The sequence below is a fragment of the Pseudomonas sp. SJZ131 genome (genome assembly GCF_007828705.1).
GTDB lineage: Bacteria > Pseudomonadota > Gammaproteobacteria > Pseudomonadales > Pseudomonadaceae > Aquipseudomonas > Aquipseudomonas prosekii.
The window spans coordinates 346,029-403,699 of sequence record NZ_VIVC01000002.1; the positions used below are offsets into that span (position 1 = coordinate 346,029).

The following is a 57,671-nucleotide window of genomic DNA, read 5'->3' on the forward strand; positions in this document are numbered from 1 at the left end:
GGGTCTTGGCGGGGGAAATCACCATCAGCATGAAGTCGTCTCCTTTAATCGTGGGGGCGATTCTAGGGGGTTGGGCGGGCTGACTCCAGCTATCAAGCCCATAGGTGATAACCGGTGACATCGCATAAACCCTGTAGGAGCGAGGCTTGCCCGCGAAGAGGGCGGCCCATCTGATATCAATGTCGCCTGACACAGCGCTTTCGCGGGCAAGCCTCGCTCCTACAGGAGTTCGGTGATGCTGCGGGATCCAGTGCGGGATCAGCTATAGTGCCGCGCGGGTTTTGTTATGGAGACATCCCTTTGCGTATCGCTTTTCTACTATTCGCCTGGCTGTTGAGCTTCGGTGCCATGGCGGCGCCCGGTGACGCCGCCACGCTGGACCGCGGCACCTGGCCAGAGCCGCTCAACAGCCCGACGCTGTTCGACGTCGCCTCGCGCGCGGAAATCCTCATGTTCGCCAAAGTGCTGCTGGGCACCGAGTCCCTCGACGAGGTGACTCTGGCGCAACGTCTGGGCCTGCGCACGATCAATGTCGATTCTATTAACCAGCTGCGCGATCGCCTGTGGCAGCGTTTGCTGACCAACTACAACTTCGCCCAGCAGAGCTGCGATCAGGATGCGTCGTTCTGTTTTCTCGTCGAAGACCTGGCGACCCTGCGCGAGCAAGCGGCGAAATTCGTCATCAGCGAAGACAGCTTCTATATCAAGTGGTCGGAGCCGAGCCGGTTATTCCACTTGCAGTACCTCGACGAACTGTTGCGCAAAGCGGCGCTGTTCCCGCAGACCAGCAGCGAAGTCGATCGTTTTGGCGACTATGAGCGCAACGGCGAAGCGATGAATGACCGGCTGTTCCTGCTGACTTTCGACACTGCAGCGAACGCTATTCCGGACAACACCGGGTGGCTGACCGAATACCTGCGCAAGTCGAATCTGAACGGGACGTTCTTTGTCCTCGGCAAAGACATTCAAGCGCGGCTGGGCGAGCGCTCGGTCGCCAGTTTGCAAGCGACGTATTCGCAGCAATGCATTGGCGTGCAGGGCTGGGAGTTCCGCTCGCACAGTTATTGGCAGGATTGGCAGGACTCGGTGCGCCGCAGCGCCGATCTGCTCAAAACGAAGTTGCCGGAGAATTACGTGCCGCTGTTTCGTCCGCCGGATGGCCAGCGGCGTGCCGACGCGCAGGGTTTCTTCGAGGCGCAGGGTCTGCAAGTGGCGCTGTGGGATATCGACGCCCAGGACGGCGCCGGCAAGCTCAAGGGCAGCCAGAGCGGGCAGCGCGTGCTGACGCTGATGCTGTTATGGCGCCACGGTGTGATCAATTTCAATGTGAAACAGGACGCGGTGAAAACGGCGATGCCGTGGATTTTCACGCAAACCGCGCAAAGCGGGATCGGTTGGGAAGACTGTCAGAGCGGGTTTCGCTGAAATCGAAAAAGGCCCGCAAACATTGGGGCTGAGGGCAGGGTAGGGCGAATTTGCAGGAGATTTCGGTGCAGGCGGACTTCCGACTTTAACGGCACATTGCCTGCACGCCAAGGGCTATTCGTCACTCTGAAAAATAAACTTCAAAAAAACGTCAAAGTGCTTTTTTCTGTCATGGGTTTTGGAGTATTACGAAGACAGACCGCCGAAACCTGCAACACAGGTGGCGTCTTCCAAGACCCAATTTGTGTGCAGTTCAACCGTCGCTTCCCCAAGAGCATCGCGGCTGAATTCGGTAGTCACTTCGAGGCGCAGCACTGTCAAGGTATTGCGTCGCCTGGCTCCCACAAAGGTGACCGAGTATGGATGATCACGGACGTAGTTCTTCCTCCAACCAGCCAATCCTTTATGTACTCGATACCAACGTATTGATCCACGATCCAAACGCCCTGCTTAACTTCGAAGAACACCACGTCGCGATCCCGATGACCGTGCTTGAGGAGCTGGACAAGCTCAAGAGCGGGCATCACAGCGTTGCGGCCGAATGCCGTCAGGCAATCCGCCTGATCGACAAGACCCTGGGCGATGCCAGCCCCGAGGATGTCGAGCTCGGCGTACCGATCCAGCGCGGCAAGAGTGGCCCCAAGGGTTTGCTGTCAATTCTGATGAGCAAGCGCGCCGAGCCGAACATCATTCTTCCTGAACACCTGAACGACAACATCATCATCAATCAGCTGATTGACCTGCACGCGCGCGAGCCCAATCTGCCGGTGGTGCTGGTCACCAAAGACATCAACATGCGCCTCAAGGCCCGCGCCTGCGGGATTGCGGCCGAGGATTACAGCACCGACCAACTGGTCGACGACGTGTCGATGCTGCCCAACGGTTATCACAACATGACCGGCTCCTTTTGGGACCGTGTGAGCAAGGTCGAAACCCGTCAGGACCACGGCCGCACGTGGCATCAGGTGCAGCTGACCGACAACCTGCCGGCGGTGCACATCAACGAGTTCATCATCGACGAACAGGGTTTTGTCGGCTGGATCAAGGAGATTGAAGAAGACCGTCTGCTGATTCTCGACTTGCATCAGGAACCGCTGCTGCACCAGGAAGCCTGGGGCCTGAAACCGCGTGACATTTACCAGAGCCTGGCGCTGTACGCCTTGCTCGATCCGGACATTCACCTGGTCAACCTGTCCGGCGCCGCCGGTTCCGGCAAAACCATTCTGGCGTTGGCGGCGGCGATCGAGCAGACCATGGTCAGCAAGCGTTATCGCCGGATCATTGCGACCCGCAGCGTGCAAGGCCTGGACCAGGAAATCGGCTTTCTGCCCGGCACCGAAGCGGAAAAAATGGAGCCGTGGCTGGGCGCCATCACCGACAACCTCGAAGCCTTGCACATGGATGACGAAAACACCCATGGCAGCGTCGATTACATCCTCAGCAAAGTGCCGTTGCAGTTCAAATCCCTCAACTACATCCGGGGCCGCAGCTTCCAGCAGAGCCTGATCCTGATCGACGAATGCCAGAACCTTACGCCGCACCAGATGAAAACCATCATCACCCGTGCCGGCGCCGGTTCGAAAGTGGTGTGCCTGGGCAACCTGGCACAGATCGACACTCCTTACCTGTCCGCGACCAGCTCCGGGCTGACGTACCTGACTGAACGCTTCAAAGACTTCCCCAACGGTGTACACATCACCCTGCAAGGGGTGCCTCGCTCGATCCTGGCCGAATACGCCGAATCGCATTTGTAACCGCTTCACCAAAACCGGGCGGCCCTCTCAGGTCGCCCGGTTTTTTGTTGTCCGCGTAAAACCTGTAGGAGCGAGGCTTGCCCGCGAAGACGTCGGCACATCCAACATCAACGTGACTGATACACCGCTTTCGCGGGCAAGCCTCGCTCCTACGGGTATGCGTAATGCCGACAATCAAGCGTGCGGAAATTTGACCCGCAGGTTTACAATCGACGCTCCTGATCAGGAGTAACCCTGTGCTGACTCATCTCGATTCCCAAGGTCGCGCCAACATGGTCGACGTCACTGAAAAAGCCGTGACGTTCCGTGAAGCGACCGCCCAGGCGCTGGTGCGCATGCAGCCTGGAACCCTGCAAATGATCGTCAGCGGCGGTCACCCCAAGGGTGATGTGTTTGCCGTGGCGCGGATTGCCGGCATCCAGGCTGCGAAGAAAACCAGCGATCTGATTCCCCTGTGCCATCCGCTGATGCTCACCGGCGTCAAAGTCGAGCTCAGTGCCGAGGGCGCTGACAGCGTGCGCATCGTCGCGCGTTGCAAACTGTCCGGGCAGACCGGCGTCGAGATGGAAGCGTTGACGGCGGCCAGCGTCGCGGCGCTGACGATCTATGACATGTGCAAGGCTGTCGACCGGGGCATGACCATTGAAAGCGTGCGCCTGCTGGAAAAACTCGGTGGCAAGAGCGGGCACTTTCAGGCGGATCCGTCATGAACATCACCGTGAAGTTTTTCGCCCGTTACCGTGAGGCGTTGGGCGTCGATTCGCTGAAGGTTGAGGGCGATTTCACCACGGTGAATGACGTCCGGGCATTGCTCGCCCAACGTGACGGCGCCGAGGTATTGAGCGAGCAGAACCTGATGTGCGCGCGCAACGAAGACCTCTGCCAGCTCGATGAGCCACTGGTCGATGGCGATGAAGTGGCGTTCTTTCCAACCGTGACCGGGGGCTGAAGCATGGCGATTCGGGTTCAGGTGGCGGCGTTCGACCCGGGCGCTGAAGTCAACGCCATGCACGCGGCCAATGTCGGTGTCGGCGCGGTCGTGAGTTTTGTCGGTTACGTGCGCGACTTCAATGACGGGCTCGACGTCGCCGGGATGTTCCTCGAACACTATCCGGGCATGACCGAGAAGGCTTTGGGCAAGATTGCGCTGGAAGCCGAGCAACGCTGGCCGCTGCTCAAACTCGAAGTGCTGCACCGCATCGGCGCGCTGCAACCGGGCGAGCCGATCGTCTTCGTCGGCGCCGCCAGCGCCCATCGCCAAGCTGCGTTCGATGCCTGCGCGTTTGTCATGGACTACCTGAAAACCCGCGCGCCGTTCTGGAAGAAAGAACTCACCAGCGACGGCCCGCGCTGGGTCGAAGGGCGCGCCAGCGACCACGCGGCGGCGGATCGCTGGAACAAATAACTCAGCGGCATGGCCGTTCCCACAAAGCGTGGGAACGGCCAATCGCGAGCAGGCTCGCTCCCACACTGGATCTCCATGCGACACAGATCTCCTGTGGGAGCGAGCTTTCTCGCGATGAGGCACTGCGCAACACCCAATCCCCCACTGTTTCACCGCCCGACCACCGGCCCACAACCATCCCGCTTGCCCAATTGACCATTTATACGTAAAAGTCCAGTATGGATTTCCAAGTACAAAAAGGTCATTGCACCACTTTTCAGCTCTTCTTCTGTCTTGCCAAACCAACAACAACCCGCGAGAGAACGAACATGAAGAAATTCCCCCTCATCACCGGTCTGGCCCTGAGCCTGTTGGCGTGCAGCGCTGCGTTTGCCGTCGACAAGACCCTGCGCATCGGCATCGAAGCGGCTTACCCGCCATTCGCCTCGAAAACTGACAAAGGAGAAATCGTCGGTTTCGACTACGACATCGGCAATGCCCTGTGCGCGCAGATGAAGGTCAAATGCGTGTGGGTCGAAGGCGAGTTCGACGGTCTGATTCCGTCGCTGAAAGTGAAGAAAATCGACATGGCGCTGTCATCGATGACCATCAACGAAGACCGCAAGAAATCGGTGGATTTCACCCACAAGTATTACTTCACTTCATCGCGGCTGGTGATGAAGGACGGCGCGGTGGTCGACGATCAATACGCCAGCCTCAAAGGCAAGAATGTCGGCGTGCAACGCGCGACCACCACCGACCGTTTCGCCACCGAGGTGTTTGAGCCGAAGGGCGTCAACGTCAAGCGCTACAGCAACAACGAAGAGATTTACATGGACCTGGCGGCCGGTCGTCTTGACGCGATTTTTGCCGACACCATTCCGCTGAATGACTTCCTGTCGATGCCGCGCGGCAAGGGTTATGCGTTTGTCGGGCCGGAACTCAAGGACCCGAAATACGTCGGCGAGGGTGCCGGAATTGCCGTGCGCAAAGGCAATAGCGAGTTGGTCAGCGAGCTGAACACTGCGATCGATGGCATTCGCGCGAGTGGCGAATATCAGAAGATTTCCGACAAGTATTTCAAGACCGACATCTACGGCGATTGATAGACCGCCTTCGCGGGCAAGCCTCGCTCCGACAGGTGGTTTGCGTATTCCTGTAGGACCGAGGCTTGCCCGCGAAGAGGCCCGGTAAAACAACCCACCTCTAAAGGTCTAACCCTTCAACTCCTTCAAATGCTTGTAAACCGTCGCCCGCCCCATGTTCAGCACGTTGGCCACATAGTTGGAGGCGCTTTTGCCCTTGAACGCGCCTTCGGCATGCAGCGCCAGCACCAACTCGCGTTTGTGGTCACGGGTCAGCACGCTCAGGCTCAACTGACGCTCGCGCAGCCAGGCATGCAGGAACGTGTTGATGCGCTCCTGCCAGTCATCGCGAAACAGTGAATCGGGTTGCGGGATCAACTTGCTCGGCGACAGGAACAAGTCCAGCGCAGCCTTGGCGTTCTCAAACAGCGAAATATTCAGATTGATGCACAGCACCGCCAGCGGATGACCGTCGCTGTCGCGCAAGACGCTGCTCAGGCTGCGAATCTTCTGACCGTCCCAATTGAGCTTTTCGTACGGCCCGATGTTTCGTTCGCTGACTTCCTCGCTGAGCATGTCTTCCAGCGACGAGTCATCGCCGATCTCGCGCTTCGACAGGTTGTTGGCGATGTAATCGACCTTCTGCGTGCGCAAATCGTGCAGCACCACCTCGGCGTGAGGGAAGAACAGCGTGGCGATGGCGTCGGCAATCGCCCGATAGTTGTCGAGCGACGAAGCGGCCAGGGCCGAGTCTGTTTCAGGTGCATTCATACAGGTCACTCCAGGCAACGTCAGCGCCCCATCGAGCAGGGCGCTGGAAGTTTGCCGCAATCGTGTCGGGGCGTCACTCAAGTCTGACGCAGCAGCGCTTCACCCCAGCCGGGCGGGGGAGAGCATCGCCGCGTCGAGGCCGAAGCGGCTGAGTTGTTCCGGCAGCGCTTCACCGCGCACCAGCGCGGCGCTGGCCATACCCATCGCCGGCGACGTCTGAATGCCATAACCGCCCTGCGCTGCAACCCAGAACAACCCCGGCACCTGACTATCGAAACCCGCGAGCAGATCACCGTCACGGACAAAACTGCGCAGCCCGGCCCAGGTCCGTGTCGGTCGGCGGATGGTCAGCGTGGTGGCTTCCTCGATCTGGTAGATGCCCATGGCGATGTCGAGTTCTTCGGGCTGCACGTCGTGCGGTTCGACCGGGTCGGCGTTGGCCGGCGAGCCGAGGAACACCCCGGCGTCGGGCTTCATGTAGAAGGATTCGTCGAGCGCCACCAGCATCGGCCAGTGATGAATGTTCACCCCTTCCGGGCCGGCGAAGATGAACGCGGCTCGGCGTTTCGGTTGCAGGCCCAGCGCCTGCGCGCCGGCCATCTGGCCAATCTTGTCAGCCCAGGCGCCAGCCGCGTTGATGATCACTGGCGCGCTGAAACGCTGTTCGGCGGTTTCAACCTGCCACTGGCCGTCGGCGTCGCGGGTCAGGCTCAGCACTTCGCTGTTGGTATGAATCTCGCCGCCATTGCGTTTGATCCCGCGCAAATAGCCTTGGTGCAACGCATCGGTGTCGATGTCGCTGGCAGTGGGGTCGTACAGCGCGCCGTGGACTTTTTCCCGGCGCAGAATCGGCAGGCGGGCGCAGGCCTCATCGGCGGTGAGCAATTGCATTTCGGCCACGGTGGCTTTGGCGCTGAGGTATTGATTCTTCAGTTCGGCCGGGTCACCGATGAAATCCACGGTCATTTCGCCGCGTGGGGTCAGCAACGGGTGATCGCAGAAACCACTCGGCGGTGCATCGAAAAAGTCGCGGCTGGCCTGGGTCAGCGCGCGCACTTGCGGCGTGCCGTAAGCGGCGGTGTACAGCGCCGCCGAACGTCCGGTCGAGTGATACGCCGGATGGCTCTCGCGCTCCAGCACGATCACGCGCGCGTGCTGCGACAGCCAGTAGCCAGTGGAAGCGCCGGCAATCCCGCCGCCGATGATGATGAAATCTGCCTGGCTCATGAACGTCTCCTGTGGTGCGCAAATGCCGAAATTTTGAAGATCCCTGTAGGAGCGAGGCTTGCCCGCGAAGACGTCGGCACATCCAACATCAACGTCACTGGTACGCCGCCTTCGCGGGCAAGCCTCGCTCCTGCAAGGGATCGTGGTGATTTTGTCGTAATTGATAAATCGCATTCGCCAGCGCTATGTCTTCCAGGCCCAGGCCAATCGAGCGGAAGAACACATGGCGATCATATTCAGGGCGTTGCACCTGGCCGCTCAACAGCTCGGGCAAGTCTCCGATGATCGAATCCGAATGCCAGCCATGCTGCTCACCCGCGATCAACATTTCCCCGGCGGCGCCCGGCGTGGTCTGACGATAGTCGCAGAACACCTGCATGTCATTCAGGCGCTGCGGCGGCACTTCGTGGGCGCGCGGCGCGTTGGTGCTGATCGACGTGAACAGCGCCGGTTTACGCAAACTGGCTGGGTCAATCACCGGCCCGGCGGACGAGGTGCAGAGCATGATCACGTCTGCGTCGTCGATTGCCGCCTCACGGCTGTCGACCAGCTTCAGCCGTGGATCAAGCTGCTGCAAATGCGCCCGCGCCTCGGCATCCAGCAAGTGCAAACCCGGCGAATACAAGGTGATGCTCTGCCAGTCGCCCTGCGTTCAGCGGCGCCAGAGCATCGACCGCCACAGCGGTGGTCGCCGCTGTGCGCGCGGTGGTCAATTCGCCGGCATCGCAGAGCAACAGCGGCTGACCGGTGTGCATCGACATCAACAGCGTCCACGCCGTCACCAACGGGCGTTGCTCGCGAACGATGTAGGGCGAGGTCTTGATCCCGTAAACGCCATCCTCGGCGAGCACACCCTGAAAATTGATGAAGTCGCCGGCGCCCTTTGGAAGTTCCACCCATTGCTGCGGCGGCTGCACGGCTTGCCCGGCAGCGAGGTCGCGGAACAGTTTGCGCAGGATCTGCGGCACATCGACCTGCGCCAGCAGTTCGCGGGCCTGAGCCTGATTAATCACTTGAGGAGTAGAAGACATGATCGGCTCCGAGCGCGGTGGAAGAACTTGCGGGTAAACTAATTTGTCCATTATGGACATTTAGTTGTATCCGACAAGCACCGCTTGGAAGCCGGGCGAAAAAAAAGCGCAGTCCGTTGCCGGCTGCGCCTCTTTCCATGCGTCCCGGGGTTACGGGCGCTTGCGCTCAACCGCGCGCAATAGATGCGTCGGCGGCGTTTCACAGCTGATCTTGCGGCCCAGCAGCGCCTCGATGGACGGCAACTGGTAGGAATCGTCTTCGCCAGCGAAGCTGATCGAAACGCCATCGGCGCCCGCGCGGCCAGTACGGCCAATGCGGTGCACGTAATCGTCCGGCACTTCCGGCAGGGTGAAGTTGATCACGTGGCTGATGCCGTCGATGTGAATGCCGCGACCGGCAACATCGGTGGCCACCAACACGCGAATCTTGCCTTCGCGGAACCCTTCCAGCGTCTTGATGCGCTTGTGCTGCGGCACGTCGCCCGACAGTTGCGCGGCGTTGACGCCGTCGCGCACCAGGCGTTCTTCGATGCGCCGCACTTCATCCTTGCGGTTGGCGAAGACCATCACCCGCTCCCAACCGTTGTCGGTCACGAGGTTGTAGAGCAGTTTGTATTTGTCAGCACCGGCCACCGCGTAGATGTGTTGCTCGACGTTTTCGCTGGCGACGTTCTGCGATTCGATCTCGACGATCGACGGCTCGGTGGTCCATTGCTTGGCGAGGTTCATCACGTCTTCGGTGAAGGTCGCGGAGAACAGCAGCGTCTGGCGCTCGTTCTTCGGTGGCGTCTGACGAATGATCTGCCGCACTTGCGGGATGAAACCCATGTCGAGCATGCGGTCGGCTTCGTCGAGGACCATGACTTCGACCATGTCCAGATGCACGTCGCCGCGCTGGTTGAAGTCGAGCAAGCGGCCCGGCGTGGCGACGAGGATGTCGCAGTGGCGCGCTTCGAGGTGCTTGAGCTGCTTGTCGAAGTCCATGCCGCCAACAAACGTCATGACGTTGAGGCCGGTGTACTTGGTCAGGTCGGCGGCGTCCTTGGCGATCTGCACCACCAGTTCGCGGGTTGGCGCGATGATCAGCGCCCGCGGTTCACCCATGTAGCGTTCCTTGGGCGGCGGGGTTTCCAGCAACTGGGTGATGATCGAAATGAGGAACGCGGCGGTTTTGCCGGTGCCGGTCTGGGCGCGACCGATGGCGTCTTTGCCGGCCAGGGTGAAACCGAGGACTTGCGCCTGGATCGGCGTGCAATACGGGAAACCCAGGTCCTGGATGGCGTGCATCAGTTCCGGGGCGAGTTTGAAATCGTGGAAACGGGTTTTGCCTTCCATCGGCTCGACGGCGAAATCTTCAAGCTTCCAGGGAATGACCGGCGCTTTCGGCTTCGGTTCGCGACGCGGTTTGGCAGGTTTTGGCGCTTCGCTGAGCGGCAGTTCCGCAGCGATGGCTTCGACGGGTGGGGCGGCCGGTGTGGTCACAGGCTCGTGTTTCGGTGCCGCTACAGCAGCGGTCCGGCCAGGCTGACGACCGTCGGTCCGGTGGCTGGGGGTTGGAGACGCAGCGCTGGCGACTGGCGCGAGCTGCTCAGCCTCGCTTTTACCGAACATTTTTTTGAGTGCTTTGAGCACGGTCATCTCATCGATTGGTTAAGGAATGTACGCCGGCCAGTGTAATGCAAGAATCGGGCGCGGCGTAGCGGGATGATCAAACGAGGTTCGTTTCCTATTAACCGGCAGCGCTTTAAACAGGCAGCGCTTTAAACAGGCAGCGCTTTAATAGGTAGCGCTTTAATAGGCAGCGCTGACAAACAGTCAGTTAACCCAAGCGCTCGGCAAGCCAGGTGCCGATATCGCGAATTTCTTCGGGTAACACTTCGTGGCCCATTGGGTATTCCTGCCATGTCACGGTGACACCACGCAGCTTCAAATGCTCGTAGGCGCTGCGGCCCATGGCGTTTTGCACCACCTCATCGTACTGGCCGTGCAGGCACAGCACCGGAATGCGCTGCTGACTGGCGGACAGTTCCAGTTCATCGCTGAATGTCGGCGCGTAGGTCGACAGGGCTAGTACGCCACCGAGCGTGCCTTCCAGTTTGAGGAATGCGCTGTGTAACACCACCGCGCCGCCCTGGGAAAACCCGGCGAGAAAAATCCGCGAGGCGTCTATTCCGCTGGCCTTCTGCTCTTCGATCAAATCAATGACCATTTGCGCCGACTCATCCAACTGTTCGCGGCTGATCGCGCGAGCCGGGTTCATGGCCAATATGTCGTACCAGCTCGGCATCGCGTAACCACCATTTATGGTCACTGCGCGGGTCGGTGCCTGGGGCAAAACGAAGCGTGTGGTCAGGAGAGTCTCCTGCAACGCCTCCGCCACCGGAAGAAAGTCGTAGCGGTCGGCGCCCAGGCCGTGCAGCCAGATTACGCAGGCGTCTACGGGCTTGCCGGGCTGAAGAATCAAGGGCTGGGTCATGTCTGCTCCAAATGTGTGCGTGCGCTCTCATTGAGTGCGTGATTCGAGGGCGCGTCTGGTTTATCCGTTAAGAACATGTCGCAAGGCTACAAGTTTTGCTATTGACCTGTCGCTGAATCGCTTGAGCGAGCGGTGTGGTACGGGCTTTGCTATGGGGAAACCGGTGCAACCAATCTCGCCCCTGGCGGTAACACTATCAGGGTACTGCTGGTGGCGGGATAGCAAAGAATCCGGTGATGGATGTTCGCCAGTGGCCGTTACGGGCTTCGCGAACGTGAAAGGGCTACAGCCCGTTCGGCCGATTGGTGAGAAGCGAGGGGTCCACGGTGTGGATTTTCTCCTAATAGACTCATAGCTAGGTCCTGAAGTCGGTTGACCCCAAAAAAAGCCAACACGGGTCAACAACGCCTCAAAAGGGTGCGACTGGACTCACGCTCCGACACAACAAGAGCAAAACTGGAGGTTTGAATGAAAATGTTGAAATCCACCCTGGCTATCGTGACTGCAGCCGCAGTACTCGGTGTCAGCGGGTTCGCTCAGGCGGGTGCAACCCTGGATGCAGTGCAGAAAAAAGGTTTCGTACAGTGCGGCGTGAGTGACGGTTTGCCGGGTTTCTCGGTTCCGGACTCCACCGGCAAGATCCTCGGGATCGACGCTGACGTTTGCCGCGCTGTGGCCGCTGCCGTATTCGGCGACGCAAACAAGGTCAAGTTCAGCCAGTTGAACGCCAAGGAGCGCTTCACCGCGTTGCAGTCCGGCGAGATCGACATCCTCTCCCGCAACACCACCATGACCAGCTCGCGTGACGCCGGCATGGGCCTGAAATTCCCAGGCTTCATCACTTACTACGACGGCGTTGGCTTCCTCGCCAACAGCAAGCTGGGCGTGAAAAGTGCCAAGGAACTGGATGGCGCAACCATCTGCATCCAGGCCGGTACCACCACCGAACTGAACGTGTCCGACTACTTCCGCGCCAACGGCCTGAAGTACACCCCGATCACTTTCGACACCTCCGATGAAAGCGCCAAGTCGCTGGAATCCGGTCGTTGCGACGTGCTGACTTCCGACAAGTCGCAGCTCTACGCACAGCGCAGCAAACTGGCGGCACCGAAAGACTACGTGGTACTGCCGGAAACCATTTCCAAAGAACCACTGGGTCCAGTCGTGCGTAACGGCGATGACGAGTGGCTGGCGATCGTTCGCTGGGTTGGCTACGCGCTGTTGAACACCGAAGAAGCCGGCATCACTTCGAAAAACGTTCTGGAAGAAGCCAAGTCGACCAAAAACCCTGACGTTGCCCGTATGTTGGGTGCCGACGGCGAATACGGTAAAGACCTGAAACTGCCGAAGGACTGGGTCGTCAAGATCGTTTCCCAAGTCGGCAACTACGGCGAAATCTTCGAGAAAAACCTCGGCAAGACGACTCCGCTGGAAATCGACCGTGGCCTGAACGCCCTGTGGACCAACGGCGGCATTCAATACGCACCACCAGTGCGCTGATGGTTCTGTCACCCGGTGGGCCAACCACCGGGTGATGTTCTGTTCCATTCTTTGCGGGGCACTTCATGCAAAAATCAATCGGCGCACCAAAGCAGAGGCTCAGCCTCAGCGATCCAAAAGTGCGTGCGTGGCTATTTCAGATCATCACCATCGTCGCGGTCGTCGCGATGGGCTGGTATCTGTTCGACAATACGCAAACCAACCTGCAACACCGGGGCATCACTTCCGGCTTCAGCTTTCTGGACCGCAGTGCCGGGTTCGGCATCGCGCAACACCTGATCGACTACACCGAATCGGACACGTATGCCCGGGTGTTTGTCATCGGTCTGCTCAACACCCTGCTGGTGACGTTCATCGGCGTAATCCTGGCAACACTGCTCGGGTTTATCGTCGGCGTGGCGCGGTTGTCGCCGAACTGGATCATCAGCAAGCTGGCGACGGTTTACGTGGAAGTTTTCCGTAACATTCCGCCGCTGCTGCAAATCCTCTTCTGGTACTTCGCGGTATTCCTGACCATGCCGGGGCCGCGCGCCAGCCACAACTTCGCCGACACGTTCTTTGTCAGCAGCCGTGGCTTGAACATGCCGGCCGCGTTGGCAGCGGACGGTTTCTGGGCTTTTGTCGTCAGCGTCGTCATCGCTATCGTGGCCATCGTGCTGATGTGCCGTTGGGCCAATAAACGTTTCGAAGCGACCGGCGTGCCGTTCCACAAGTTCTGGACCGGGCTGGCGATCATCATCGTCATTCCTGCGCTGTGCGCGTTGATCTTCGGCGCGCCGCTGCACTGGGAAATGCCTGAGCTCAAAGGCTTCAACTTTGTCGGCGGCTGGGTGTTGATCCCGGAACTGCTGGCGTTGACCCTGGCCCTGACCGTGTACACCGCCGCGTTCATCGCCGAAATCGTCCGTTCCGGGATCAAGTCGGTCAGCCATGGCCAGACCGAAGCGGCGCGTTCGCTCGGGCTGCGTAACGGCCCGACGCTGCGCAAGGTGATCATCCCGCAAGCCCTGCGCGTGATCATCCCGCCGCTGACCAGCCAATACCTCAACCTGGCGAAAAACTCCTCGCTGGCGGCCGGTATCGGTTACCCGGAAATGGTTTCGCTGTTTGCCGGCACGGTGCTTAACCAGACCGGGCAGGCCATCGAAGTAATTGCCATCACCATGAGCGTGTACCTGGCGATCAGTATCAGCATTTCCCTGCTGATGAACTGGTACAACAAGCGCATTGCGCTGATCGAACGGTGAGGAAACGCGCATGACATCCCATACTTTCAAACCTGACATGCCACCGCCGAGCAGCAGCATCGGCGTGGTGGCGTGGATGCGCGCAAACATGTTCTCCAGCTGGATCAACAGCCTGCTGACCCTGTTCGCGTTCTACCTCATCTACCTCGTCGTGCCGCCGATCCTGCACTGGGCAATCCTCGACGCCAACTGGGTCGGCACCACCCGCGCCGACTGCACCAAGGAAGGCGCCTGCTGGGTGTTCATCCAGCAGCGTTTCGGTCAGTTCATGTACGGCTACTATCCGACCGAACTGCGCTGGCGCGTCGACCTGACCGTGTGGCTGGCGGTGATCGGCGTGGCGCCGTTGTTCATCTCGCGCTTCCAGCGCAAAGCGGTCTACGGCCTGAGCTTTCTGGTGGCGTACCCGATCATTGCGTTCTTCCTGTTGCATGGCGGCATCTTCGGCATGACCAACGTGGCGACCAGCCAATGGGGCGGCTTGATGCTGACCCTGGTGATCGCCACTGTCGGGATTGCCGGTGCATTGCCGCTGGGGATTGTGCTGGCGCTGGGTCGTCGTTCGAACATGCCGGCGATTCGTGTGGTCTGCGTGACCTTCATCGAGTTCTGGCGCGGCGTGCCGTTGATCACGGTGCTGTTCATGTCCTCGGTGATGCTGCCGTTGTTCCTGCCCGAAGGCATGAACTTCGACAAATTGCTGCGCGCACTGATCGGCGTGATCCTGTTCCAGTCAGCCTACGTGGCGGAAGTGGTGCGCGGCGGTCTGCAAGCGATCCCAAAAGGTCAGTACGAAGCGGCCGCCGCAATGGGCCTCGGTTACTGGCGCAGCATGGGCCTGGTGATTCTGCCGCAAGCCCTGAAAATGGTGATCCCCGGCATCGTCAACACCTTCATTGCGCTGTTCAAGGACACAAGCCTGGTGATCATCATCGGCCTGTTCGACTTGCTCAACAGCGTCAAACAAGCCGCCGCCGACCCGAAATGGCTGGGCATGGCGACCGAAGGCTACGTGTTCGCGGCCCTGGTGTTCTGGATTTTCTGTTTTGGTATGTCCCGCTATTCCATGCATTTGGAACGTAAGCTGGACACTGGCCACAAGCGTTAGGAGCGTAGTTTATGAGTGAAGCGATCAAACAGCCTGTGAGCCCTGAAGGCATTATTCAGATGCAGGGCGTGAACAAGTGGTACGGCCAGTTCCACGTGTTGAAAGACATCAACCTTAATGTCAAACAGGGCGAACGTATCGTCCTGTGCGGCCCGTCGGGTTCGGGCAAATCGACCACCATTCGTTGCCTCAATCGTCTGGAAGAACACCAGCAGGGGCGCATTGTGGTGGACGGCGTGGAGCTGACCAACGACCTCAAGCAGATCGAAACGGTGCGCCGCGAAGTCGGCATGGTGTTCCAGCACTTCAACCTGTTCCCGCACCTGACCATCCTGCAGAACTGCACGCTGGCGCCGATGTGGGTACGCAAGATGCCCAAGCGCAAGGCTGAAGAAATCGCCATGCATTACCTGGAGCGCGTACGCATTCCGGAGCAGGCGCATAAATTTCCGGGGCAACTGTCCGGCGGTCAGCAACAGCGTGTGGCGATTGCCCGTGCCTTGTGCATGAAACCGAAAATCATGCTGTTCGACGAACCGACTTCGGCACTCGATCCCGAGATGGTCAAGGAAGTGTTGGATACCATGATCGGCCTCGCCGAAGACGGCATGACCATGTTGTGCGTGACCCACGAAATGGGTTTCGCGCGCACCGTGGCCAACCGCGTGATCTTCATGGACAAGGGCGAAATCGTCGAACAAGCGGCGCCGAACGACTTCTTCGACAACCCGCAGAACGATCGGACCAAACTGTTCCTGAGCCAGATCTTGCATTGACTCAGCGACAGCGATGAAGAAAAACCCGGACCTGTTCCGGGTTTTTTTATGCCTGGATTCCAGAGCATTGTAGGAGCGAGGCTTACCCGCGAAGGCTGGGTGTCAGCTGCACATCTTTCCCTGACATGACGCATTCGCGGGCAAGCCTCGCACCTACAGGGGCATTGCGTTACAAAAGATTGCTGACTAACATGTCGAAAAATTCATCCTATGATTGGATGAAAGGGCGAATTCTTATGTCTGACATGTCTCCACTGATCAAACGTTCCCTGGTCGATCAGGCCTTGGACCAACTGCGCCAGCGCATCACCGCAGGCGTTTGGGCGGTCGGCGAGCGCCTGCCGACCGAACCCGAGCTGTCCGCCGAACTCGGCATCAGCCGCAACACCGTGCGCGAAGCCATGCGCGTATTGGCGTTTTCCGGATTGATCGAAATCCGCCAGGGTGATGGCAGTTACCTGCGCGCGATCATCGACCCGCTCGACACCATGAAGGCCCTGTCGCGCTGCTCGCTCGAACAGGCGCGAGAAACCCGGCACATCCTCGAAGTCGAAGCCATCGGCCTCGCTGCACTGCGCCGCACCGACGAAGACCTCGTCGCGTTGCGCGAAGCCCTGGGCGTCAGCGGCAGTCATTACCACGGCGATCTCGACAGCTACATTGCCTGCGATCTGGTGTTCCATCGGCGCCTGGTTGATGCCGCGCACAACCCGACGCTCAGCGAGTTGTATCGCTACTTCTCGAGCATCGTCGGCGCGCAATTGCGCCAGACCTTGAACATCACCCCGCGACGCCAGGAAGTCTTCGATCTGCACGTCGAATTGCTCGACGCCGTCGAGCAACGCGACCCGGAACGGGCCAAAGCCCTGTCGAGGCAGTTGATCAATGAACCTTGAAGCCAAATCTTTTAAAGCCAAGCATTTCGAAAACGAGAACCCCATGCCTGCCAAGCACAGCCATCTCCCCGCAAACAAGCTCGAAGAGCTGCTGATCGACGCCGAGGCCGATGACGAAACGGTCCAGCGCAGTCAGCCACTTCTGCGCCGGCCGTGGCTGTTATTGCTTGGGCTGATTCTGGTCGCGCTGAACCTGCGCCCGGCGTTGTCGAGCATGGCGCCGATGCTCAGCGACGTCTCGAAGACGCTCGGATTGTCCGCCGCGCAAGCCGGTTTGCTGACCACGTTGCCGGTGCTCTGCCTCGGTTTGTTCGCGCCGCTGGCGCCGATCCTCGCGCGGCGTTTTGGCGCCGAACGCGTGGTGCTGGGGATTCTTCTGACGCTGGCGGGCGGGATTATCCTGCGCAGTTCTTTCGGTGAAATCGGTCTGTTCGCCGGCAGCGTCATGGCCGGCGCGAGCATCGGCGTGATCGGCGTTTTGCTGCCGGGCATCGTCAAGCGCGACTTCCCGAAACAGGCCGGAACCATGACCGGTGTCTACACCATGGCGCTGTGTCTGGGCGCGGCGATGGCAGCGGGCGCGACCGTGCCGTTGAGCGAACACTTCGACCAGAGCTGGGCGTTGGGTTTGGGGTTTTGGGTGATTCCAGCGCTGGTCGCGGCGATTTTCTGGTTGCCGCAAGTCGGCCAGAAACACGGCTCGCACAACGTCGCCTACCGGGTTCGCGGTTTGTTGCGCGATCCATTGGCCTGGCAAGTAACGCTTTATATGGGCCTGCAATCGTCGCTGGCGTACATCGTGTTTGGCTGGTTGCCGTCGATCCTGATCGGCCGTGGACTGACGCCGACCCAGGCCGGTCTGGTGCTGTCGGGCTCGGTGATCGTGCAACTCGCCAGCTCACTGGCCGCACCGTGGCTGGCAACGCGCGGCAAGGATCAGCGACTGGCGATTGTCATCGTCATGCTGCTGACCCTCGGCGGTCTGTTCGGCTGCCTCTACGCGCCGATCGAAGGTTTGTGGGGCTGGGCGATTCTGCTCGGTCTGGGGCAGGGCGGCACGTTCAGCCTGGCGCTGACCTTGATTGTGCTGCGTTCGCGGGATTCGCATGTCGCCGCCAACCTGTCGAGCATGGCCCAGGGTTTCGGTTACACCTTGGCGTCGATGGGGCCGTTTGCGGTCGGCATCGTCCACGATTTGACCGGCGGCTGGAATGCGCTGGGCTGGATCTTCGGCGTCATCGGCCTCGGCGCAATCGTCGCCGGGCTCGGCGCCGGGCGTTCGCTGTACGTGCAAGTCACCAGCGAAAAAGTCTGACGCGCACACACTGTCGGCATTCGGCCCACGAATGCCGATAGTGTTTCGCGTCGTTGCAGATTATCGTGCAGCCTTCTTTTCCAGCCATTCGCCGCCGCACGGAGCCTGCCCATGAGTGACGCCCACAACGCTTTGATCAGCCGTTTCTACGAGGCTTTCCAGCGCCTCGACGCCGAAGCGATGAGCGCCTGCTACACCGATGATGTGGTGTTCAGTGATCCGGCGTTCGGCGAGTTGCGTGGCCGCGATGCCGGCGACATGTGGCGCATGCTCACCACCCGCGCCAAGGACTTTTCCCTGACCTTCGACAACGTGCGCAGCGACGAGCGCACGGGCGGCGCGCATTGGGTCGCGACTTACCTGTTCAGCCAGACCGGCAACACCGTGGTCAACGACATTCAGGCGCGATTTGTTTTTCGCGACGGCAAGATCTGCGAGCACCACGACCACTTCGACCTGTGGCGCTGGTCGCGTCAGGCGCTCGGCACCAAAGGTTTGTTGCTGGGCTGGACGCCGCTGGTGCGCAACGCCGTGCGCGCGCAGGCATTGAAGGGGCTGAGGGCATTCCAGGCCAGTCGCTGATAAGATCGCCGCTTGTTTTCTTTCAAGCCTTGATCGCCACGTGAACACCCTCAGCGACATCCCCGTCGACGCCCAAGCCCCGGTGAGCAAACCCTGGTTTGTTTACCTGGTGCGCGCGGCCAACGGTTCGCTTTACTGCGGGATCAGCAACGATCCGCTGCGCCGTTTTGCCACGCACCAGAGCGGCAAAGGCGCGCGCTACTTTCTTTCCAGCCCGGCCGTGGCGCTGGTTTACACCGAACTGTGCCGCGACAAAAGCGATGCGCTGCGCCAGGAACGGCTGATCAAAAAACTCAAGAAAAGCGCCAAGGAATGCCTGGTGCAGACTTATCAATCTGACTGATAAGTTGCCATCACGCCGAGCCGTAGGCCGCCAACCAATTGCAGGCTAAGCTGCGAATTCCTTTATTCGTGCGGCGGAGCCGAGCATGTCAGAGCTGATTCTTCACAACTACCCGACATCCCCTTTTGCCGAAAAGGCCCGTCTGCTGCTGGGTTTCAAAGGCCTGTCGTGGCGCTCGGTGAAGATCTCGCCGGTGATGCCAAAACCTGATCTGACCGCGTTGACCGGCGGCTATCGCAAGACTCCGGTGTTGCAGATTGGCGCCGATATCTACTGCGACACCGCGTTGATCGCGCGACGTCTGGAGCAGGAAAAGGCCTTGCCGGCGTTCTTCCCGGAAGGTCAGGAAATGATCGCCGCGAGCTTCGCTGCGTGGGCCGATTCGGTGGTGTTCCAGCACGCGGTGAGCCTGGTGTTTCAGCCGGAATCGATCGCCGTGCGCTTCGGCAAACTGCCGCCGGAAGCGATCAAGGCATTCCTCGCCGACCGCGCCGCTTTGTTCAGCGGTGGCAGTGCCACCAAGTTGTCGGCCGAGCAGGCGCGGCATCAGTGGCCGACCATCATGGGACGTCTGGAGTTGCAGCTGCAGCGTGAGCAGGGCGATTACCTGTTGGGCGAACCGTCGATTGCCGACTTCGCGTTGGCGCATTGCCTGTGGTTTCTCAAAGCGACGCCGGTGACTGCACCGCTGGTGGACGCGTATCCGGCGGTGTCGGCGTGGTTTGCGCGGGTGATGGGTTTCGGTCATGGCGCGTTCAGCGAGATGATCGCCGAAGAGGCGTTGCAGGTATCGCGCAATGCCACGCCGGCGGCGCTGCCGGATGAGCCATTTGCTGAGCCGAACGGTTTTGAAATCGGCCAGCAAGTGCTGATCGCAGCGACCGATTACGGCGTGGATCCGGTGGCCGGCGAGTTGGTGTTTGCCGGACGTGAGGAATTGATCCTGCGCCGCGAAGACGAGCGCGCGGGCGTGGTGCATGTGCACTTCCCGCGGTTTGGGTTTCGGATCGAGAAACACTGAACCCGTGTAAAGCGTTGATCCCCTGTACCTGCTGGCACTGACCTCCTGTAGGAGCGAGGCTTGCCCGCGAAGCTTTTGGCGGCAGTGACGACGCCTTCGCGGGCAAGCCTCGCTCCTACAGATTTTCGGTGAAGCTGGGTTATTTCAGGGCAGCGAGGATTTGGTCCGGGTCGTAGCCGCGGATCAGTGTGCCGTTCACATCAATCAGCGGAATCCCGCGGCCGCCCAGCGCTTCATACGCTTTGCGCGCCTCGGGATTTTTCTCGATATCGAATTCCTGATACGGAATGCCTTTGGAATCGAGAAAACGCCGGGTCAGTTTGCAGTAGCCGCACCAGTCGGTGGCGTAGAGCACCACGTTAGCCTTGGCCTGCGTCTGCTCCGACACCACTTGCGTCGGGTGAATCAGCCGCTCGATCTTGCCCCAATTCTGGTAAACCACGACCACCAGCAGGATCAGCAGGAATTTCTTCAGCACCCGACCCAGCATCAGCGGCGCTTCAACTGATCGGTGAGTTGCGTCGGCAAGCCCTTGATGATCAGCGTGCCGGCCTCTTCGTCGTATTCGATCTTCGAGCCCAGCAGGTGCGCTTCAAAGCTGATCGACAGCCCCTCGGCACGCCCGGTGAAGCGGCGGAACTGGTTGAGCGTGCGCTTATCCGCAGGAATTTCCGGCGACAAACCGTAATCCTTGTTGCGGATGTGATCGTAGAAGGCTTTCGGGCGCTCCTCGTCGATCAATTCCGAGAGTTCTTCAAGGCCCATCGGCTCGCCGAGTTTGGCCTGGCTGCTGGCGTAATCGACCAGGGTCTTGGTCTTCTCGCGCGCGGATTCTTCCGGCAGATCTTCGCTTTCGACGAAGTCGCTGAAGGCCTTGAGCAGCGTGCGGGTTTCGCCGGGGCCGTCGACGCCTTCCTGGCAGCCGATAAAGTCGCGGAAATACTCCGAGACCTTCTTGCCGTTCTTGCCTTTGATGAACGAAATGTACTGCTTGGACTGTTTGTTGTTCTGCCATTCCGAGACGTTGATCCGCGCCGCGAGGTGCAATTGGCCGAGGTCGAGGTGGCGCGACGCGGTCACGTCGAGTTCCTCGGTCACCGCCACGCCTTCGCTGTGGTGCAGCAGAGCGATGGCCAGGTAATCAGTCATGCCTTGTTGATAGTGCGCGAATAACACGTGGCCGCCGACCGACAGGTTGGATTCTTCCATCAGCTTTTGCAGGTGTTCCACCGCGACCCGGCTGAACGCCGTGAAGTCCTTGCCGCCGTCGAGGTATTCCTTCAGCCAGCCGCTGAACGGATGCGCCCCGGACTCGGCGTGGAAGAAACCCCAGGCCTTGCCTTGTTTGGCGTTGTAGCTCTCGTTGAGGTCGGCAAGCATGTTCTCGATGGCCGTGGACTCTGCCAATTCAGAGTCGCGAGCGTGGAGAACTGCGGGCGTGCCGTCGGGTTTTTTGTCGATCAGGTGGACGATGCAATGGCGGATCGGCATGGGCTTCTCGGCTGATTGAAGAGAGGAGGGCGCGCTCCCCAAAAAGTGCCAAGTGTACCGCAACCACTGGTTTTGGCGCGGCTCGAAGGGCAATTCGCCGGTGTGCGGCGGGCCTTATGCGTTTTTTTAGCGGTTTAGAGCAATAAAGCTGACCATTTGGGTAGCTAGAGGCGGATATTTCCCCGTCTCTGTGCTAGTTTTGCCCGGTCTTACGCGAAGTCACTGCGTTAAGCGTGCATTCAGCATTTGTCAGGTCGAACCAAACCCTGATTTCGGTATCTATAACCCCGATCCCGTGGTTATTGGCCGAGGGTGCCAGATCCAGAAGATCGGGCTCGATGGCTGACACTGCACTCTGCAATCCATATGAATTTGATAGGGAAGGAACACTACATGGCTCTTACTAAAGACCAACTGATCGCCGACATCGCTGAAGCTATCGACGCGCCAAAAACCACCGCGCGTAACGCTCTGGACCAACTGGGCCAAATCGTTGCTGATCAGCTGGAAAACGGCGGCGAAATCACTCTGCCAGGTATCGGCAAACTGAAAGTGACTGAGCGTCCTGCCCGTACTGGCCGTAACCCTTCGACTGGCGCTGCCATCGAAATCGCTGCCAAAAAAGTTATCAAGCTGGTTGTGGCCAAAGGCCTGACCGACGCTGTTAACAAGTAAGACGCAGTATTAAAAAGCCGTGCTCCGGAGTAATCCGGGCACGGCTTTTTTGTGTCTGTGGTTTGGCCTTTCAGACACCTGCAAACCAATGTAGGAGTGAGCCTGCTCGCGATGGCGGTGCATCAGTCGACATCATCGTCAATTGACACGCCGTCATCGCGAGCAGGCTCACTCCCACAATTGATCTGCAGTGGTCAGTGACTCAGCCCTTGCGCACCCAGCGCTCGCGCCACACTTGCTGTTCGGATTTGGTCTGGAAGGTCCACGCGACGAAGCGGCTCTGCTTCTGCCCCTGGGACATCTCAACCACTTGGCTTTCGAGCACACCAGCCTTTTTCAGCGCAATCTGGATCGCCGGCAGGTTCGAGGCTTTCGACACCAGCGTGCTGAACCACAACACTTTGTGCTGGAAGTGCGCGCTCTCGGCGATCAGTTGCGTGACGAAGCGCGCTTCGCCGCCCTCGCACCACAATTCCGCCGATTGGCCACCGAAGTTCAGTACCGGCAGTTTGCGTTTCGGGTCGGCCCGGCCCAACGCGCGCCATTTGCGCTCGCTGCCCTTGGTCGCTTCGTCCATCGAGGCGTGGAAGGGCGGGTTGCACATGGTCAGGTCAAAGCGTTCGCCCGGCTCGAGCAAGCCCAACAAAATGTGCTTGGGGTTGGTTTGCTGGCGCAACTGAATGGCTTTGTTCAGCCCGTTGGACTGGACGATGGCTTTGGCTGCGGCGACGGCCGTCGGGTCGATTTCCGAACCGAGGAAGTGCCAGCGGTAGTCGCTGTAGCCGATCAGCGGATAAACGCAGTTGGCGCCCATGCCGATATCCAACACCTTGACCGGCGCACCACGCGGGATCTCGCCGTCGTTGACGCTGGCCAGCAGGTCGGCGAGGAAGTGCACGTAGTCAGCACGCCCCGGCACCGGCGGGCACAGGTAATCGGCCGGAATGTCCCAATGCGCCACGCCATAAAATGACTTGAGCAGCGCCCGGTTGAACACGCGCACCGCGTCGGGGCTGGCGAAGTCGATGCTTTCCTTGCCGTACGGGTTGGTGATCACGAACTTCGCCAGTTCCGGCGTGCTCTTGATCAGCTCCGGGAAGTCGTAGCGACCCTGATGGCGATTGCGCGGGTGCAGGCTGGCCTTCGGACGGGGTTCCACGGCTTTGGCCGGGGTGGCGGAGTCAGGCTTCTTGCGCGCGGGGCGGGGAGTGCGGGGGGCGTTCATGGGCGTTGTCGATTCGGGTATGGCTAAAAGTGGCGGGCATTGTCCCACAGACGATGGCCGCGCGGGGATCCCGTAGGAGCGAGGCTTGCCCGCGAAGGCCGCGACACGGTTAATCAGGTACACCGCGTTATCGTTCCTGTAGGAGCGAGGCTTGCCCGCGAAGAGGCCGTCACATCCGACATCGATGCCGACAGGCAGATCGTTTTCGCGGGCAAGCCTCGCTCCTACGGAGAGCAAAAAGTAGCGGGCAAGAAAAAGGGAGGCCATTGCTGGCCTCCCTGTTTCATTGCGCGTTGCTGTTACAAACTGGCAATCCGCGCGTGCTGCTCGGCCAGTTTGCCCAAAGCCTGTTCAGCTTCAGCCAGTTTGGCGCGTTCCTTGTCGATGACTTCGGCCGGGGCCTTGTCGACGAAACCGGCGTTCGACAGCTTGCCGCCCACGCGCTGGACTTCGCCCTGCAGACGCAGGATTTCCTTGTCCAGGCGCGCCAGTTCGGCGTCCTTGTCGATCAGGCCGGCCATTGGCACCAGCACTTCCATCTCGCCCACCAGCGCGGTGGCGGACAGCGGTGCTTCTTCGCCAGCAGCCAACACAGTGATCGATTCCAGACGCGCGAGCTTCTTCAGCAGCGCTTCGTTCTCGGTGAGACGGCGCTGATCTTCGGCGCTGACGTTTTTCAGGAACAGGTTCAGCGGCTTGCCCGGCCCGATGTTCATCTCGGCGCGGATGTTGCGCGTGCCGAGCATCAAGGTTTTCAGCCACTCGATATCATCTTCGGCGCCCTGATCGATGCGCGCTTCGTTGGCCACTGGCCAAGGTTGCAGCATGATCGTCTTGCCTTCGATACCGGCCAGCGGCGCGATGCGCTGCCAGATTTCTTCGGTGATGAACGGCATGAACGGGTGCGCCAGACGCAGCGCCACTTCCAGAACCCGCACCAGCGTCCGGCGAGTGCCACGCTGACGCTCAACCGGCGCGTTTTCGTCCCACAGCACAGGCTTGGAGAGTTCCAGATACCAGTCGCAATACTGGTTCCAGATGAACTCGTACAAGGCTTGCGCGGCCAGATCGAAACGGAACTGGTCGAGTTGACGAGTCACTTCGGCTTCGGTGCGTTGCAGCTGCGAGATGATCCAGCGATCCGCCAGCGACAGCTCGTACGCTTCGCCGTTCTGGCCGCAGTCTTCGCCCTTGTCCAGAACATAACGCGCGGCGTTCCAGATCTTGTTGCAGAAGTTGCGATAGCCTTCGACGCGACCCATGTCGAACTTGATGTCGCGACCGGTCGATGCCAGCGAGCAGAAGGTGAAGCGCAGGGCGTCGGTGCCGTAGCTGGCGATGCCGTCGGCGAACTCGTCGCGGGTCTGCTTCTCGATCTTCTTTGCCAGTTTCGGCTGCATCATGCCCGAGGTGCGTTTCTGCACCAGGTCTTCCAGCTCGATGCCGTCGATGATGTCCAGCGGGTCAAGGACGTTGCCCTTGGACTTGGACATCTTCTGGCCCTGGCCATCGCGGACCAGACCGTGCACATAAACCGTCTTGAACGGCACTTGCGGTGTGCCGTCCTCGTTCTTCACCAAGTGCATGGTCAGCATGATCATCCGGGCAACCCAGAAGAAAATGATGTCGAAACCGGTGACCAGCACGTCGGTGGAGTGGAATTTCTTGAGGAATTCGGTCTGCTCAGGCCAGCCCAGCGTCGAGAACGTCCACAGGCCGGAACTGAACCAGGTGTCGAGAACGTCGTTGTCCTGTTGCAGCGCAATGTCCGGGCCGAGGTTGTTTTTCGCGCGTACTTCGGCTTCATCGCGGCCGACGTAGACTTTGCCCGACTCGTCGTACCAGGCCGGAATCCGGTGGCCCCACCACAACTGACGGCTGATGCACCAATCCTGGATGTCGCGCATCCACGAGAAGTACATGTTTTCGTATTGCTTCGGCACGAACTGGATACGACCGTCTTCAACGGCAGCAATCGCAGGCTCGGCCAATGGTTTGGTCGACACGTACCACTGGTCGGTCAGCCATGGCTCGATGATGGTCCCGGAGCGATCGCCTTTCGGCACTTTCAAACCGTGATCGTCAACGCTGACCAGCAGGCCGGCGGCGTCAAATGCCGCAACGATTTGCTTGCGCGCTTCGAAACGATCGAGGCCGGCGTATTCGGCCGGGATCTTGCCGTCGATGCTTTCGTTCAGCGTGCCGTCGAGGTTGAACACCTGACAGGCTGGCAGCACGGCGGCGTTCTTGTCGAAGATGTTCAGCAGCGGCAGGTTGTGGCGCTTGCCGACTTCGTAGTCGTTGAAATCGTGGGCCGGGGTGATTTTCACGCAACCGGTGCCGAATTCAGGATCGCAATAATCGTCGGCGATGATCGGGATGCGGCGGCCGACCAGCGGCAGCTCGACGAATTTGCCGATCAGGGCCTGGTAGCGTTCATCGTTCGGGTTAACCGCAACGGCGGCGTCGCCGAGCATGGTTTCCGGGCGAGTGGTCGCGACGATCAGGTAATCATTGCCTTCAGCGGTCTTGGCGCCGTCGGCCAGCGGGTATTTCAGGTTCCAGAGGAAACCTTTCTCGTCGTGGTTTTCCACTTCGAGGTCGGAAATCGCCGTGTGCAACTTGGTGTCCCAGTTGACCAGACGCTTGCCGCGATAAATCAGACCGTCTTCATGCAGGCGCACGAAGGCTTCTTTCACCGATTCCGAGAGGCCGTCGTCCATGGTGAAGCGCTCGCGGCTCCAGTCCACAGACGAGCCGAGGCGGCGGATCTGCCGGCTGATGTTGCCGCCGGACTGATCCTTCCATTCCCAGATTTTCTCGAGGAATTTCTCGCGGCCGAGGTCGTGACGGCTCTGGCCTTGGGCTTCGAGCTGGCGTTCGACAAGCATTTGCGTGGCGATGCCGGCGTGGTCGGTGCCCGGCTGCCACAGGGTGTTGCGACCCTGCATGCGGCGGAAACGGATCAGGGCGTCCATGATCGCGTTGTTGAAGCCGTGACCCATGTGCAGGCTGCCGGTGACGTTCGGCGGCGGGATCATGATGGTGTAGGACTCGCCCGCGCCTTGCGGGGCGAAGTAATTCTCGGACTCCCAGGTGTTGTACCAGGAAGTTTCAATGGCGTGCGGCTGGTAGGTCTTATCCATGCGCGGCGGGACCCTATTGGCAGTAATTCAGGAAAAGCCGACGAGTATAGCGGGGCATGGGACGCAGAGCGAGCAGGGGTAGACCGAGCGCATCTCAAACGGTGGGAACAAGCTTTCGTGGCGAGCGGGTTTAGCGAAACGTCGCACCGCCCCGTTCGGCTGCGAAGCAGTCGTCAAACCTGAGCATGCGGTACGCCAAACACGCCACGGTGGCAGGTTTTAGGGCCGCTTCGCGACCCAGCGGGGGTAAACCCTCTTGCCACACAAGCTCGCTCCCACAAGGGACAGCGGTCAGTCGTACTGACTGAGCAGCCGTTCCATGCGCGCGTCGAGTCGGCGTTTGATCTCGGTCTCGATGTGCGGCGCGAAGTCGTCGATCACGTCTTGCAGGATCAATTGCGCGGCGGCGCGCAATTCGCTGTCCAGGTGCAGCAAAGCGTCGGGGCCTTTGCTCGCGGCTGCTGCCGGTTGGGCGGCAGGTGCGGGGGGCGGCTCGACGGCTTCAGGCGTGGCGCCTGAAGTGTCGAACAACATCGGAATCTGTTCCTGTTCGTCTTCATTGACCGTGTCGGTCAGCAACGGCGGTTGCAGGTTGTCATCGCCGAGCAGTTGGCGGATCGACTCAAGGTCATCCAGCAGGTGCGCGGACTTTTGTGGCGGTTTTGGCGTGTCCATCAGAATACTCAGAGTCGCTCTAAACGGTGGTCTTGCAGAGGATAGCCCTGTTCGCGGTAGAAGCGGAAACTCTCCCGCGCGGCTGCCCGGCTCGTCGGATCTTCGACCACCACTTCCGCCACGCGGGCGAACTTGTTGGCAAAACCCGGCACTTTCAAATCGAGATTGACCAGCAAATCCTGATGCGCGCCGCAGTCGTCGCCGAACCCGAGCACAACCAGACCTTCCGGTTCGCTCTCGGCTGGGCCATGCGGAACGAAGCTTTCGCCCTTGAACGCCCACAGGCGCGCATCGAGGTCGTCACGCTGGGCGGCATCGCTGCAATGCAGGTAAATGCGGTGGCCCATGCGCCAGGCTTTCTCGGTGAGCTTGCAGGCAAAGTCCAGACGCGCGGAAGGATCGGCACTCGGCAGGATATAAAAGTCGACTTTGGTCATTGCGGTTCCTGAGCCAGAGGCGGCGCTGCTGTAAAACAGCGCCGTCCCGGGTCATCGGTTTCAGGCTTTGGCGCGGTCCAGCAGGTATTGGGTCAGCAACGGCACCGGGCGGCCAGTGGCGCCTTTGTCCTTGCCGCCGCTGGTCCACGCGGTGCCGGCGATGTCCAGGTGCGCCCAATTGAGGTTCTTGGTGAAGCGCGAGAGGAAGCACGCGGCGGTGATGGTCCCGGCTTTCGGCCCGCCGATGTTGGCGATGTCGGCGAACGGGCTGTCCAGCTGTTCCTGATATTCATCGAACAGCGGCAGTTGCCAGGCGCGATCGTCAGCCGTCTGGCCGGCGCTCAGCAGTTGGCCGATCAGCTCGTCGTTGTTGCCGAGCAGGCCGGAGGTGTGCGCGCCCAGCGCAACCACGCAAGCGCCGGTCAGGGTGGCGATGTCGATCACCGCTTGTGGCTTGAAGCGCTCGGAGTAGGTCAGCGCGTCGCACAGCACCAGACGGCCTTCGGCGTCAGTGTTGAGGATTTCCACGGTCTGGCCGCTCATGGTGGTGACGATGTCGCCCGGACGCGAAGCGTTGCCGCTCGGCATGTTCTCGGCGCACGCCAGAATACACACGAGGTTGATCGGCAGTTTCAGTTCGAGCACGGCACGCAGGGTGCCGAATACGCTGGCTGCGCCGCCCATGTCGTACTTCATTTCGTCCATGCCGGCGCCCGGTTTCAGGCTGATGCCGCCAGTGTCGAAGGTGATGCCTTTGCCGACCAGCGCGTAGGGCTTCTCGGACTTCTTGCCGCCGTTGTATTGCATGACGATCAAGCGCGGAGGCTGGTCGCTGCCCTGGCCGACGGCGTAGAACGAGCCCATGCCCAGGTGTTTGATCTTCTTCTCGTCGAGGACTTCGACTTTCAGCGATTTGAATTCTTTGCCGAGGCTCTTCGCTTGCTCGCCGAGGAACGTCGGGTGACAGATGTTCGGCGGCAGGTTGCCGAGGGTGCGGGTGAACGCCATGCCGTTGGCGATCGCAGTACCGTGGGCCACGGCGCGCTCGACTTCAGCCTGAGCTGCCTTGATCGTCACCAAGGTGATTTTCTTCAGGGCGCGCGGTTCGGCTTTCTGGCTCTTGAACTGGTCGAAGGTGTATTCACCATCGACCAGGGTTTCGGCGAGCAGACGTGTCTTGCCGTAGCTGTCGCGGCCCTTGACCACAACTTCGTCCAGCGCCAGTACGGCATCGCTGCCGCCCAGACCTTTAAGGGTGTTGAGAACGCCGGCGATGATTTTGCGGAACGGGCGGTCGCCCAGTTCTTCATCCTTGCCGACGCCGACCAGTAAAACGCGTTCAGCCTTGAGGTTCGGCAGGCTGTGCAGCAGCAGGCTCTGGCCGACTTTGCCGGCGAGGTCGCCGCGTTTGATCACGGTGCTGATGGCGCCACCGCACAGTTCGTCGAGTTGTCTGGCGACGGCGCCGAGCTTGCGGTTTTCGCCGACGGCAACCACCAGAGTGGCAGTTTTCAACGTTTCCGGGCTAACGCTTTTTACAACCAGTTCCATGTCGAGGTCCCTGAATTAATGGTCAACACGCAGCATTCGAAAAAATCTGCAAACGCCTGCTGCTATAAATGAAAAGACAGATAGGAAGACGCAGGTCACGGCCCGCGACAAAGGCCGCAGTTTGAACCTCGCTACCGGCGCCTGACAACCCTCGGTTGGACGATCTTCGGTGCTTTGCGCACGTGCTTGAGCTTGCGCAGTGACAGGCGCACCCAATCACAGGATAATGCGCCATCTTTTTTGGCGGCCCTGCCTTGCGGGTCGGCCGCTACGTTTGTTTGTTTGGCCGCCTTAGCCTGACAACCCTGGAGTGTCTGGTTTGATCGTCTTCCGTTATCTGTCCCGCGAAGTCCTGTTGACCTTGAGCGCCGTGAGCGCCGTGCTGCTGGTCATCATCATGAGCGGTCGCTTCATCAAATACCTCGCGCAGGCGGCCTCCGGCCAACTGGATCCGGGTTCACTGTTCCTGATCATGGGGTTTCGCCTGCCGGGTTTCCTGCAGCTGATCCTGCCATTGGGGCTGTTCCTCGGGATCCTGTTGTCCTACGGGCGCTTGTACCTGGAAAGCGAAATGACCGTGCTGTCGGCCACCGGCATGAGCCAGCAACGGCTGTTTCGTATCACCCTGTTTCCGGCGACGCTGGTCGCGCTGGTGGTGGCGTGGCTGAGCCTGAGCCTGGCGCCGCAGGGTGCCAATCAGTTCCAGTTGCTGCTGAACAAGCAGGACGCGCTGACCGAATTCGATACCCTCGAGCCGGGGCGCTTCCAGGCGCTGCGCGACGGTACGCGGGTGACCTACACCGAAACCCTGACCGATGACCGAGTCAATCTGGGCGGCGTGTTTATCTCGCAGAAAAACTTTTCCTCTGACAAAAAGGAACGCGGGATTTCCGTGCTGGTGGCCGAGAAGGGGCGCCAGGAAATCCGGCCTGACGGCAATCGTTACCTGATTCTGGAAAACGGCTTCCGCTACGACGGTAACCCGGGGCAGGCCGACTACCGCAAGATCAAGTACGACGAATACGGCGTGCTGCTGCCCAAGCCGGATGTCAGTGAAGAAGTCACCGACCGCGATGCCATGCCCACTCTGTCGCTGGTCGGCAGTGATGACATCCGCGCGCGTACCGAGCTGCAATGGCGGCTGTCCCTGCCGTTGCTGGTGTTTATCGTGACCCTGATGGCGGTGCCGCTGTCGCGCGTCAACCCGCGTCAGGGCCGTTTCCTCAAGCTGCTCCCGGCGATTCTTCTTTATATGGGTTACCTGACCATCCTCATTGCCGCTCGCGGCGCCCTCGAAAAAGGCAAGATCCCGCCTGCGCTGGGCTTGTGGTGGGTGCACGGGATATTCCTCGTCATCGGCCTGATCCTGCTTTACTGGGAGCCGATGCGCCTGAAACTGGCCAGTCGCCGCGATGCGCGGGAGGTGGCTCGTGGTTAAGCTCGATCGCTACATTGGTAGCAGCGTTTTCGTGGCGATCCTCGCGGTTTTGGGGATCATCCTCGGTCTGGCGACCTTGTTTGCCTTCATCGACGAAATGGGCGACGCCAGCGACACCTACACCTTGGTCGATGTGCTGGTCTACGTGCTGCTGACCGCGCCACGGCGCATGTATGACATGTTGCCGATGGCCGCGCTGATCGGTTGCCTGATCGGCCTCGGCAGTCTGGCCAGCAACAGCGAACTGACGATCATGCGCGCCGCTGGCGTGTCGATCGGGCGGATCGTCTGGGCGGTCATGAAACCGATGCTGGTGCTGATGATCGCTGGCGTATTGATCGGCGAATACGTGGCGCCGGCCACCGAAGTTGCCGCGCAAGCCAAACGCTCGCTGGCCCAGGGCAGTGGTGATGCACAAAGTGCCCGGCACGGTCTGTGGCACCGCCAGGGCGACGAGTTCATTCACGTCAACTCGGTGCAGCCGAACGGCTTGCTGTACGGCGTGACCCGTTATCACTTCGACAAAGAACGCAACATGCTCTCGGCGAGCTTCGCCAAACGTGCGGAGTTCGACACCGATCACTGGCAGTTGAGCGAAGTCACGACCACGCTGTTCCATGAAAGGAACACCGAAGTGGTCAACGCGCCAGTCGAACGCTGGGAAGTGGCGTTGAGCCCGCAATTGCTCAGCACTGTGGTGATGGCGCCCGAGTCGCTGTCGATCAGCGGTTTGTGGGGTTACATCCATTACCTGTCGGACCAGGGCCTGGCCAACGGCCGTTACTGGCTGGCGTTTTGGGTCAAGGTGTTGCAGCCGTTGGTGACCGCAGCGCTGGTGCTGATGGCAATCTCCTTCATCTTCGGGCCGCTGCGTTCGGTGACCCTCGGCCAGCGCGTTTTTACCGGTGTGCTGGTGGGCTTCACCTTCCGTATCGTCCAGGATTTGCTCGGGCCTTCGAGCCTGGTGTTCGGTTTCTCGCCGCTGTTTGCGGTGCTGGTGCCGGCCACGGTGTGTGGCCTCGCCGGGGTCTGGTTGCTGCGTCGGGCCGGTTGATTCCGGGGTTTTCCTGACCTTGCCAGTTGCTCAAAAACGCCCTTGTCGCAAGACCGGGGCGTTTTTGTATTCGCCGTCTGACCTGTGAACGTGACGCTTGCGCCGAGGATCAGGTACAATTCCCGGCTATTTTTCGGCGGGCTATGCCTGCAGCCTTTTTGAGTGTTGATCCGTGAGTGATTTGAGTCATATCCGCAATTTCTCCATCATCGCCCACATTGACCATGGCAAGTCGACGCTGGCCGACCGCTTTATCCAGATGTGTGGCGGCCTTGCCGAGCGCGAAATGGAAGCACAGGTCCTCGACTCCATGGACCTGGAACGTGAACGCGGGATCACCATCAAGGCCCATAGCGTCACTCTTTATTACACCGCCCGCGATGGCATCAAGTACCAGCTGAACTTCATTGACACCCCCGGCCACGTCGACTTCACCTACGAAGTCAGCCGTTCGCTGGCGGCGTGTGAAGGTGCGTTGCTGGTGGTCGATGCCGGTCAGGGCGTTGAGGCGCAATCGGTTGCCAACTGCTACACGGCAATCGAGCAGGGCCTGGAAGTCATGCCGGTGCTGAACAAGATCGACCTGCCACAGGCCGATCCGGACCGCGTCAAAGAAGAAATCGAGAAGATCATTGGCATCGACGCCACTGATGCCGTCGAGTGCAGCGCCAAGACTGGCCTGGGCGTCGATGAAGTACTCGAGCGCCTGGTTCACACCATTCCCGCGCCAACCGGCAACTACGAAGATCCGCTGCAAGCGTTGATCATCGATTCCTGGTTCGACAACTACCTGGGCGTTGTTTCCCTGGTTCGCGTGCGTCACGGTCGTGTGAAGAAGGGCGACAAGATCCTCGTCAAATCCACCGGCAAGATCCACCTCGTGGACAGCGTCGGTGTCTTCAACCCGAAACACACTGCCACCGTTGACCTGAAGGCCGGCGAAGTGGGCTTCATCATTGCCGGTATCAAGGACATTCACGGTGCGCCAGTAGGTGACACCCTGACCTTGAGCTCGACCCCCGACGTTGACGTGCTGCCCGGCTTCAAACGCATTCAGCCGCAGGTTTACGCCGGTCTGTTCCCGGTCAGCTCCGACGACTTCGAAGATTTCCGTGAAGCCCTGCAAAAGCTCACGCTCAACGACTCGTCGCTGCAGTACACCCCGGAAAGCTCCGACGCCCTGGGCTTCGGTTTCCGTTGCGGGTTCCTCGGCATGCTGCACATGGAGATCATCCAGGAGCGCCTTGAGCGCGAGTACGACCTGGACCTGATCACCACGGCGCCGACGGTAATCTTCGAGCTGCTGCTGAAAACCGGTGAAACGATTTACGTCGATAACCCGTCGAAGCTTCCAGACCTGTCTTCGATCGAAGACATGCGCGAGCCGATCGTGCGGGCCAATATTCTTGTGCCGCAAGAGCACCTGGGCAACGTCATTACCCTGTGCATCGAAAAGCGTGGCGTTCAACACGACATGCTGTTCCTCGGTTCGCAGGTCCAAGTGACTTACGATTTGCCGATGAACGAAGTGGTCCTCGACTTCTTCGATCGTCTGAAATCGACCAGTCGCGGCTATGCTTCGCTGGACTACCATTTCGATCGTTATCAATCAGCTAATCTGGTGAAACTGGATGTGTTGATCAACGGTGACAAGGTCGATGCCCTGGCGCTGATCGTGCACAAGGATAACGCGCACTACAAAGGTCGCCAGTTGACCGAGAAGATGAAAGAACTGATTCCGCGCCAGATGTTCGACGTCGCGATCCAGGCCGCCATTGGCGGGCAGATCATTGCGCGGACCTCCGTCAAGGCACTCAGAAAGAACGTATTGGCCAAATGCTACGGCGGTGACGTTAGCCGTAAGAAGAAACTGCTCGAGAAGCAGAAGGCCGGTAAAAAACGCATGAAGCAAGTCGGCAACGTGGAAATTCCACAAGAAGCCTTCCTTGCAGTGCTCAGGTTGGATAGTTAGGTCCTATGTCACTAAATTTCCCGCTGTTGCTGGTCATCGCCGTGTTCGTCTGCGGCCTGTTGGCGTTGCTCGATCTGGTTTTCCTGGCGCCGCGTCGGCGTGCCGCCATTTCCTCCTATCAGGGCAGCGTCAGCCAGCCGGATGTGGTGGTGGTCGAGAAACTGAACAAAGAGCCGCTGCTGGTTGAATACGGCAAGTCGTTCTTCCCGGTGTTGTTCATCGTGCTGGTGCTGCGTTCGTTCCTGGTGGAACCGTTCCAGATTCCGTCCGGCTCGATGAAACCGACCCTGGACGTCGGCGACTTCATTTTGGTGAACAAGTTTTCTTACGGGATCCGCCTGCCGGTGATCGACAAGAAAGTCATCGAAGTCGGTGATCCGCAGCGCGGCGATGTGATGGTGTTCCGCTATCCGAGCGACCCGAACGTCAACTACATCAAGCGTGTAGTCGGCCTGCCGGGCGACCAGATTCGCTACACCGCCGACAAGCGTTTGTTCGTCAATGGCGAGTCGATCGCCGAACAACTGGTCGGCACCGAGCCGGGTACGTTGGGCAGCGCTGAACTCTACGAAGAAAAACTCGGCGCAGCAGAGCACTTGATCCGCAAGGAAATGAGCCGCTACCGCGCCACGCCGGACCATAGCTGGACCGTGCCTGCCGGCCATTACTTCATGATGGGCGACAACCGCGACAACTCTAACGACAGTCGCTATTGGGATGATCCGAGCATTCCGAAAGATCTGCTGGGCATGGTTCCCGACAAGAACATTGTCGGCAAGGCCTTCGCAGTCTGGATGAGCTGGCCAGAACCCAAACTCAGCCACCTGCCGAATTTCTCGCGGGTTGGCCTGATCAAGTAATCACTCCACGGCGCTGTTGAACACAGCGCCGAATGCATTTCTGGAGCCGCCACAATCGGCGCCAGCAGCATGAAAACACTGATATTCAGGACGTAATTTTTGAACACAGCGTTAATTGTCCCAGGCCTGCGCCGCATCACGGCGATGGCGGTGGAATCCAACCACGAACTCAGCGTGGGTAAACCGTGAGCGCCTCCTTAAGTCGTCTAGAGCGTCAGCTCGGCTACACCTTCAAGGACCAGGAACTGATGATTCTGGCCCTGACTCACCGCAGTTTTGCCGGGCGTAACAATGAACGCCTGGAATTCCTCGGTGATGCCATCCTCAACTTCGTCGCGGGCGAGGCGCTGTTCGATCGCTTCCCGTTGGCGCGCGAAGGCCAGTTGTCGCGTTTGCGCGCGCGCCTGGTGAAAGGTGAGACCCTGGCCGTACTGGCCCGTGGGTTTGATCTGGGCGATTACTTGCGCTTGGGTTCGGGTGAATTGAAGAGTGGCGGTTTCCGTCGCGAATCGATTCTGGCCGATGCCCTCGAAGCGCTGATCGGTGCGATCTACCTGGACGCCGGCATGGACATGACGCGCGAGCGCGTGCTGGCCTGGCTGACCGGTGAGTTCGAGGGGCTGACCCTGGTCGACACCAACAAAGATCCAAAAACCCGTCTGCAGGAATTCCTGCAATCGCGGGGCTGTGAGCTGCCACGTTACGAAGTGGTGGATATCCAGGGTGAGCCGCATTGCCGAGTTTTCTTCGTCGAATGCGAAATCACCTTACTGAATGAAAAAAGCCGAGGTCAGGGTGTGAGTCGTCGTATTGCCGAACAGGTAGCGGCCGCCGCAGCACTGATTGCCCTGGGTGTGGAGAATGGCAATGACTGATACAACTGCAACTCGCTGTGGCTATGTTGCCATCGTCGGCCGTCCCAACGTGGGCAAGTCCACGCTGCTGAACCATATTCTGGGTCAGAAGCTGGCGATCACCTCGCGCAAGCCGCAAACCACTCGCCACAACATGCTGGGCATCAAGACTGAAGGCGCCGTTCAAGCCGTCTACGTTGATACCCCGGGCATGCACAAGGGTGGCGAGAAAGCGCTGAACCGCTACATGAACAAGACCGCTTCGGCCGCGTTGAAAGACGTCGACGTGGTGATCTTCGTGGTTGACCGCACCAAGTGGACCGACGAAGACCAGATGGTCCTCGAACGCGTCCAGTACGTGACCGGCCCGCTGATCGTCGCGCTGAACAAGACCGACCGCATCGAAGACAAAGCCGAGCTGATGCCGCACCTGAGCTGGTTGCAGGAACAGCTGCCAAACGCGCAGATCATGCCGATCTCGGCCCAGCACGGGCACAACCTCGAAGCGCTGGAACGGGTGATCGCCGGTTACCTGCCGGAGAACGAGCACTTCTTCCCGGAAGACCAGATCACCGACCGCAGCAGCCGCTTCCTCGCCGCCGAACTGGTGCGCGAGAAAATCATGCGCCAGATGGGCGCCGAGCTGCCGTACCAGATCACCGTCGAAATCGAAGAGTTCAAGCAGCAGGGTAAAACCCTGCACATTCATGCGCTGATCCTCGTCGAACGTGACGGCCAGAAGAAGATCATCATTGGCGACAAGGGCGAGCGCATCAAACGCATCGGCACCGAAGCGCGCAAGGACATGGAGCTGCTGTTCGACTCCAAGATCATGCTCAACCTGTGGGTGAAAGTGAAAGGTGGCTGGTCCGACGACGAGCGCGCCCTGCGTTCGCTGGGTTATGGCGATTTGTAAACCGGCTCCTGATACACCGAAGTACCCTGTGGGAGTGAGCCTGCTCGCGATAGCGGTCTGACAGTCAATCTCAATGTTGAATGTCAGTCCCTCATCGCGAGCAGGCTCGCTCCCACAGTGGTTTTGGGTGGTTTAAAAATCTGTGCTGACTCATTGAGAAACTGACTTCCATGTCTCATGTCCCCATCGGCCAACTCGCCTACGTGCTCCACTCCCGCGCCTACCGCGAAAGCAGTGCGCTGGTGGATTTCCTCACGCCGCAAGGTCGGCTGCGGGCGGTGTTGCGCAGTGCGCGGGGCAAGGCCGGGACGTTGGCGCGGCCGTTCGTGCCGCTGGAAGTGGAGTTTCGTGGGCGCGGCGAGCTGAAGAATGTCGGGCGCATGGAGAGCTCAGGGACATCGACCTGGCTTGTCGGCGAAGCGCTGTTCAGCGGGCTCTATCTCAACGAACTGCTGATTCGTCTGTTGCCGTCCGAAGACCCGCACCCCGGCGTGTTCGATCACTACGCCGCGACACTGCTGGCGCTGGCCGAAGGTCGGCCGCTGGAGCCGTTGCTGCGTTCGTTCGAATGGCGCTTGCTCGACGATCTCGGTTACGGCTTCGCCCTCAGCACCGATATTCATGGCGACGCGGTTGCGCCCGACGGGCTCTATCGCTTGCAGGTGGATGCGGGGCTGGAGCGGGTTTATCTGCTGCAACCCGGCCTGTTCAACGGCACCGAATTGCTCGCCATGTCCGAGGCTGACTGGACCGCCCCCGGTGCCTTGTCCGCCGCCAAGCGCCTGATGCGTCAGGCACTCGCGGTGCATTTGGGCGGTCGTCCGCTGGTCAGTCGCGAACTGTTTCGCAAGCCGTAGTCTCCCCGTATGCTGTGCGCCGAATCTTTAAATTCAGGAGCGCTTCCGTGACCACCAGCAATCGCATTCTTCTTGGCGTCAACATCGACCACGTCGCCACCCTGCGTCAGGCCCGCGGCACGCGTTACCCGGACCCGGTCAAAGCGGCGCTGGACGCGGAAGAGGCGGGCGCCGATGGCATCACTGTGCATTTGCGTGAAGACCGTCGGCACATTCAGGAACGCGACGTGTTGCTGCTCAAGGATGTGCTGCAAACCCGCATGAATTTCGAAATGGGCGTCACCGAAGAAATGCTGGCGTTCGCCGAGCACATCCGCCCGGCGCACATTTGCCTGGTGCCGGAAACTCGTCAGGAACTGACCACCGAGGGTGGGCTGGATGTGGCGGGGCAGGAAGCGCGGATCAAGGCTGCGGTGGATCGCCTGGCGAAGATTGGTTGCGAAGTGTCGCTGTTCATCGATGCCGATGAGCGCCAGATTGCGGCGTCGAAGCGTGTCGGTGCGCCGGCCATCGAGCTGCACACCGGCCGTTACGCCGATGCCGAAACGCCAACCGATGTCGCGGAAGAATTGCAGCGTGTCGCCGATGGTGTGGCGTTTGGCCTGGCCCAGGGGCTGATCGTCAACGCTGGCCACGGTTTGCATTATCACAACGTCGAAGCCGTGGCAGCGATCAAAGGCATCAACGAACTGAACATCGGCCACGCGTTGGTGGCGCATGCGTTGTTTGTCGGGTTCAAGTCGGCGGTCGCCGAGATGAAAGCGCTGATCCTCGCGGCCGCCGCAAAAGCTTAAACCGAACACAAAACAACTGTAGGAGTGAGCCTGCTCGCGATAGCGCAGTGTCAGTCAACGTTAATGTCGACTGACACTGCGCTATCGCGAGCAGGCTCACTCCTACATTGGTTTGTGATGACTGTCAGAGCGGCGGGGTTTCCTGATTCGGCTTGGACTTGTCGATCCCCGGCACGTGCAGGTTGCCTTCGGCGACCTGATCACCCTCAAGCTGCGGCTGCGTGACCCAGGTCAGGATGTCGTAATAGCGGCGAATGTTCGCCACAAAGTGCACCGGCTCGCCGCCGCGCGCATAACCGTAGCGGGTCTTGCTGTACCACTTCTTCTCCGACAGGCGCGGCAGAATCTTCTTCACGTCCAGCCACTTGTCCGGGTTCAAACCTTCCTTCGCCGCCAGTTTGCGCGCGTCATCCAGGTGACCGCTGCCGACGTTGTAGGCCGCCAGGGCGAACCAGGTGCGGTCCGGTTCCTGGATCGAATCGTCCAGTTGGTCCTTCATGTAAGCCAGGTACTTGGCGCCGCCCATGATGCTTTGCTTTGGATCGAGGCGATTTGACACACCCATCGCTTGCGCGGTGTTCTGGGTCAGCATCATCAAGCCGCGCACGCCGGTTTTCGAGGTGACTGCCGCTTGCCATAACGATTCCTGATAACCGACCGCCGCCAGCAGGCGCCAATCGACTTTCTCTTTCTTCGCGTAGTTCTTGAAGTGCTGTTCGTATTTCGGCAGACGCTGCTGCAAATGCTGGGCGAACGTGGTGGCGCCCATGTAGCCGAGGACATCGACGTGGCCGTAATACCGGTCCTTCAGACGTTGCAGGGTGCCGTTTTTCTGCACCTTGTCGAGGTAGGCGTTGATCTCGTTGAGCAGGCTGTTGTCTTCGCCGGGCGCCACGGCCCAGCTCTGGTTGCTCGCGTCACCGAGGTCGAAGGCCACCTGAATCTTCGGGAAGTAGACCTGGTTCATCGCCACTTCGTTGGAATCGACCAGCGTCAGGTCAATCTGCCCTTCATCGACCATTCGCAGCAGGTCGACCACTTCAACCGCGTCGGACTCTTCGTATTCAATGCCGGGATATTTCTTTTTCAGCTCCGCCAGTTGCTCGGCGTGGGTGCTGCCCTTGAGCACCATGATCTTCTTGCCGACCAGATCGCCAGCATCCGTCGGCCGCGACTGGCCGTTGCGGTAGATCACCTGTGGGGTGACTTCGAGGTAGGAGTGGGAGAAGCGCACCTGCTTTTTGCGCTGTTCGCTGCTGACCAGGCCGGCCGCCGCGAGCACTGGGCCGTTCGGCTTGCCGACTTGAGTGAACAAGTCGTCGAGGTTGTCGGCGGTCTCGATTTTTAGCTCGACCCCCAGATCTTCGGCAAAGCGCTTCACCAGCTCGTATTCGAAGCCGGTTTCACCGTTACGATCCTGGAAGTAGGTGGCGGGGCTGTTGCGGGTAACCACCCGCAGCACACCGTCCTCCTTTACGCGCTCCAGCGTGTTGGGTTTATCAACACAGCCACTGAGCATCAGGAAGAGTCCGGTTGCGATCAGCCATTTGGCGTACCGCGGACGCAAAGCCGTTGGGGAAAACATCTGCGCAGTATACGCAAAGGACCACGGCCGCCATATCTCGACAGCGCAGGGCATGTCTGCTAGGCGCCGCAAAACTGCTCGCGAGCCCGCAGGAATGGGCGTGCAGCGCATTTTGTCACAGAAAAAATAAGCGCCGATTTGTGCCGTTTGCCGGCGCAGCCAAGCGCCCCGACGTTCGGGTACGGCCGCGCGTACCGTTTCGGGTGATGTCGCGGGCGGTTTAGGCTAGAATGCACGGCCTCAAAGCACACCCCTTCCCGAGGCTGTCCCGAAGATGTTGATCCTGCGCGGCGCTCCTGCCCTTTCTGCCTTTCGCCACAGCAAACTCCTTGAGCAACTGAGCCAGAAAGTTTCGGCTGTCAGCGGCTTGTATGCTGAATTCGCTCACTTCGCCGAAGTTACCGGTGACCTGACCGGCGACGAACAGCAGGTGCTTGCGCGCCTTCTGAAGTACGGCCCAAGTGTCCCGGTGCAAGAACCGACCGGCCGTCTGTTCCTGGTGTTGCCGCGTTTCGGCACTATTTCGCCGTGGTCCAGTAAAGCGAGCGACATCGCCCGCAACTGCGGCCTGAGCAAGATCCAGCGCCTGGAGCGCGGCATCGCGTTCTACGTGGCCGGCCAGTTCAGCGACGCCGAAGCCCAGTTGATCGCCGATGTGCTGCACGACCGCATGACCCAGATCGTCCTCGGCAACCTCGAACAGGCCGCCGGCCTGTTCAGCCACGCCGAGCCGAAACCGCTGACCGCGATCGACGTGTTGGGTGGCGGCCGCGCCGCGCTGGAAAAAGCCAACACCGAGCTGGGCCTGGCCCTCGCTGAAGACGAAATCGACTATCTGGTCAACGCCTTCATCGGCCTCAAGCGTAACCCGCACGACATCGAACTGATGATGTTCGCCCAGGCCAACTCTGAGCACTGCCGTCACAAGATCTTCAACGCCAGTTGGGACATCGACGGCCAGAGCCAGGAAAAAAGCCTGTTCGGCATGATCAAGAACACCTACGTGATGCACAGCGAAGGTGTTTTGTCGGCTTATAAGGACAACGCCTCGGTGATCGTCGGCAACGTTGCCGGCCGTTTCTTCCCGGACCCTGAAACCCGCCAGTACGGCGCGGTGCAGGAGCCGGTGCACATCCTGATGAAAGTCGAAACGCACAACCACCCGACTGCGATTGCCCCGTTCCCCGGCGCATCGACCGGCAGTGGCGGCGAGATTCGCGACGAAGGTGCAACCGGTCGCGGCGCCAAGCCCAAGGCTGGCCTCACCGGTTTCACCGTGTCCAACCTGCAGATTCCGGGTTTCGAACAGCCGTGGGAAGTGCCTTACGGCAAACCCGAGCGCATCGTTACCGCGCTGGACATCATGATCGAAGGCCCACTGGGTGGCGCCGCGTTCAACAACGAATTCGGTCGTCCAGCCCTGACCGGTTATTTCCGTACCTTCGAACAGTCGATCACCACCCCGCGTGGCGACGAAGTTCGCGGTTACCACAAGCCGATCATGCTGGCCGGCGGCATGGGTAACATCCGTGCCGAACACGTACAGAAAGGCGAAATCACCGTTGGCTCGAAGCTGATCGTGCTCGGCGGCCCGGCGATGTTGATCGGTCTGGGCGGCGGCGCGGCTTCCTCGATGGCCACCGGCACCAGCTCGGCGGATCTCGACTTCGCTTCGGTACAACGCGAAAACCCGGAAATGGAACGCCGCTGCCAGGAAGTCATCGACCGTTGCTGGCAGTTGGGTGAACACAACCCGATCAGCTTCATCCACGACGTCGGCGCGGGCGGTCTGTCCAATGCCTTCCCGGAACTGGTCAACGACGGCAACCGTGGCGGTCGCTTCGAACTGCGCAACATTCCAAACGACGAGCCGGGCATGGCCCCGCACGAAATCTGGAGTAACGAATCTCAGGAACGTTACGTCCTGGCGGTCGGCCCGGCCGACTTCGAACGCTTCCAGGCGATCTGCGAGCGCGAGCGTTGCCCGTTTGCCGTGGTCGGCGAAGCCACTGCCGAACCGCAACTGACCGTGACCGACAGCCATTTCGGCAACAGCCCGGTGGACATGCCGCTCGAAGTGCTGCTGGGCAAAGCCCCGCGCATGCACCGTTCGGCCGTTCGTGAAAACGAACTGGGCGACGATTTCGATCCAAGCACGCTGGAAATCGCAGACTGCGTCGAGCGCGTTTTGCATCACCCGGCCGTGGCCAGCAAAAGCTTCCTGATCACCATCGGCGACCGCACCATCACCGGTCTCGTGGCCCGTGACCAAATGGTCGGCCCGTGGCAGGTGCCGGTGGCTGACGTTGCCGTCACCGCCACCAGTTTCGACGTTTATACCGGTGAAGCCATGGCCATGGGCGAGCGTACTCCGCTGGCGCTGCTGGACGCTCCGGCGTCGGGCCGCATGGCCATCGGCGAAACCCTGACCAACATTGCCGCGTCGCGCATCAACAAGATCTCCGACATCAAACTGTCGGCGAACTGGATGTCCGCCGCCGGCCATCCGGGCGAAGACGCGCGTCTGTACGACACCGTGAAAGCGGTCGGCATGGAACTGTGCCCGGACCTCGGTATCACCATTCCGGTGGGCAAGGACTCGATGTCCATGGCCACGCGCTGGAACGACGAAGGCGTCGACAAAACCGTCACTTCGCCGATGTCGCTGATCGTCACCGGTTTCGCGCCAGTGGCTGACATCCGTCAGACGCTGACCCCGGAACTGCGCATGGACAAAGGCACCACCGACCTGATCCTGATCGACCTGGGCCGTGGCCAGAACCGCATGGGCGCCTCGATTCTTGCCCAGGTTCACGGCAAGCTCGGCTCGAAAGCACCAGACGTCGATGATGCCGAAGACCTCAAAGCCTTCTTCGCGGTGATTCAGGGCCTCAACGCCGACGGTCACTTGCTGGCGTACCACGACCGTTCCGACGGTGGTCTGCTGACCAGCACCGTGGAAATGGCCTTCGCCGGTCACTGCGGTCTGAGCCTGAACCTCGACGGTCTGGCGGAAACTTCCGCCGACATCGCCGCGATCCTGTTCAACGAGGAACTCGGTGCGGTGATCCAGGTTCGTCAGGACGCCACCCCGGATATCCTCGCGCAGTTCAGCGCTGCCGGTCTGGGCGACTGCGTGTCGGTGATCGGTCAGCCGATGAACAACGGCCAGATCAACATCACCTTCAACGGCGAAACCATCTTCGAAGGCCAGCGTCGTCTGCTGCAACGTCAGTGGGCGGAAACCAGCTACCAGATCCAGCGTCTGCGTGACAACGCCGACTGCGCCGAACAAGAGTTCGACGTGCTGCTGGAAGAAGACAACCCGGGCCTGAGCGTCAAGCTCAGCTACGACGTCAACCACGACGTCGCCGCGCCGTACATCAAGAAAAACATTCGCCCACAGGTTGCCGTACTGCGTGAGCAGGGCGTCAACGGTCAGGTGGAAATGGCGGCAGCCTTCGACCGCGCCGGTTTCAACGCGATCGACGTGCACATGAGCGACATTCTCGCTGGCCGTGTCGACCTGAACGAGTTCAAAGGTCTGGTCGCTTGCGGCGGTTTCTCCTACGGCGACGTCCTCGGCGCCGGCGAAGGCTGGGCCAAATCGGCACTGTTCAACAGCCGCGCCCGCGATGCGTTCCAGGGTTTCTTCGAACGTAATGACAGCTTCACCCTCGGCGTGTGCAACGGTTGCCAGATGATGTCCAACCTGCACGAGCTGATCCCGGGCAGCGAGTTCTGGCCGCACTTCGTGCGCAACCGTTCCGAGCAGTTCGAAGCGCGCGTGGCGATGGTCCAGGTCCAGGAGTCGAACTCGATCTTCCTGCAAGGCATGGCCGGTTCGCGCATGCCGATCGCCATCGCGCACGGTGAAGGGCATGCCGAATTCGCCAGCGAAGAAGCGTTGCTTGAAGCCGATCTGTCGGGTTGTGTGGCGATGCGTTTCGTCGACAACCACGGCAAGGTCACCGAGAAGTACCCGGCCAACCCGAACGGTTCGCCGCGCGGGATCACTGGTTTGACCAGCCGCGACGGTCGCGTGACGATCATGATGCCGCACCCGGAACGTGTGTTCCGCGCCGTGCAGAACTCGTGGCGTTCGGAAGACTGGAACGAAGACGCACCTTGGATGCGTATGTTCCGTAACGCTCGCGTGTGGGTTAACTGATAACCGTGTACAAACTCTGTTTTTTCGTTCCGGCCAGTCATGTGGAACAGGTCAAGAGCGCCGTATTCGCTGCCGGTGGCGGTCGGATCGGCGCTTATGATCATTGCGCATGGCAGGTGTTGGGCCTCGGCCAGTTTCGCCCACTGGACGGCAGTCAGCCGTTTATTGGTGAAGCAGGGCAGGTCGAACAGGTTGAGGAATGGAAAGTCGAGTTGGTCGTGGCGGATGAGTTGATCGTGGCCGTGGTCGCCGCGCTGAAACTCAGCCATCCCTACGAGACGCCGGCGTATGAAGTGTGGCGGCTGGAAGATTTCTGATCTGCTCACTGTTGTTACAAAGAACCCGTTGGGCCATCAAGCCCAGCGGGTTTTTTTATGCCTGGTTCAAGTGCTCTGCTCAAGGAGCCGGCGTCAGTGGCACCTCCGATTCAAGCATGCCGCACAGCTCGTTGAGGTACTTGAACCGCTGCGCTTGTTTACCCCAGCGATTGATAAAAAACAGCCCGTTGTCATCAATCTCGATGGGCGTTGCGACGATTCCCTCGGTTCTCGATGAATGCACCAGAAAGGTCTCTGCGGGGGAGCGGCGCTCGATCAGGTAATGCCCCGGCCGGGTCAATCGACTGCGGCTCACCGAGATAATGCGCGCAGGCGTGGCCATGCCGACGGTGCCGACCTCCAGTTTGAAGTCGCTGCGCAGTGCCCTCGTCGCCAGTGTCGCGGGGTCGGTTTCCCAGTAACCACGGTGGATGCCTTTACTCAGCGTCGGCGCGACGTCGCGGACCTGCAGGCTCACGGTGCCGAGCATTTCCGCCAGCCCTGGCACGCCAAGGTTGTTGTTGCCGTGCGCATTGCCGACGAAGGCGAGCCATTTGTGCGGGCCCCGCGCCAGTTGATCGGCTTCGATGACGCGCGAGGCAAAGTAGCTGAACATCATGTTGCGCGAGGTATTCGGATCGCTGATCCCTTTGAGGTGATAACTGGCCGTGCAGTCGAGAGCACGCACGCGCAGGCCATATTTGCCAGCGGCCTGAACCACTTGCGAGAACGTATTCGGCCCGTCGTAGAACGGCCCCATGTGCCCGGAATCGAGGTATTTCAGGTAAGCCTTGAGTTTCGGCGCCAGCCATTGGGTCTGATGAAACACATCCAGTTCGGCCTGGTGCAGATCGGTCAGCAAGTGCTCGACGTAGAGCGTTTTGAACCCGGCGTCCTTGATCTTCTTCATCTGTTTTCGGAGCAGCGCCTTGCTCGACTCATGCGCATGCGCTTCGCCGATCACCAGGCCTGGCAAGCGACTGTCGCCGATCTGTTTGATAAACGATTCGGGGGTTGTGCTTGTGGTTATCACTGGCAGCTCAGACCGGGCGAGCGCCGAGTAATCGGTAAAGAACTGTTCGGCGCGGGTTTTCAGGCTGGAGCGCAGGCGGATGAATTCGAAGAAAGTTTCGTTACGGTCCGCGCTCATCGGTGCGTAGCGGCTATCGAGGCCATGCGGTTCATCACGCAGACGCGCGACGCGTTCGCGCAGTGACGGTGAAATGTCGAATTCGCTGAAATGCTCAGTGCGCGCCACGGCTGTGACGCTGATCGGTGCCACGGGCGCGGGCGCCTTGTACGCGGTGGGCAACGTCATGCGGTAGTCGGCCTTGGCCAGCGTCTCGCCCGCCGTGTCGGCCCAGATGCCGGCGGGTTGATCGGCTGCGACGTCCTCAACGCGCAGCGCGACCGCGTCGAACAGGTCGGCGAGGCCCGGTGTTTCGGCGTAGGTGGTCAGACGAGTGGGTTCGACCAGCGCCACCCAGCGATCCTGCGGAGTGTCGGCGATGTCGGCGGCGATCACCTGATGCGAGTAGAAATTTCTCACGTTGTTGTCCCGTGGCGTGGTCGGCGAGACCTCGGCCAGCAGCAACACGTCATCCAGTTGATAAGAGGTCGAGGCGTCCAGCGCACCAATCTGCAGGCCTTTTTCCCGCGCCTTGCGCACCAAAGCGAGGTAGGAATAGGGCGCGTCCGGGGCGAAACCCAACGAGCTGTCGATCGCTTTCAGATGCTGCTCGATGTGGCGCCAGGATTTCCCCCGGTTGAGGTTTTGCAGTTTCAGATGGAAGACGTCACCGGGAATAAATTCCAGATAAAGCCGCTTGAAACCGTTGTCGATCAACGCATCCAGATTGGCAATCAACAGCTGTTTACTGGCAATCGAGCCGGGCACGGCGCCGATCACCAGAGGCTTGTTGCCGGCCAGCGCATCGCCGCCCAGCAGTTGCGCAAACGGCGTCGCGGGTTCGATGACAGGTGCGTCGGCGCGCGTCGGCAGCGGCGCCAGATCATCAAAAAAACGTTGCGCGTCGATTGCCAGCCGATCGGCTTTTTGCAGGTACACCACGCGCGCACTGCTCAGTTCCTTGGCAGCGCTGTGGAGCATTACGAAAGGAGTGTCGAAATATTGCTCGCTTTGCTCGATCAACTTGGCGCGCATTTGCGGATCCATGGCGTGCTCGATCCGTGCCCAGTATTGCTGCGGCATTCCGTAGTCGGTGTGCGGGCCGGGGGTTTCAGGCACCGGAACAAACTTTGGCCCGCCACCGGAAACTCCGCTGCGCACCAGCAGGCCCTGGGCGTTCGGTGTCGCCAGGCGTGCAGTGGAAAGCCATTGTCCGTGCGCGTCGAGGCGATACAGCAAATAGCGACCGAGCGCGTCGGGTGTTTTCGGCGCCCACAATCGCCGGCCTTCGAAAATCACCGGTCGCAGATCCAGTGCTGTCGGCGCCGCAGGTTCCAGGGCGCTGATCAGTTGCATCGCCCGTTGCGGCTCTGCTCCGGCAGTGCTCAGGCGCGGCGAACGCTTGAGCGGTTTGAGCGAACGCAGCGCCGGGCGCAGGTCGGTGAATAACGCGCCAGCGCTGTTGAGCAGATAACCGGCGAAATGCTCCAGCGCCGCCGACGTATCACCCTGGTTGTAAGCGTGCAGCGCGAGCATGGCGTCCTTGAATGCCAGCAGCAGGCCAGCGCTCAAGCTGAGGATCGGAAACGGTGCGGTGGCAATCGCGGTGACCCATTCGACACAGGTCCAGATAATTCCGCTGATCATCTGGTGGCGATTGACCGTGGTTGCGTTAACGTTGTCGATCTTGCGCTGCAACTTCATGTTGTACAGCGCGTGTCGCAGGTCGGGCACCACCGGCGCGTTGCGCGTCGGGTCATAACGCGCAGGGCTGACGCTGGTCTTGTTCAACTGCTCGGGCAGTCGGGTTTGCGCCGCGAGCAAAAACCCGCGAACCCGTGACTGCGCCTGGACGCCGACGCGTTCACTCAGATAGGCGAGCATGCCCGGCTGTTTTTTCAGCAGGTAATTGAACAACCGGGCCTCGCGAAACGTGATGCCGTCGGGGGCCTGCGGGGTGTAGAGCAGCGGCGGATTTTTAGCGTGGCTGAATAAAAACGTGTCGATCACCCATTCGCCGTCGATCATCAAGCGGTGCACTGCGTAGTTGTTACGGGTCTGCGCCGCCGTATCGCCAAGGCTGGCAATCGCCAGTTCCAGCCATTGCAGGTCAACGCCGGTGATGTGCCCTTGCAAGTGACATTCGAGCGCGGCGCCCGCCATCAGCCGCTGGGTGATCAGCAGCGTGCTGTTGCGCCGCAAGGCAAATCCTGCGCTCTCGGGACTTTGCAGTTGCGCCCGGACTTTATCGATGTAGCGCTGACCGACCCACACCCCGGTGACCGAACGCGCGACGTTTTCTGCCGTCAGCAGGCTGAGGTCGACGCCCGGCGGGCCTTTGAATTGTGCCGAGCGGGAGAATTTCTCATCGAGAAACCCCACGCCATCGGCGTAACCATCGCGATACAACTGGGTGTACGTCAGCGGTTTCGGGGTCAGGTTGCCGATGATTGCGGGCGGCGAAAACGCCCACACGGTATCTGGATCGACGTCATTGGCGGGGCGCTTCAGCAGGAGGTTCAGGCTTTTCTTGGCTTGCTCATGCAGATACGCATCAAAGTCTGGAAAACCACTGCCCGACGCCGCGTGGTCGTTGAACGTGCGCAGGATGCCTTCGGCCTCTTCATTCACTGTCGCGAGTTTTTTCCGGTTCAGTGCAGTGGTCGAGCGATACCACAGCGGCGTACTGAAATCGTAGTCATCAACGCGCGTCGCCAGCACATGTTCGGCCATGGCTTTCAGGCAATCGGCGTGGCTGCCGAGCGTGTTCAACAGCACTTCCTGGTGTTGGTCGGCGTCGGGTTTGAAACTCAGGCCCGCGAGAAACTGGCGCATGCTCTGGCGAAAACGCAGCGGCAGGCGCTGGATCAGGTAGTCAGCCATGCCGCTGCCCGTGTGGTTTTGCGCCCAGCCGAGAATGTGCAGCTGGCAAGCGAGTTCGCTGTCGAACGCCACAAAATGCCTGCCTTGCGGTGTTTCCGGCAGGCACAGCAACAAGCGTTGTACCGCGCCGCTGCTGTTTTCCAGGCGCAACAGCCACAGATCCTGAAGTTGCGCGCCATGCAGCGACAACGTGCAGGCCGTCAGTCGCCGATTGCCGCCGACTCGCAGTTGCTGGATCAGTTCAAGATCGTCTTCGCGCAGGTGACCTTGAAGAAAAGCGCTGTACGCCAAGGCATTGATGCGCCGCCCGAGCAGTTCTTCGATGGCTAGGCGCACCGGTTCGCGCGCCTGCAGTTGCGCCTGTACCTGCGCAAAGTCGACGCGCGGTTGCAGGGTTGTCAGTTGTTCAGCAAGCCACGCCGGCGTCAGATCCTGGTGTGAGGCGTGCAACGGCGCGTCGAGGTAGCTGAGCGTGGTTTTCTCGAGAAACGCCGAACCGGGCAATTCGTCGCCGGTATGCGCGCCGCGCAAGGCCAGTCCGATCAGGTTGCGCGAATGTTCATAAACGCCAAAACCGGCGACGTAGCGGCGGGTGACGACGCGCAAGTGTTGCGGTTGCAGATCTTCGATTTGCAGGTCATCGCTGAGCCGTTCCAGCCATTGATGCTGCGCCAGCGCTTGCACGTTTGCCGCCGGCCCGAGCAGGTCCAGCAGGCGTTGCCGCGCCAGATCGTACTGCGCCAGATGCAACGCCAATTCGGCGCGGCGCGCTTCACTGGCGCTGCGATACCAGTCCGGCGCGCTATGGCGCAGGCTGCGTTCGAGCAGGGCCTGGGCGTGTAATTCGCGGCGCGCGCCGAGGTCGGGCAGGGCGGCGGTAACCGCCAGGTCGAGGGCGCTGAGCAATGCCGCCGAGTCGTGCTGCGGATTGTCGTCAAGACTCAAGGCACGCTCGATATCGTTGCTGCGCTTGGCGATGAGCGTGTCGTAGAGGTGTTCAAACAATGGCTTGTCGTCAATGGCCGCCAACTGCAACGGCCAGATCCCGCCGACGTCCAAGGCCTGATAGCGCGTCGGCAGCCTGCGCATGAACTCATCGCACGCGCTGGCGTGCTGCATGCTGTGCAGCAAATGTGCGTTGAGTTCGGTCAGCGAATCGAACGCTTCGATGCCTCTGGAAAGCGTAAACAGCAGGACTTGGCCAACGCTCTGCGCGTCGAGCAAATCGGTGACGACCGGGGTGTTGTTCTCGGTAACGACGAAGGCCCCGGCCAGTTCCACGGTGTTTGCCTGATAAGTGAATTGCAGCGCATACAGACCCGGGCGCAACGCGGGCCCCAGCGTCAATTTGTCCAGCAGGCTGACGATGTGCGGGTGCAACACGCGGTCCTGCACCGCCAAACGCGCTTCATGACCGAGCGCGGTAAAACCGCCTTCGAACGTCATGAAGGATTTCGCCGGTTCGCCGTCGATGTTCTCGCGCAAGTCGAGGTCGAGCAGGGTGTTGTCGAGCGAGATTTTCAGCGCCGCCAGCAGGTTTTTGCCGGCCTCGCTGTGCAAGTCGCTGTGCTCCAGCGCCTGATAATGCGCGCGGCACTTGCGCAGAAATTGCTCACGGTGAGTGCGCAAAATACCGTTCAGACGGTCCAGATACCGTTGCTCGGCAGACGGCGGGTGTTGCGGCAACAGCGGCGTGTCGCTCTTGAGCAACTGATGGCCGATCTGGTTCAGATAGCCCTTGATGTCTTCAAAGGACGGCGCAGGTGTGGGGGTTGCTGAAGTGCTCATCGGCACGCTCCATGCGGGTGGGATAACCCTCAGCATGGAGCGGGCGAGCGCAGCGATGGCGGTACATAGTTATCGCTTTTTTCGCGCGAATCCGACGGTCGAATAAGCGGGTAGACGGTCAGCCATAGAATTCTGCGAGGAATTCTTCCCAACTGATTTCATCATCGCCATCGCGATTGACCAGGGTGAGCAGTGATTCGACAGACCCGGCAGATAAATACTGGATCATTACCAAAGTGAATTCTTCAACGCTGACACGCCCGTTGTCGTTAGCGTCGTATTCGAGAAAATCCGCTCTGGCGTTTTCCAATTGTTGCTGCGTCAAACTGCCCATGGTGATCCCGTCCTTGCGTAACAATGAGAGCGGCTGCCCTTCGGGTCACCTTAGTCATGTACACGCCGACTGGACAACTGGCATTTCTGACAGTTGCCCGGCTGGGATTGAAGTGATGCTGCACACAATCAGACTTTCGCGCTGACCTCGTTACGGTTGACCAGTACCTGCAGGGCGCCGCTCAAACTCGGCGCTTTGTCGCCAATCAGCAAGTGCCAGACGCCGCCACCCAATGGGCTCACGCCCTGACAGCCCAGCGCTTGCAACTGGCCTTGCGACAATGCCTCGCCATCCGCCAATTGCAGGCGAATCCGCGTCATCGCGATGCAGTCCATTTGCAGCACATTGTCGCCACCGCCCAGCGCCTTCAACCATTGCTGTGCTTCGGCGATTGCCAGCGGTTTTGCCGTTTCGACAGCGGCAACCGGCGCGGCGATAACTGCGCGGCCCAGCGCCGGCATCGCCAGGCGAATCTCATCGGCGATGCTGTCCGCCATCGGCCCGACCACCACTTGCAAACTGCCGCCCTTGCCGGGGCGGACCACGGCCATCGCGCCCAAGGCTTTCAGTTCGGCATCGTTGGCCAGGTTGCGATCAACCATGTCCAGGCGCAGCCGCGTGGTGCATGCGCCGACTGTGATCAGGTTGGCCGCGCCGCCCAAGGCCTGGATGTATGCTCCGGCGCGCTGATTTTCGGCGATCTGGACTTTCTCGGCGGACGCCACGTCTTCACGGCCCGGCGTCTTCAGATTGAAGCGGCGGATACAGAAGTCGAACACCACGTAATAGATCACCGCGTAAGCCAGCCCGACCGGTAGCACCAGCCAGCCATTGGTGGATTTGCCCCAGCCGAGAATCATGTCGATGAAACCGCCGGAGAAGGTAAACCCGAGGTGAATGTCGAGCAGGTTGGTCACGGCCATCGACAACCCGGTCAGCAGCGCGTGCAGCAGATAAAGCATCGGTGCGAGGAACATGAAGGCGAATTCGATCGGCTCGGTCACCCCGGTCAAAAACGAGGTCAGGGCCATCGACAGGAAAATCCCGCCCATGACTTTGCGGCGTTCCGGCAACGCGTTGCGGTACATCGCCAGGCACGCGGCGGGCAGGCCGAAGATCATCATCGGGAACATCCCGGTCATGAACTGGCCGCCCTTCGGGTCGCCGGCAAAGTAGCGCGACAGGTCGCCGGTGACCACGGCGCCGGTGGCCGGGTCGGTGAAGCTGCCGAAGATGAACCACGCCATGTTGTTGAGGATGTGGTGCAGGCCGGTGACAATCAGCAAGCGGTTGAACACGCCGAACACGAACGCGCCGAAGCTGCCGCTTTCCATCATCAATGCGCCGAAGCTGTTGATGCCTTGCTGGATCGGCGGCCAGATGTAGCCGAACACCACGCCCAACCCGACAGCCGCGAACCCGGTGACAATCGGCACAAAACGCCGACCGCCGAAGAACGCCAGGTACTCCGGCAACTTGATGTCCTTGAAGCGGTTGTACAGCGCGCCGGCCATCAAACCGCTGACGATCCCGGCGAGCATGCCCATGTTGATGCTCGCGTCCAGCACCTTCAGCGTGGAGATCATCACCAGATACCCGATCACCCCGGCCAGGCCTGCGGTGCCGTTGTTGTCCTTGGCGAACCCGACGGCGATGCCGATGGCAAAGATCATCGCCAGGTTGGCGAAAATCACTTGGCCGGCGTCATGGATGATCGCGATGTTCAGCAGATCGGTGTCGCCCAGACGCAGCAACAGCCCGGCGATTGGCAGGATTGCAATCGGCAACATCAGCGCGCGGCCGAGGCGTTGCAAGCCTTCGATAAAGTATTGGTACATGGCGGTTCTCCGTGGATTCTTTTTGTTGTTCAGCGCAGCGGCCAATGTTGCTGGCAGGCCTGACGCACCGCCGCCGCGCTGCGCAACTTCAGCAGGTCATGGCTGAGGCGTTGGCAGGCGCTGGCGTCGAGGTGGCGCACGCGGTCCTTGATTTCACCGATCTGCAGCGGGCTCACCGACAACTCGCGCACCCCCAGACCGATCAACACCGGCGTGGCCAGCGGATCGGACGCGAGCGCGCCGCACACCCCGACCCAACGTTGATGCACCGCCGCGCCGGCGCAGGTCTGCGCAATCAGACGCAGCAGCGCCGGGTGCAAGGCATCGACGCGCGAGGCGAGGCCAGCGTGGTCGCGGTCCATGGCCAAGGTGTATTGCGACAGATCGTTGGTGCCGATCGACAAGAAGTCCGCGTGTTCGGCCAGTTGCTCGGCGAGCAACGCGGCGGCCGGCACTTCGATCATCACGCCGAGTTCGGGCCGTTCGGTCACTTGCAGCTCGGCGCACAGCGCGTCGAGGCGTTGGCGAATGTGCAGCAACTCGTCGACTTCGGTGACCATCGGCAAGAGGATCCGGCAGCGTGACAAAGGGCTGACGCTGAGCAGCGCGCGCAGTTGTAGATCGAGCAATTCCGGGCGCACCTGCGCCAGACGAATACCGCGCAGGCCCAGCACCGGGTTGGCTTCGGCGGGCAGTGGCAGATAGTCGAGTTGCTTGTCGCCGCCGACGTCGATGGTGCGGATGATCACCGGTTTGTCGCCCATCGCATCGAGCACGGCTTGATAGGCCTGGCGTTGTTCCTGTTGGTCCGGCGCGGTGTGGCGATCGACGAAGAGGAACTCGGTGCGCAGCAGGCCGACGCCATCGGCGCCATTGGCCAGCGCATCGGCGGCTTCGGCGCTGGACGCGACATTCGCCGCGATTTCGATGTGGACGCCGTCGAGGGTCAACGCGTTGCCATGCGCTTGCGATTGTTGCAACGCGCGACGTTGCTGCTGTTCGAGTTGCGCTTGCTGCACTTCGGCCAGGCGTTGACTGCTCGGCGTCAGTTCGAGGCGCCCGCCGTCGGCATCCAGCACCACCGATTGGCCCTGTTGCTGTTCGAGTAGCGCCGAACTAAGCGCCACCAGACACGGCAGACCTTTGCCCCGCGCCAGAATCGCCACGTGCGAGGTCGCGCCGCCCGCCGCCATGCACAATCCGCCGACGCCTTGCTGGCTCAGGTGCAGCAAGTCGGACGGGGTCAATTCATGTGCGGCAACAATCGCGCCGTGGGGGATTTCGTAGTGCCAGGTTTCCCCGAGCAAGGCGCGCAGCACCCGTTGCTTGAGGTCGCGCAGATCGTTGGCGCGCTCGGCTAATAATGGGCTGCCGAGCTGTTGCAGTACCGCGCATTGCGCATCGATGGACTCACTCCAGGCGTGGGTCGCGGCGCTGCCACAGGTGATCGATTGCGCGGCAGCGTCGAGCAGCGCCGGGTCTTCGAGCAGCGCCAGATGCGCGGCGAAAATCGCTTGTTCGTCGGTGTTGCGCTGTTTTCTGGCGAGCGCCAAGGTCTGCTCGATATCGCTGCGCACATGGCTCAGGGCGGCATCGAGGGCGTGGCGTTGTTGCTCGGGATCGTGATTGCCAGCATCGACCGGCAAGCTGATCGCGTTCAACCGAAACAGCGGCCCGGCGACCAATCCCGGCGCGGCGCAAACGCCGTGCAGCACACCCTTTTCAGCCGGGCGCTGCGGGGCGGTAATCGGCGTGGGCGCGGCGGCCGCATGACTGTCTTCGGCCAGCGCGGTGGACAGCGCTTGCAGCAAGGCTTGCAAAGCGGCTTGCGCGTCCGGGCCGTGGCTGCTGACTTTGACTTCCTGCTGCTCGCCGACCGCCAGGCTCATCAGCCCGATCAAGCTGTCGCAGGACGCCGATTTGCCGGAGAAATGCAGCTGCGATTTGCTCTGGAAACCTTGCGCGGTCTGCCGAATCAACGCCGCCGGGCGAGCGTGCAAACCACCGCGATGGGCGATTCGAATATGCCCGTGAACCTCGATCCCGCTGATCTCGATTTCGCTCGCCACCTCTTGGGTCACCCGACGCACGATGTGCAGCAGCGGGTCGCCGACCTTGACCGATTTCAAGGTGATTGGCCGCGCCTGAAATTCTTCGCTGTTGGTCAGGATCAGCAGGCTGACGAGGCTTTTGCATTGCAGCGCAACTTTGTCCACGTCATAACGCAACAACGCCTGGCCATTGGCGACGCGCGCGCCTTCTTCGACCAGTACCGCGAAGCCTTCGCCCTGCAATTCGACAGTGTCGAGGCCCAAATGCAGGAGCAATTCGGCGCCGTTGTCGGCGCGCAAGGTGATCGCGTGACCCGTGCGGGCGATGTGCATCACCACACCGGCGCACGGGGCGTAGAGGGTGTCGTTGAGCGGGTCGATGGCGATCCCGTCACCCATCGCGCCGCTGGCGAACACCGGGTCCGGAACATTGGCGAGCGTGAGCACCGGGCCGCTGAGCGGGGCGCTGAGGGTCAGCTCTTTATTATTGTTGTCGGGCATGGCTCGGTCTCATCAGTAAACAATTCGGTTCGGATCAGCTGGTTTTGTGTGAACGCGGTGCTTTTGTGGGAGCTGGGCTTTTGTAGGCTCCACACTTTTGTAGGAGCTGGGGTTTTTGTGGGCTCCACACTTTTGTAGTAGCTGGGCTTTTGAAGAGCTGGGCTTTTGTGGGAGCCGAGCTTGCTCGCGATGGCGTCGGTGAATCCGATGCATTTCCTGCGACCGAAATACCGTCTTCGCGAGCAAGCTTTGCTCCCACAAGTTGTTGCAAAAGGTTCAACAGGTTCAACAGGTTCAACAGGTTCAGCTGCTTCAGTGCGTACGCGTGACTTTGCTCAGGTGCCGTGGCTGGTCCGGGTCCATGCCTCTAGCGACCGCCAATCCGGCAGCCATCACATAAAAACTCTGAATCGCCAAAATCGGATCAAGCGCCGGATGCTCGGCACGGGTCAGGGTCAGGTCGCGTTCGCTGACGTCATCCGGCGCCGCCAGCAATACGCGGGCGCCGCGTTGGCGCATGTCGGCGGCCAGGCTCAGCAGGCCGGCCTGTTCGGCGCCGCGCGGGGCGAACACCAGCAGCGGGTATTGCTCGCCGATCAACGCCATCGGGCCGTGACGCACTTCGGCGCTGCTGAACGCCTCAGCCTGGATCGCCGAGGTTTCCTTGAACTTCAACGCGGCTTCCTGGGCGATGGCAAAACCGGCGCCACGGCCGATCACCATCAACCGTTCGCAATCGCGCAATGCGTCGATGGCCGGGCGCCAATCCTGCTGCGCCGCTTCGCGCAAACCTTGCGGCAGTGCAGTGCCGGCTTCGAGCAATTCGAGGTCTTCTTTCCAATGCGCGATCAACCGCGCGCTGGCGCTGAGGGTGGCGATAAAACTCTTGGTCGCGGCGACGCTGCTTTCGGTGCCCGCCAACAGCGGCAGGCTGAATTCACACGCCGCTTCCAGAGGTGAATCGGCGGCATTGACCAGTGCAATGCTCAGCGCCCCGCGTTTGCGCAACAGCCGCAGACTGTTGACCAGATCCGGACTTTGCCCCGACTGCGAAAACGCGAACGCGACCTGACCGCTGACCTTCAACGGCGCTTGCTGCATGGTCACCACCGACATCGGCAACGACGCCACCGGAATCCCCAATTGCTGCATGGTCAGGTAGGCGAAATAACTCGCGGCGTGGTCGGAGCTGCCGCGCGCGACGGTCATCGCCACTTGCGGCGGCTGACGGCGCAGACGCCCGGCAATCTCGATCATCTGCGGGTCGAGTTGCTGCAATTGAGCCTGCACGGCCTCGGACGAGGACAGCGCCTCTTCAAGCATTTTTGAAGTCAATGTCTTCTCCTTCGACCATCACGGCGGTCAATGTCAGTGAGCGGTCCAGACGCACGCAGTCGGCCCACGCGCCGGGTTGCAGGCGCCCGCGCTCGGTGATGCCGAGGTAGTCGGCGGGGAATTGCGAAAGACGTTGCGAGGCCTCGGCAATCGGCAAACCGATCCTCACCAGGTTGCGCAGCGCCTGATCCATGGTCAGCGTGCTGCCGGCCAAAGTGCCGTCGGCGAGGCGCACGCCGCCCAGACATTTGGTCACGGTGTGGCTGCCGAGTTTGTATTCACCGTCCGGCATTCCCGCCGCAGCGGTCGAGTCGGTGACGCAATACAGGCACGGGATCGAGCGCAACGCGACGCGCATGGCGCCGGGGTGCACGTGCAGCAAATCGGGAATCAATTCGGCGTATTTCGCGTGGGCCAGCGCCGCGCCGACGATCCCCGGTTCGCGGTGATGCAGCGGGCTCATGGCGTTATACAGGTGGGTGAAACTGCTGGCGCCGGCCTCCAGCGCGGCGACGCCTTCCTCGTAACTGCCGAGGGTGTGGCCGATTTGCATGCGCACGCCGCGCGCACTGAGCGCGCGGATCAAGCCGTCGTGGCCGGCGATTTCCGGGGCGATAGTGATCACCCGAATCGGCGCCAGTGCGAGGTATTCCTCGACTTCGGCCATCAACGCGGTGTGGGCGAAATTCGGTTGCGCGCCGAGTTTGCCGGGGTTGATGTACGGTCCTTCGAGGTGCACGCCGAGCACGCGGGCGCTGTTTTTCGGGCGCTGCTCGCAGAACTCGCCGACGGCTTTGAGCACGCTGGAAATCTCTGCGCTGGGCGCGGTCATGGTCGTCGCCAACAGCGACGTGGTGCCGAAACGCACGTGGGTTTTGGTGATGGTTTCGAAGGCTGTCGCGCCTTCCATGATGTCTTTGCCGCCGCCGCCGTGAACATGCAGGTCGATGAAACCCGGCAGCAGGTAAGGCAAGTCGTTGTCCGCCGGATCGCAGGGCACGCCTTCGATGGACACGACTTTGCCGTGTTGGTGAATCAGCCGGCCGCGAACCCAGCCGTGGGCGGTGAGGATGTTGTCTTCGGACATTTCGGTTCTCGCTGTTTGGCGACTTCGCCCGGTTTAGCGGCGCAGCTCTGCCACAAAGTCGTAGTAGTCGTTGCGGCAATAGGTGTCGGTGACTTCGATGGGCGTGTTGTCTTCCAGGTAGCCGACCCGGGTCATCAGCAACATCGCGGTGCCCGGCGCGATGCCGACCAGCGCGGCGAACTCGTCCGAGGCATTGATCGCCTGAATGTGCTGCAAGGCACGAACGATCGGTTTGCCGATGCCATCAAGGAATTCGTAGAGGGAATCGCCCACGGCTTGCGGCTTGGGAATGATCGAGGCGGGCAGGGTGCTCATCTCGATTGCCATCACCGTGTCATCGGCTTTGCGCAAACGCTTGAGCCGCGCCACTTTGTCGTTGGGCGAGAGGCCGAGGCGGATCAGTTCTTCGTGGGTCGGCGGGGTGATTTCGCGCTCCAGCCACTGCGAGCCGGGGACAAAACCTTTCAAGCGGAGCATCTCGCTGAACCCGGAGAGGCGCGACAGTGGTTGTTCGAGGCGCGGGGTGATGAAAGTGCCGGAACCCTGATTGCGCCGGATCAGGCCTTGATCGAACAACACTTCCAGTGCCTTGCGGGCGGTAACGCGAGAAATGCCCAGCAATTCGCTGAGGCTGCGCTCGGACGGCATCGCCTGCTCGGCTTTCCACTGGCCGGCATGGATCGCCGCTTCCAGATTGCGCGCCAGTTGCAGGTACAACGGCGTCGGCTGAGAGTCGTCAGGACGTAGGGCCTGGATGTCATTCATG

The 57,671-nt window shown here is 60.6% G+C and carries 46 protein-coding genes and 1 pseudogene (1 of these 47 only partly in view); 26 read left to right on the plus strand and 21 right to left on the minus strand.

Annotated elements, in window-relative coordinates; all coding sequences use genetic code 11:
• Positions 1-31: the start of a peroxide stress protein YaaA gene (gene yaaA, locus FBY12_RS08420; protein WP_109503554.1), read on the minus strand. It extends 749 nt beyond the left edge of the window; only the first 31 of its 780 coding nucleotides appear in the window; its start codon is at positions 29-31; its stop codon lies beyond the left edge, outside the window.
• Positions 32-300: 269 nt separating this feature from the next.
• On the opposite strand from yaaA, the gene FBY12_RS08425 reads away from it, so the two are divergent.
• From FBY12_RS08425 to FBY12_RS08450, 6 genes are all read left to right on the plus strand, one after another.
• Entirely contained in the window at positions 301-1,425 is a 1,125-nt protein-coding gene (locus tag FBY12_RS08425) for a polysaccharide deacetylase family protein (RefSeq protein ID WP_145252597.1), read from the plus strand.
• A 359-nt stretch (positions 1,426-1,784) separates the two neighbouring features.
• A complete protein-coding gene (locus FBY12_RS08430; RefSeq protein WP_101209757.1) occupies positions 1,785-3,179 on the plus strand; it encodes a PhoH family protein in 1,395 nt (464 codons plus the stop codon).
• A 236-nt stretch (positions 3,180-3,415) separates the two neighbouring features.
• Entirely contained in the window at positions 3,416-3,889 is a 474-nt protein-coding gene (moaC, locus tag FBY12_RS08435; RefSeq protein ID WP_145252598.1) for a cyclic pyranopterin monophosphate synthase MoaC, read from the plus strand.
• A complete protein-coding gene (gene moaD / locus FBY12_RS08440; protein ID WP_145252599.1) occupies positions 3,886-4,128 on the plus strand; it encodes a molybdopterin converting factor subunit 1 in 243 nt (80 codons plus the stop codon). Before moaC ends, moaD begins: the two co-directional genes overlap by 4 nt.
• A 3-nt stretch (positions 4,129-4,131) precedes the next feature.
• Positions 4,132-4,584, plus strand: coding sequence for a molybdopterin synthase catalytic subunit MoaE (moaE, locus tag FBY12_RS08445; RefSeq protein WP_121732999.1), 453 nt, complete (start codon positions 4,132-4,134; stop codon positions 4,582-4,584).
• Between the two features lie 308 nt (positions 4,585-4,892).
• Entirely contained in the window at positions 4,893-5,669 is a 777-nt protein-coding gene (locus FBY12_RS08450; RefSeq protein WP_145252600.1) for an ABC transporter substrate-binding protein, read from the plus strand.
• Positions 5,670-5,777: 108 nt separating this feature from the next.
• Here FBY12_RS08450 and FBY12_RS08455 read toward each other — a convergent pair whose 3' ends face one another.
• The 5 genes and pseudogenes from FBY12_RS08455 to FBY12_RS08475 form a co-directional block, all read right to left on the minus strand.
• The gene (locus FBY12_RS08455; protein ID WP_092272941.1) at positions 5,778-6,419 is read right to left on the minus strand and encodes a transcriptional regulator; all 642 of its coding nucleotides are present in this window, start codon (positions 6,417-6,419) and stop codon (positions 5,778-5,780) included.
• A gap of 99 nt (positions 6,420-6,518) precedes the next feature.
• Complete coding sequence (locus FBY12_RS08460) at positions 6,519-7,646, minus strand: FAD-binding oxidoreductase (protein WP_145252601.1); 1,128 nt, start codon at positions 7,644-7,646, stop codon at positions 6,519-6,521.
• Between the two features lie 94 nt (positions 7,647-7,740).
• Positions 7,741-8,677 (minus strand): annotated as a pseudogene (locus FBY12_RS08465) (ornithine cyclodeaminase family protein).
• 150 nt (positions 8,678-8,827) lie between these two features.
• Positions 8,828-10,315, minus strand: coding sequence for an ATP-dependent RNA helicase RhlB (rhlB, locus tag FBY12_RS08470; protein ID WP_092272932.1), 1,488 nt, complete (start codon positions 10,313-10,315; stop codon positions 8,828-8,830).
• A gap of 181 nt (positions 10,316-10,496) precedes the next feature.
• Positions 10,497-11,153 (minus strand): alpha/beta hydrolase, encoded by a 657-nt coding sequence (locus tag FBY12_RS08475; RefSeq protein WP_121733004.1) that lies wholly within the window; start codon positions 11,151-11,153, stop codon positions 10,497-10,499.
• Positions 11,154-11,621: 468 nt separating this feature from the next.
• Here FBY12_RS08475 and FBY12_RS08480 point away from each other — a divergent pair, with 468 nt between their 5' ends.
• The 9 genes from FBY12_RS08480 (at position 11,622) to FBY12_RS08520 (ending at position 19,941) form a co-directional block, all read left to right on the plus strand.
• Entirely contained in the window at positions 11,622-12,653 is a 1,032-nt protein-coding gene (locus FBY12_RS08480; RefSeq protein ID WP_092272926.1) for an amino acid ABC transporter substrate-binding protein, read from the plus strand.
• Between the two features lie 65 nt (positions 12,654-12,718).
• On the plus strand, positions 12,719-13,900 hold the full coding sequence (locus tag FBY12_RS08485) for an amino acid ABC transporter permease (RefSeq protein ID WP_092272923.1): 1,182 nt from the start codon (positions 12,719-12,721) through the stop codon (positions 13,898-13,900).
• Positions 13,901-13,910: 10 nt separating this feature from the next.
• On the plus strand, positions 13,911-15,008 hold the full coding sequence (locus FBY12_RS08490) for an amino acid ABC transporter permease (RefSeq protein WP_092272920.1): 1,098 nt from the start codon (positions 13,911-13,913) through the stop codon (positions 15,006-15,008).
• 11 nt (positions 15,009-15,019) lie between these two features.
• A complete protein-coding gene (locus FBY12_RS08495) occupies positions 15,020-15,784 on the plus strand; it encodes an amino acid ABC transporter ATP-binding protein (protein ID WP_092272917.1) in 765 nt (254 codons plus the stop codon).
• A gap of 236 nt (positions 15,785-16,020) precedes the next feature.
• A complete protein-coding gene (locus FBY12_RS08500) occupies positions 16,021-16,680 on the plus strand; it encodes a FadR/GntR family transcriptional regulator (RefSeq protein ID WP_101206878.1) in 660 nt (219 codons plus the stop codon).
• A gap of 43 nt (positions 16,681-16,723) precedes the next feature.
• The gene (locus FBY12_RS08505; RefSeq protein ID WP_145252602.1) at positions 16,724-17,995 is read left to right on the plus strand and encodes a CynX/NimT family MFS transporter; all 1,272 of its coding nucleotides are present in this window, start codon (positions 16,724-16,726) and stop codon (positions 17,993-17,995) included.
• Between the two features lie 111 nt (positions 17,996-18,106).
• Positions 18,107-18,577 carry a nuclear transport factor 2 family protein gene (locus FBY12_RS08510; protein ID WP_145252603.1) on the plus strand — a complete coding sequence of 157 codons (471 nt, stop codon included), beginning with the start codon at positions 18,107-18,109 and terminating at the stop codon, positions 18,575-18,577.
• 40 nt (positions 18,578-18,617) lie between these two features.
• The gene (locus FBY12_RS08515; RefSeq protein WP_145252604.1) at positions 18,618-18,920 is read left to right on the plus strand and encodes a GIY-YIG nuclease family protein; all 303 of its coding nucleotides are present in this window, start codon (positions 18,618-18,620) and stop codon (positions 18,918-18,920) included.
• A gap of 85 nt (positions 18,921-19,005) precedes the next feature.
• Complete coding sequence (locus FBY12_RS08520; RefSeq protein WP_145252605.1) at positions 19,006-19,941, plus strand: glutathione S-transferase family protein; 936 nt, start codon at positions 19,006-19,008, stop codon at positions 19,939-19,941.
• A 139-nt stretch (positions 19,942-20,080) separates the two neighbouring features.
• Here FBY12_RS08520 and FBY12_RS08525 read toward each other — a convergent pair whose 3' ends face one another.
• Both FBY12_RS08525 and yejK read right to left on the minus strand, forming a co-directional pair.
• On the minus strand, positions 20,081-20,431 hold the full coding sequence (locus FBY12_RS08525; RefSeq protein ID WP_101206875.1) for a glutaredoxin family protein: 351 nt from the start codon (positions 20,429-20,431) through the stop codon (positions 20,081-20,083).
• Entirely contained in the window at positions 20,431-21,432 is a 1,002-nt protein-coding gene (yejK, locus tag FBY12_RS08530) for a nucleoid-associated protein YejK (protein WP_092272899.1), read from the minus strand. The genes FBY12_RS08525 and yejK overlap by 1 nt, the downstream gene beginning before the upstream one ends.
• 393 nt (positions 21,433-21,825) lie before the next feature.
• Here yejK and FBY12_RS08535 point away from each other — a divergent pair, with 393 nt between their 5' ends.
• Positions 21,826-22,107 (plus strand): HU family DNA-binding protein, encoded by a 282-nt coding sequence (locus FBY12_RS08535; RefSeq protein WP_007905514.1) that lies wholly within the window; start codon positions 21,826-21,828, stop codon positions 22,105-22,107.
• A 202-nt stretch (positions 22,108-22,309) separates the two neighbouring features.
• Here the strand turns inward: FBY12_RS08535 and rlmF are convergent, their stop codons facing one another.
• From rlmF to FBY12_RS08565, 5 genes are all read right to left on the minus strand, one after another.
• Positions 22,310-23,332 carry a 23S rRNA (adenine(1618)-N(6))-methyltransferase RlmF gene (gene rlmF / locus FBY12_RS08540; RefSeq protein WP_092272896.1) on the minus strand — a complete coding sequence of 341 codons (1,023 nt, stop codon included), beginning with the start codon at positions 23,330-23,332 and terminating at the stop codon, positions 22,310-22,312.
• A gap of 299 nt (positions 23,333-23,631) precedes the next feature.
• Positions 23,632-26,478: a valine--tRNA ligase gene (locus tag FBY12_RS08550; RefSeq protein WP_145252606.1), complete on the minus strand. Its 2,847-nt coding sequence runs from the start codon at positions 26,476-26,478 to the stop codon at positions 23,632-23,634.
• Positions 26,479-26,769: 291 nt separating this feature from the next.
• Positions 26,770-27,153 carry a DNA polymerase III subunit chi gene (locus tag FBY12_RS08555; RefSeq protein WP_145252607.1) on the minus strand — a complete coding sequence of 128 codons (384 nt, stop codon included), beginning with the start codon at positions 27,151-27,153 and terminating at the stop codon, positions 26,770-26,772.
• A gap of 8 nt (positions 27,154-27,161) precedes the next feature.
• Positions 27,162-27,590: a DNA polymerase III subunit chi gene (locus FBY12_RS08560; protein ID WP_145252608.1), complete on the minus strand. Its 429-nt coding sequence runs from the start codon at positions 27,588-27,590 to the stop codon at positions 27,162-27,164.
• Positions 27,591-27,650: 60 nt separating this feature from the next.
• Positions 27,651-29,141, minus strand: coding sequence for a leucyl aminopeptidase (locus FBY12_RS08565; RefSeq protein ID WP_145252609.1), 1,491 nt, complete (start codon positions 29,139-29,141; stop codon positions 27,651-27,653).
• Between the two features lie 319 nt (positions 29,142-29,460).
• On the opposite strand from FBY12_RS08565, the gene lptF reads away from it, so the two are divergent.
• The 8 genes from lptF to pdxJ all read left to right on the plus strand — a co-directional run bounded on the left by lptF (position 29,461) and on the right by pdxJ (position 37,886).
• Entirely contained in the window at positions 29,461-30,579 is a 1,119-nt protein-coding gene (gene lptF, locus FBY12_RS08570) for an LPS export ABC transporter permease LptF (protein WP_121733014.1), read from the plus strand.
• A complete protein-coding gene (gene lptG / locus FBY12_RS08575; protein WP_145252610.1) occupies positions 30,572-31,633 on the plus strand; it encodes an LPS export ABC transporter permease LptG in 1,062 nt (353 codons plus the stop codon). Before lptF ends, lptG begins: the two co-directional genes overlap by 8 nt.
• A 172-nt stretch (positions 31,634-31,805) precedes the next feature.
• Entirely contained in the window at positions 31,806-33,605 is a 1,800-nt protein-coding gene (lepA, locus tag FBY12_RS08580) for a translation elongation factor 4 (protein WP_092272875.1), read from the plus strand.
• Between the two features lie 5 nt (positions 33,606-33,610).
• Complete coding sequence (gene lepB, locus FBY12_RS08585; RefSeq protein WP_121733016.1) at positions 33,611-34,465, plus strand: signal peptidase I; 855 nt, start codon at positions 33,611-33,613, stop codon at positions 34,463-34,465.
• A 185-nt stretch (positions 34,466-34,650) separates the two neighbouring features.
• Entirely contained in the window at positions 34,651-35,340 is a 690-nt protein-coding gene (gene rnc / locus FBY12_RS08590) for a ribonuclease III (RefSeq protein WP_145252611.1), read from the plus strand.
• A complete protein-coding gene (gene era, locus FBY12_RS08595; RefSeq protein ID WP_092272866.1) occupies positions 35,333-36,235 on the plus strand; it encodes a GTPase Era in 903 nt (300 codons plus the stop codon). Before rnc ends, era begins: the two co-directional genes overlap by 8 nt.
• A 170-nt stretch (positions 36,236-36,405) precedes the next feature.
• A complete protein-coding gene (gene recO, locus FBY12_RS08600) occupies positions 36,406-37,092 on the plus strand; it encodes a DNA repair protein RecO (protein ID WP_145252612.1) in 687 nt (228 codons plus the stop codon).
• Positions 37,093-37,139: 47 nt separating this feature from the next.
• Positions 37,140-37,886 (plus strand): pyridoxine 5'-phosphate synthase, encoded by a 747-nt coding sequence (gene pdxJ / locus FBY12_RS08605; RefSeq protein ID WP_121733018.1) that lies wholly within the window; start codon positions 37,140-37,142, stop codon positions 37,884-37,886.
• A gap of 124 nt (positions 37,887-38,010) precedes the next feature.
• Here pdxJ and mltF read toward each other — a convergent pair whose 3' ends face one another.
• Positions 38,011-39,471 (minus strand): membrane-bound lytic murein transglycosylase MltF, encoded by a 1,461-nt coding sequence (mltF, locus tag FBY12_RS08610; RefSeq protein ID WP_145252613.1) that lies wholly within the window; start codon positions 39,469-39,471, stop codon positions 38,011-38,013.
• 274 nt (positions 39,472-39,745) lie between these two features.
• Between mltF and purL the strand changes: the two genes are divergently transcribed.
• Positions 39,746-43,642, plus strand: a complete 3,897-nt coding sequence (gene purL / locus FBY12_RS08615; protein ID WP_121733020.1) for a phosphoribosylformylglycinamidine synthase — start codon at positions 39,746-39,748, stop codon at positions 43,640-43,642.
• A 5-nt stretch (positions 43,643-43,647) separates the two neighbouring features.
• Positions 43,648-43,959 (plus strand): YqfO family protein, encoded by a 312-nt coding sequence (locus tag FBY12_RS08620; RefSeq protein ID WP_121733021.1) that lies wholly within the window; start codon positions 43,648-43,650, stop codon positions 43,957-43,959.
• A gap of 79 nt (positions 43,960-44,038) precedes the next feature.
• On the opposite strand, the gene FBY12_RS08625 is transcribed toward FBY12_RS08620, so the two are convergent.
• The 7 genes from FBY12_RS08625 to FBY12_RS08655 all read right to left on the minus strand — a co-directional run bounded on the left by FBY12_RS08625 (position 44,039) and on the right by FBY12_RS08655 (position 57,670).
• A complete protein-coding gene (locus FBY12_RS08625) occupies positions 44,039-49,759 on the minus strand; it encodes a membrane-targeted effector domain-containing toxin (protein WP_145252614.1) in 5,721 nt (1,906 codons plus the stop codon).
• Positions 49,760-49,877: 118 nt separating this feature from the next.
• The gene (locus FBY12_RS08630) at positions 49,878-50,093 is read right to left on the minus strand and encodes an EF-hand domain-containing protein (RefSeq protein WP_121733022.1); all 216 of its coding nucleotides are present in this window, start codon (positions 50,091-50,093) and stop codon (positions 49,878-49,880) included.
• Positions 50,094-50,221: 128 nt separating this feature from the next.
• Positions 50,222-51,931: an N-acetylglucosamine-specific PTS transporter subunit IIBC gene (gene nagE, locus FBY12_RS08635; protein ID WP_145252615.1), complete on the minus strand. Its 1,710-nt coding sequence runs from the start codon at positions 51,929-51,931 to the stop codon at positions 50,222-50,224.
• 29 nt (positions 51,932-51,960) lie between these two features.
• Positions 51,961-54,483, minus strand: a complete 2,523-nt coding sequence (gene ptsP, locus FBY12_RS08640; protein WP_145252616.1) for a phosphoenolpyruvate--protein phosphotransferase — start codon at positions 54,481-54,483, stop codon at positions 51,961-51,963.
• A gap of 312 nt (positions 54,484-54,795) precedes the next feature.
• On the minus strand, positions 54,796-55,818 hold the full coding sequence (locus tag FBY12_RS08645) for an SIS domain-containing protein (RefSeq protein ID WP_145252617.1): 1,023 nt from the start codon (positions 55,816-55,818) through the stop codon (positions 54,796-54,798).
• The gene (nagA, locus tag FBY12_RS08650; protein WP_145252618.1) at positions 55,799-56,905 is read right to left on the minus strand and encodes an N-acetylglucosamine-6-phosphate deacetylase; all 1,107 of its coding nucleotides are present in this window, start codon (positions 56,903-56,905) and stop codon (positions 55,799-55,801) included. The genes FBY12_RS08645 and nagA overlap by 20 nt, the downstream gene beginning before the upstream one ends.
• Before the next feature lie 33 nt (positions 56,906-56,938).
• On the minus strand, positions 56,939-57,670 hold the full coding sequence (locus FBY12_RS08655) for a GntR family transcriptional regulator (RefSeq protein ID WP_092272830.1): 732 nt from the start codon (positions 57,668-57,670) through the stop codon (positions 56,939-56,941).
• Between the last annotated feature and the right edge of the window lies 1 nt (position 57,671).

What these genes read in the sequence shown, in the direction of transcription:
- moaE (WP_121732999.1), top strand. Translation starts at nt 4,132, where the DNA reads ATGGCGATTCGGGTTCAGGTGGCGGCGTTCGACCCGGGCGCTGAAGTC.
- FBY12_RS08480 (WP_092272926.1), top strand. Translation starts at nt 11,622, where the DNA reads ATGAAAATGTTGAAATCCACCCTGGCTATCGTGACTGCAGCCGCAGTA.
- lepB (WP_121733016.1), top strand. Translation starts at nt 33,611, where the DNA reads ATGTCACTAAATTTCCCGCTGTTGCTGGTCATCGCCGTGTTCGTCTGC.
- recO (WP_145252612.1), top strand. Translation starts at nt 36,406, where the DNA reads ATGTCTCATGTCCCCATCGGCCAACTCGCCTACGTGCTCCACTCCCGC.
- FBY12_RS08505 (WP_145252602.1), top strand. Translation starts at nt 16,724, where the DNA reads ATGCCTGCCAAGCACAGCCATCTCCCCGCAAACAAGCTCGAAGAGCTG.
- FBY12_RS08630 (WP_121733022.1), bottom strand. Translation starts at nt 50,093, where the DNA reads ATGGGCAGTTTGACGCAGCAACAATTGGAAAACGCCAGAGCGGATTTT.
- ptsP (WP_145252616.1), bottom strand. Translation starts at nt 54,483, where the DNA reads ATGCCCGACAACAATAATAAAGAGCTGACCCTCAGCGCCCCGCTCAGC.
- FBY12_RS08525 (WP_101206875.1), bottom strand. Translation starts at nt 20,431, where the DNA reads ATGCTGGGTCGGGTGCTGAAGAAATTCCTGCTGATCCTGCTGGTGGTC.
- FBY12_RS08565 (WP_145252609.1), bottom strand. Translation starts at nt 29,141, where the DNA reads ATGGAACTGGTTGTAAAAAGCGTTAGCCCGGAAACGTTGAAAACTGCC.
- FBY12_RS08625 (WP_145252614.1), bottom strand. Translation starts at nt 49,759, where the DNA reads ATGAGCACTTCAGCAACCCCCACACCTGCGCCGTCCTTTGAAGACATC.
- FBY12_RS08430 (WP_101209757.1), top strand. Translation starts at nt 1,785, where the DNA reads ATGGATGATCACGGACGTAGTTCTTCCTCCAACCAGCCAATCCTTTAT.
- nagE (WP_145252615.1), bottom strand. Translation starts at nt 51,931, where the DNA reads ATGTACCAATACTTTATCGAAGGCTTGCAACGCCTCGGCCGCGCGCTG.
- nagA (WP_145252618.1), bottom strand. Translation starts at nt 56,905, where the DNA reads ATGTCCGAAGACAACATCCTCACCGCCCACGGCTGGGTTCGCGGCCGG.
- yejK (WP_092272899.1), bottom strand. Translation starts at nt 21,432, where the DNA reads ATGCCGATCCGCCATTGCATCGTCCACCTGATCGACAAAAAACCCGAC.
- mltF (WP_145252613.1), bottom strand. Translation starts at nt 39,471, where the DNA reads ATGTTTTCCCCAACGGCTTTGCGTCCGCGGTACGCCAAATGGCTGATC.
- FBY12_RS08455 (WP_092272941.1), bottom strand. Translation starts at nt 6,419, where the DNA reads ATGAATGCACCTGAAACAGACTCGGCCCTGGCCGCTTCGTCGCTCGAC.
- FBY12_RS08490 (WP_092272920.1), top strand. Translation starts at nt 13,911, where the DNA reads ATGACATCCCATACTTTCAAACCTGACATGCCACCGCCGAGCAGCAGC.
- FBY12_RS08555 (WP_145252607.1), bottom strand. Translation starts at nt 27,153, where the DNA reads ATGGACACGCCAAAACCGCCACAAAAGTCCGCGCACCTGCTGGATGAC.
- rhlB (WP_092272932.1), bottom strand. Translation starts at nt 10,315, where the DNA reads ATGACCGTGCTCAAAGCACTCAAAAAAATGTTCGGTAAAAGCGAGGCT.
- FBY12_RS08460 (WP_145252601.1), bottom strand. Translation starts at nt 7,646, where the DNA reads ATGAGCCAGGCAGATTTCATCATCATCGGCGGCGGGATTGCCGGCGCT.
- FBY12_RS08485 (WP_092272923.1), top strand. Translation starts at nt 12,719, where the DNA reads ATGCAAAAATCAATCGGCGCACCAAAGCAGAGGCTCAGCCTCAGCGAT.
- era (WP_092272866.1), top strand. Translation starts at nt 35,333, where the DNA reads ATGACTGATACAACTGCAACTCGCTGTGGCTATGTTGCCATCGTCGGC.
- FBY12_RS08510 (WP_145252603.1), top strand. Translation starts at nt 18,107, where the DNA reads ATGAGTGACGCCCACAACGCTTTGATCAGCCGTTTCTACGAGGCTTTC.
- FBY12_RS08550 (WP_145252606.1), bottom strand. Translation starts at nt 26,478, where the DNA reads ATGGATAAGACCTACCAGCCGCACGCCATTGAAACTTCCTGGTACAAC.
- moaD (WP_145252599.1), top strand. Translation starts at nt 3,886, where the DNA reads ATGAACATCACCGTGAAGTTTTTCGCCCGTTACCGTGAGGCGTTGGGC.
- FBY12_RS08520 (WP_145252605.1), top strand. Translation starts at nt 19,006, where the DNA reads ATGTCAGAGCTGATTCTTCACAACTACCCGACATCCCCTTTTGCCGAA.
- FBY12_RS08535 (WP_007905514.1), top strand. Translation starts at nt 21,826, where the DNA reads ATGGCTCTTACTAAAGACCAACTGATCGCCGACATCGCTGAAGCTATC.
- purL (WP_121733020.1), top strand. Translation starts at nt 39,746, where the DNA reads ATGTTGATCCTGCGCGGCGCTCCTGCCCTTTCTGCCTTTCGCCACAGC.
- FBY12_RS08560 (WP_145252608.1), bottom strand. Translation starts at nt 27,590, where the DNA reads ATGACCAAAGTCGACTTTTATATCCTGCCGAGTGCCGATCCTTCCGCG.
- FBY12_RS08655 (WP_092272830.1), bottom strand. Translation starts at nt 57,670, where the DNA reads ATGAATGACATCCAGGCCCTACGTCCTGACGACTCTCAGCCGACGCCG.
- FBY12_RS08475 (WP_121733004.1), bottom strand. Translation starts at nt 11,153, where the DNA reads ATGACCCAGCCCTTGATTCTTCAGCCCGGCAAGCCCGTAGACGCCTGC.
- rlmF (WP_092272896.1), bottom strand. Translation starts at nt 23,332, where the DNA reads ATGAACGCCCCCCGCACTCCCCGCCCCGCGCGCAAGAAGCCTGACTCC.
- FBY12_RS08500 (WP_101206878.1), top strand. Translation starts at nt 16,021, where the DNA reads ATGTCTGACATGTCTCCACTGATCAAACGTTCCCTGGTCGATCAGGCC.
- FBY12_RS08450 (WP_145252600.1), top strand. Translation starts at nt 4,893, where the DNA reads ATGAAGAAATTCCCCCTCATCACCGGTCTGGCCCTGAGCCTGTTGGCG.
- FBY12_RS08495 (WP_092272917.1), top strand. Translation starts at nt 15,020, where the DNA reads ATGAGTGAAGCGATCAAACAGCCTGTGAGCCCTGAAGGCATTATTCAG.